This is a genomic window from Variovorax nivicola (assembly GCF_051216475.1).
Taxonomy (GTDB): Bacteria; Pseudomonadota; Gammaproteobacteria; order Burkholderiales; family Burkholderiaceae_C; genus Variovorax.
Genome location: NZ_JBPJZK010000003.1, coordinates 777541 through 834226 on the forward strand (window position 1 = coordinate 777541; position 56686 = coordinate 834226).

50 protein-coding genes (2 of these 50 running past the window's edge) are annotated in these 56686 nt (G+C 66.9%); 38 read left to right on the forward strand and 12 right to left on the reverse strand.

What is annotated here, in order from left to right; translation table 11 throughout:
* Window positions 1–478: the 3' portion of a cysteine hydrolase family protein gene (locus tag ACSFBF_RS16390; protein ID WP_435468671.1), read on the forward strand. 53 nt of this gene lie to the left of the window's left edge; only the last 478 of its 531 coding nucleotides appear in the window; its start codon lies beyond the left edge, outside the window; the stop codon is at window positions 476–478.
* 4 nt (window positions 479–482) lie between these two features.
* Here the strand turns inward: ACSFBF_RS16390 and ACSFBF_RS16395 are convergent, their stop codons facing one another.
* Window positions 483–2186, reverse strand: a complete 1704-nt coding sequence (locus tag ACSFBF_RS16395) for a hypothetical protein (protein WP_435468673.1) — start codon at window positions 2184–2186, stop codon at window positions 483–485.
* Window positions 2187–2330: 144 nt separating this feature from the next.
* On the opposite strand from ACSFBF_RS16395, the gene ACSFBF_RS16400 reads away from it, so the two are divergent.
* The 8 genes from ACSFBF_RS16400 to ACSFBF_RS16435 all read left to right on the forward strand — a co-directional run bounded on the left by ACSFBF_RS16400 (window position 2331) and on the right by ACSFBF_RS16435 (window position 9177).
* Window positions 2331–3002 carry an amino acid ABC transporter permease gene (locus ACSFBF_RS16400; protein WP_093050872.1) on the forward strand — a complete coding sequence of 224 codons (672 nt, stop codon included), beginning with the start codon at window positions 2331–2333 and terminating at the stop codon, window positions 3000–3002.
* A 27-nt stretch (window positions 3003–3029) separates the two neighbouring features.
* Window positions 3030–3683 (forward strand): amino acid ABC transporter permease, encoded by a 654-nt coding sequence (locus tag ACSFBF_RS16405; protein ID WP_435468675.1) that lies wholly within the window; start codon window positions 3030–3032, stop codon window positions 3681–3683.
* Window positions 3684–3741: 58 nt separating this feature from the next.
* A complete protein-coding gene (locus ACSFBF_RS16410) occupies window positions 3742–4539 on the forward strand; it encodes a transporter substrate-binding domain-containing protein (RefSeq protein WP_435468677.1) in 798 nt (265 codons plus the stop codon).
* Between the two features lie 29 nt (window positions 4540–4568).
* Window positions 4569–5324 carry an amino acid ABC transporter ATP-binding protein gene (locus ACSFBF_RS16415; protein ID WP_093050863.1) on the forward strand — a complete coding sequence of 252 codons (756 nt, stop codon included), beginning with the start codon at window positions 4569–4571 and terminating at the stop codon, window positions 5322–5324.
* The gene (locus ACSFBF_RS16420; RefSeq protein WP_435468679.1) at window positions 5325–6068 is read left to right on the forward strand and encodes a sugar phosphate isomerase/epimerase family protein; all 744 of its coding nucleotides are present in this window, start codon (window positions 5325–5327) and stop codon (window positions 6066–6068) included.
* 10 nt (window positions 6069–6078) lie between these two features.
* Window positions 6079–7032: a sugar kinase gene (locus tag ACSFBF_RS16425; protein ID WP_435468681.1), complete on the forward strand. Its 954-nt coding sequence runs from the start codon at window positions 6079–6081 to the stop codon at window positions 7030–7032.
* Between the two features lie 5 nt (window positions 7033–7037).
* Window positions 7038–8027 (forward strand): 2-hydroxyacid dehydrogenase, encoded by a 990-nt coding sequence (locus tag ACSFBF_RS16430; protein ID WP_435468683.1) that lies wholly within the window; start codon window positions 7038–7040, stop codon window positions 8025–8027.
* A 124-nt stretch (window positions 8028–8151) separates the two neighbouring features.
* Window positions 8152–9177, forward strand: a complete 1026-nt coding sequence (locus ACSFBF_RS16435) for a LacI family DNA-binding transcriptional regulator (protein ID WP_435468685.1) — start codon at window positions 8152–8154, stop codon at window positions 9175–9177.
* Here the strand turns inward: ACSFBF_RS16435 and ACSFBF_RS16440 are convergent.
* Window positions 9077–10813, reverse strand: a complete 1737-nt coding sequence (locus tag ACSFBF_RS16440) for a GMC family oxidoreductase (protein WP_435468687.1) — start codon at window positions 10811–10813, stop codon at window positions 9077–9079. The two genes, ACSFBF_RS16435 and ACSFBF_RS16440, sit on opposite strands and share 101 nt — an antisense overlap.
* Window positions 10814–11034: 221 nt before the next feature.
* Here ACSFBF_RS16440 and ACSFBF_RS16445 point away from each other — a divergent pair, with 221 nt between their 5' ends.
* The 12 genes from ACSFBF_RS16445 to ACSFBF_RS16500 all read left to right on the forward strand — a co-directional run bounded on the left by ACSFBF_RS16445 (window position 11035) and on the right by ACSFBF_RS16500 (window position 22852).
* Window positions 11035–12600 (forward strand): serine hydrolase domain-containing protein, encoded by a 1566-nt coding sequence (locus ACSFBF_RS16445; RefSeq protein WP_435468689.1) that lies wholly within the window; start codon window positions 11035–11037, stop codon window positions 12598–12600.
* Between the two features lie 83 nt (window positions 12601–12683).
* Window positions 12684–13199: a hypothetical protein gene (locus tag ACSFBF_RS16450; RefSeq protein ID WP_435468691.1), complete on the forward strand. Its 516-nt coding sequence runs from the start codon at window positions 12684–12686 to the stop codon at window positions 13197–13199.
* A gap of 263 nt (window positions 13200–13462) precedes the next feature.
* Entirely contained in the window at window positions 13463–14494 is a 1032-nt protein-coding gene (locus ACSFBF_RS16455; RefSeq protein ID WP_435468693.1) for an ABC transporter substrate-binding protein, read from the forward strand.
* A 4-nt stretch (window positions 14495–14498) separates the two neighbouring features.
* On the forward strand, window positions 14499–15281 hold the full coding sequence (locus tag ACSFBF_RS16460; protein WP_435468695.1) for an ABC transporter ATP-binding protein: 783 nt from the start codon (window positions 14499–14501) through the stop codon (window positions 15279–15281).
* Between the two features lie 10 nt (window positions 15282–15291).
* Window positions 15292–16140, forward strand: a complete 849-nt coding sequence (locus ACSFBF_RS16465; protein WP_435468697.1) for an ABC transporter permease — start codon at window positions 15292–15294, stop codon at window positions 16138–16140.
* Window positions 16141–16192: 52 nt separating this feature from the next.
* Entirely contained in the window at window positions 16193–17575 is a 1383-nt protein-coding gene (locus ACSFBF_RS16470; protein WP_435468699.1) for an FAD-dependent oxidoreductase, read from the forward strand.
* Window positions 17572–18735: a CaiB/BaiF CoA transferase family protein gene (locus tag ACSFBF_RS16475; RefSeq protein WP_435468701.1), complete on the forward strand. Its 1164-nt coding sequence runs from the start codon at window positions 17572–17574 to the stop codon at window positions 18733–18735. The genes ACSFBF_RS16470 and ACSFBF_RS16475 overlap by 4 nt, the downstream gene beginning before the upstream one ends.
* Window positions 18732–19508: an enoyl-CoA hydratase-related protein gene (locus tag ACSFBF_RS16480; RefSeq protein ID WP_435468703.1), complete on the forward strand. Its 777-nt coding sequence runs from the start codon at window positions 18732–18734 to the stop codon at window positions 19506–19508. The genes ACSFBF_RS16475 and ACSFBF_RS16480 overlap by 4 nt, the downstream gene beginning before the upstream one ends.
* A gap of 18 nt (window positions 19509–19526) precedes the next feature.
* Window positions 19527–19850 (forward strand): ferredoxin, encoded by a 324-nt coding sequence (fdxA, locus tag ACSFBF_RS16485; protein WP_435468705.1) that lies wholly within the window; start codon window positions 19527–19529, stop codon window positions 19848–19850.
* A 27-nt stretch (window positions 19851–19877) separates the two neighbouring features.
* A complete protein-coding gene (locus tag ACSFBF_RS16490; protein WP_435468707.1) occupies window positions 19878–20792 on the forward strand; it encodes a LysR family transcriptional regulator in 915 nt (304 codons plus the stop codon).
* 126 nt (window positions 20793–20918) lie between these two features.
* Entirely contained in the window at window positions 20919–21833 is a 915-nt protein-coding gene (locus ACSFBF_RS16495) for a hypothetical protein (protein ID WP_435468709.1), read from the forward strand.
* Complete coding sequence (locus ACSFBF_RS16500; RefSeq protein WP_435468711.1) at window positions 21830–22852, forward strand: hypothetical protein; 1023 nt, start codon at window positions 21830–21832, stop codon at window positions 22850–22852. Before ACSFBF_RS16495 ends, ACSFBF_RS16500 begins: the two co-directional genes overlap by 4 nt.
* Here the strand turns inward: ACSFBF_RS16500 and ACSFBF_RS16505 are convergent.
* From ACSFBF_RS16505 to ACSFBF_RS16530, 6 genes are all read right to left on the reverse strand, one after another.
* A complete protein-coding gene (locus ACSFBF_RS16505; protein WP_435468713.1) occupies window positions 22824–23420 on the reverse strand; it encodes a nucleotidyltransferase family protein in 597 nt (198 codons plus the stop codon). The two genes, ACSFBF_RS16500 and ACSFBF_RS16505, sit on opposite strands and share 29 nt — an antisense overlap.
* Window positions 23421–23503: 83 nt before the next feature.
* Window positions 23504–23962 carry a RidA family protein gene (locus ACSFBF_RS16510; RefSeq protein WP_093080114.1) on the reverse strand — a complete coding sequence of 153 codons (459 nt, stop codon included), beginning with the start codon at window positions 23960–23962 and terminating at the stop codon, window positions 23504–23506.
* The gene (locus tag ACSFBF_RS16515; RefSeq protein WP_435468715.1) at window positions 23959–24936 is read right to left on the reverse strand and encodes a transglutaminase family protein; all 978 of its coding nucleotides are present in this window, start codon (window positions 24934–24936) and stop codon (window positions 23959–23961) included. The genes ACSFBF_RS16510 and ACSFBF_RS16515 overlap by 4 nt, the downstream gene beginning before the upstream one ends.
* An 11-nt stretch (window positions 24937–24947) precedes the next feature.
* Window positions 24948–25769, reverse strand: a complete 822-nt coding sequence (locus ACSFBF_RS16520; protein ID WP_435468717.1) for a basic amino acid ABC transporter substrate-binding protein — start codon at window positions 25767–25769, stop codon at window positions 24948–24950.
* Window positions 25770–25804: 35 nt separating this feature from the next.
* Window positions 25805–28564 (reverse strand): circularly permuted type 2 ATP-grasp protein, encoded by a 2760-nt coding sequence (locus tag ACSFBF_RS16525; protein WP_435468719.1) that lies wholly within the window; start codon window positions 28562–28564, stop codon window positions 25805–25807.
* A gap of 62 nt (window positions 28565–28626) precedes the next feature.
* Window positions 28627–32166: a transglutaminase family protein gene (locus ACSFBF_RS16530; protein ID WP_435468721.1), complete on the reverse strand. Its 3540-nt coding sequence runs from the start codon at window positions 32164–32166 to the stop codon at window positions 28627–28629.
* Between the two features lie 141 nt (window positions 32167–32307).
* Here ACSFBF_RS16530 and ACSFBF_RS16535 point away from each other — a divergent pair, with 141 nt between their 5' ends.
* The 4 genes from ACSFBF_RS16535 (at window position 32308) to ACSFBF_RS16550 (ending at window position 38315) form a co-directional block, all read left to right on the forward strand.
* Complete coding sequence (locus ACSFBF_RS16535; RefSeq protein ID WP_435468723.1) at window positions 32308–34755, forward strand: DNA internalization-related competence protein ComEC/Rec2; 2448 nt, start codon at window positions 32308–32310, stop codon at window positions 34753–34755.
* Between the two features lie 145 nt (window positions 34756–34900).
* Entirely contained in the window at window positions 34901–35749 is an 849-nt protein-coding gene (locus ACSFBF_RS16540) for an oxepin-CoA hydrolase, alternative type (RefSeq protein ID WP_435468725.1), read from the forward strand.
* Window positions 35750–35847: 98 nt separating this feature from the next.
* Window positions 35848–37344: a circularly permuted type 2 ATP-grasp protein gene (locus ACSFBF_RS16545; RefSeq protein WP_093050814.1), complete on the forward strand. Its 1497-nt coding sequence runs from the start codon at window positions 35848–35850 to the stop codon at window positions 37342–37344.
* 14 nt (window positions 37345–37358) lie between these two features.
* Window positions 37359–38315 carry an alpha-E domain-containing protein gene (locus ACSFBF_RS16550; RefSeq protein WP_435468728.1) on the forward strand — a complete coding sequence of 319 codons (957 nt, stop codon included), beginning with the start codon at window positions 37359–37361 and terminating at the stop codon, window positions 38313–38315.
* A 40-nt stretch (window positions 38316–38355) separates the two neighbouring features.
* Here the strand turns inward: ACSFBF_RS16550 and ACSFBF_RS16555 are convergent, their stop codons facing one another.
* Window positions 38356–38778 (reverse strand): Lrp/AsnC family transcriptional regulator, encoded by a 423-nt coding sequence (locus ACSFBF_RS16555; RefSeq protein WP_435468813.1) that lies wholly within the window; start codon window positions 38776–38778, stop codon window positions 38356–38358.
* A gap of 146 nt (window positions 38779–38924) precedes the next feature.
* Between ACSFBF_RS16555 and ACSFBF_RS16560 the strand changes: the two genes are divergently transcribed.
* Both ACSFBF_RS16560 and ctlX read left to right on the forward strand, forming a co-directional pair.
* Window positions 38925–39974: an ornithine cyclodeaminase gene (locus ACSFBF_RS16560; protein ID WP_435468730.1), complete on the forward strand. Its 1050-nt coding sequence runs from the start codon at window positions 38925–38927 to the stop codon at window positions 39972–39974.
* Between the two features lie 2 nt (window positions 39975–39976).
* Window positions 39977–40918, forward strand: a complete 942-nt coding sequence (gene ctlX, locus ACSFBF_RS16565; RefSeq protein WP_435468732.1) for a citrulline utilization hydrolase CtlX — start codon at window positions 39977–39979, stop codon at window positions 40916–40918.
* Here ctlX and ACSFBF_RS16570 read toward each other — a convergent pair.
* The 3 genes from ACSFBF_RS16570 to ACSFBF_RS16580 all read right to left on the reverse strand — a co-directional run bounded on the left by ACSFBF_RS16570 (window position 40915) and on the right by ACSFBF_RS16580 (window position 45256).
* Window positions 40915–42558, reverse strand: a complete 1644-nt coding sequence (locus ACSFBF_RS16570; RefSeq protein ID WP_435468734.1) for a phosphoethanolamine transferase — start codon at window positions 42556–42558, stop codon at window positions 40915–40917. The genes ctlX and ACSFBF_RS16570 overlap by 4 nt on opposite strands.
* 96 nt (window positions 42559–42654) lie before the next feature.
* Window positions 42655–44148, reverse strand: coding sequence for a glycerol kinase GlpK (glpK, locus tag ACSFBF_RS16575; protein ID WP_435468736.1), 1494 nt, complete (start codon window positions 44146–44148; stop codon window positions 42655–42657).
* 340 nt (window positions 44149–44488) lie between these two features.
* Window positions 44489–45256, reverse strand: a complete 768-nt coding sequence (locus tag ACSFBF_RS16580; RefSeq protein WP_435468738.1) for a DeoR/GlpR family DNA-binding transcription regulator — start codon at window positions 45254–45256, stop codon at window positions 44489–44491.
* A gap of 122 nt (window positions 45257–45378) precedes the next feature.
* On the opposite strand from ACSFBF_RS16580, the gene glpD reads away from it, so the two are divergent.
* The 11 genes from glpD to darH form a co-directional block, all read left to right on the forward strand.
* Window positions 45379–47037: a glycerol-3-phosphate dehydrogenase gene (gene glpD, locus ACSFBF_RS16585; protein ID WP_435468740.1), complete on the forward strand. Its 1659-nt coding sequence runs from the start codon at window positions 45379–45381 to the stop codon at window positions 47035–47037.
* A gap of 24 nt (window positions 47038–47061) precedes the next feature.
* Complete coding sequence (locus ACSFBF_RS16590) at window positions 47062–48135, forward strand: ABC transporter ATP-binding protein (protein ID WP_435468742.1); 1074 nt, start codon at window positions 47062–47064, stop codon at window positions 48133–48135.
* 2 nt (window positions 48136–48137) lie between these two features.
* A complete protein-coding gene (locus ACSFBF_RS16595; protein WP_093080148.1) occupies window positions 48138–49208 on the forward strand; it encodes an ABC transporter ATP-binding protein in 1071 nt (356 codons plus the stop codon).
* Window positions 49205–50095 carry a carbohydrate ABC transporter permease gene (locus ACSFBF_RS16600; RefSeq protein WP_093050786.1) on the forward strand — a complete coding sequence of 297 codons (891 nt, stop codon included), beginning with the start codon at window positions 49205–49207 and terminating at the stop codon, window positions 50093–50095. Before ACSFBF_RS16595 ends, ACSFBF_RS16600 begins: the two co-directional genes overlap by 4 nt.
* Window positions 50092–50904, forward strand: a complete 813-nt coding sequence (locus tag ACSFBF_RS16605; RefSeq protein ID WP_019656045.1) for a carbohydrate ABC transporter permease — start codon at window positions 50092–50094, stop codon at window positions 50902–50904. Before ACSFBF_RS16600 ends, ACSFBF_RS16605 begins: the two co-directional genes overlap by 4 nt.
* A 12-nt stretch (window positions 50905–50916) precedes the next feature.
* Window positions 50917–51225, forward strand: coding sequence for a DUF2160 domain-containing protein (locus ACSFBF_RS16610; RefSeq protein WP_093050783.1), 309 nt, complete (start codon window positions 50917–50919; stop codon window positions 51223–51225).
* 112 nt (window positions 51226–51337) lie between these two features.
* Window positions 51338–53071, forward strand: a complete 1734-nt coding sequence (locus tag ACSFBF_RS16615; protein WP_093050780.1) for an ABC transporter substrate-binding protein — start codon at window positions 51338–51340, stop codon at window positions 53069–53071.
* Window positions 53072–53255: 184 nt separating this feature from the next.
* Window positions 53256–54236 carry a dialkylrecorsinol condensing enzyme gene (locus ACSFBF_RS16620; RefSeq protein WP_435468746.1) on the forward strand — a complete coding sequence of 327 codons (981 nt, stop codon included), beginning with the start codon at window positions 53256–53258 and terminating at the stop codon, window positions 54234–54236.
* On the forward strand, window positions 54226–55359 hold the full coding sequence (locus ACSFBF_RS16625; protein WP_435468748.1) for a beta-ketoacyl-ACP synthase III: 1134 nt from the start codon (window positions 54226–54228) through the stop codon (window positions 55357–55359). The genes ACSFBF_RS16620 and ACSFBF_RS16625 overlap by 11 nt, the downstream gene beginning before the upstream one ends.
* Before the next feature lie 2 nt (window positions 55360–55361).
* Window positions 55362–55757: a DarG family dialkylresorcinol biosynthesis protein gene (locus ACSFBF_RS16630; RefSeq protein WP_435468750.1), complete on the forward strand. Its 396-nt coding sequence runs from the start codon at window positions 55362–55364 to the stop codon at window positions 55755–55757.
* Window positions 55754–56686, forward strand: the 5' portion of a protein-coding gene (gene darH / locus ACSFBF_RS16635; protein ID WP_435468752.1) for a BtrH-related acyltransferase DarH. 48 nt of this gene lie beyond the right edge of the window; the window shows 933 of its 981 coding nt (coding positions 1–933); the start codon lies at window positions 55754–55756; its stop codon lies off the right edge, out of view. The genes ACSFBF_RS16630 and darH overlap by 4 nt, the downstream gene beginning before the upstream one ends.

The window sequence follows — 56686 nt, forward strand, 5'->3', positions numbered from 1 at the left end:
ACCGCGCCCTCACGAAGCCGGGGAGGTGATGCAGCGCATCAACGCGCTCACCGAACGCGCCCGCGCAGCCGGCGTGCCCGTGGCCTTCATCCAGCACGAGAACGCCGTCGACCTGGAGTTCGATTCCGAACGCTGGCAGCTCGTAGGCGCGCTGAACACCGACTCGCGCGACGCAAGAATCCGCAAGACCACGCCTGATTCGTTCCTGCGCACGCCGCTCGAAGCCTGGCTGTCGGAGCACGGCGTGAAGCGGGTGGTGATCTGCGGCTATTCGTCGGAGTTCTGCGTCGACACCACCACGCGCCGCGCGGCCGGGCTGGGCTACCACGTGGTGCTCGCGGCCGATGCCCACACCTCGCACGACAAGCCGCACGCCACGGGCGAGCAGATTCGCGAGCACCACAACGCCACGCTGTCGGACATCACCAGCTTCGGCGTGCCGATCCGCGCGGTGGCCAGCGCGGACATCGCGTTCTGATCGATCAGTCCGCGCCGGGCCGCCACACCCGCGCCAGCGCGGCCATCTTGCCTCTGAAGCCCAGCCGGTCGTTCGACAGCGCATCGATGAAGTCCGACAGCCGCTGCGACTTCACCATCGTGTAGATCGTCAGCCACGTCGTCGCGACGAACACCACGCCGAACCAGATTGCCTTGCGCCACAGCGGCGCGTCGGCCTCGGCCAGCAGGTTCATGCCGAGGAAGCCGGTGGTGATCGTGCCGATGAGGCCGAACAGCGTGACCACCGTAAGCCGCACGACGGTGCTGGCCTGCCTGCGCAGGCTGTCGGCGTCGAGGTACGTGTTCATGTCGGCGATGCGTGCCTTGACCTCGTCGTAGAGCGGGTCCAACCCGAGGTGCGTGGCGCACATGTGCGAGAGCGCGCGCACCTGCGCCTGCTCCGAAATTTCGTGGAACCAGTAGCGGTGCGTGAAGCGCAGAAAGCGTTCGAAGCTTGCTCGGATGGCGCGCTTGAATTGCTTCACGCTCGGCGTGCTGCGGATGTCCAGCCGCTTGAGCGCTTCCACCAACTGGTCGGAGAACATCAGCAGCGAGGCCTTCTGGAAATGCGCGATGAGGAACAGCAGGAAGTGCTGGTGCCTGAACTGCGCGAGCACGCCGCGGTCGCGGCAGCAGAAGAACTCGGAGCTCGCATCGCCCACCACGACGAGTGCGTGGCCGTTGCACAGGTAGCGCGTGTTGGGTGCAGCACCCGCGTTCACCCAGAAGCGGTCGTAGCAGTACTTGTGCTCGAAGTCTGCGAGGTGATGCTCGGCATAGGGCAGGTGGGCGTCGGTGGCGCCAGCGCCCGTGACCAATGCGAGCCGCACGAAGTCGTCGCGCGTGAGGCGGCGCGGGTCGTCCAGCGAGAGGTAGGCCATGACCGGCATGCGGTAGTACTCGATCTGCCGGTAGCGCAGCACGCCGGGGTCTTCCGAATGGTCGCTCACCAGCGGCTGCATCAGATAGGCCCAGTGGGCCGAGATGCGCGGCGCGCGGTGCTGCGCCACGTGCGAGAGAAAGGCCTCGCGCTGTTGCGCGTCGGAGCTCGCGAGCACATGGCCGTCTGCGGCCAGCCATTCGACGCTGGCCATGCAATGCAGCGCCGAGCCGTCGGGCTCCCAGCCTGAAGGGTAGGCACGGCCGAAGCGATAGAGGATGTCTTGCGCCTGCGCGAGGCTCAGGTGGTCTGCGCCGACTTCGAGGTTGAGCAGCACCACGTCGATGTCGAAGAAGAAGTACAGGTCGCAGTGAATCACGTTGAGCGTGACGGGCGCGTCGCCCGGCTGCGCCACCAGGCGCACGGCCGCAATGTCGTGGCGGCGGAAGATGCGCATCGGCGAATCGCCGTCGCCGCCCATGCCGTCATCGTTGCCGCGCGAGCGGCCTTCGCCGTACAGGAAGCGCTGCACGTACGGCAGGAAGCTCACGAACTCGTTGTAGTGCCGCTCGTGAAAGCGGCTGCTGTCGCCGGTGTATTCGTCGACCTCTTCGCGCCACGGCGAGGCATCGCCCATCTCGCGCAGCACGTGCCAGGGCGCGTGATGGTGCGCGGCGGGCCCGGCGTGCGACGCGGGCATCAGCCGCAAGGGCCAGAGCAGGGCCTGGCGGAAATGCTGCACGGTGGGGGCGCCCGTGGGGGGCGTGTGTGCCTCTGTGGGCATGGTGGCCGCGGGTGGGTTCAGCATGGGCTTCAGTGTAGGCAGAAGGTGAGACAAAACGACCACCTAGGGGAATCCCTATATGGGTCTGAAACCGGTTTCAGATAAGCTGCAAGCCTTGCTTTCGGGGCACGCACGCGCCCACCCGGCGCGCATTCGGGTCCGCCCACCATGAACTACCAGTTTCAATTCGACGCCGTCTTTGCCGCCTGGCCGCTGCTGCTCAAGGGCACGTGGATCACGGTCCAGCTCTCGCTCATTGCCACGGTGCTGGGCCTGGTGGTGGCCATCTTCTGTGCCTGGGGCAAGACCTCGGGGCCGGGCTGGCTGCGCTTTCTGGTCAATGCCTACATCGAGGTGATCCGCAACACGCCGTTCCTCGTGCAGCTGTTCTTTTTCTTCTTCGCGCTGCCGGCCATCGGGCTGCGCTGGTCGCCGCAGACGGCCGCGCTGGTGGCCATGGTGGTGAACCTGGGCGCCTACGCCACGGAAATCATCCGCGCGGGCATCGAGTCGATTCCCAAGGGGCAGATCGAGGCGGGCAGGGCGCTGAACCTCAAGCCCTGGGAAATCTTCCGCTTCGTCATCATCAAGCCCGCGCTGAAGGCCATCTACCCGGCGCTCACGAGCCAGTTCATCCTGCTGATGCTGAGCTCGGCCGTGGTGTCGGTCATCTCGGCCGACGACCTGACTTCGGTGGCCGCCAACCTGCAGTCGCAGACCTTCCGCAGCTTCGAGATCTACATCGTGGTCGCCGCCATCTATCTCGCGCTGGCGCTGGCCTTCTCGGCCATGTTCAAGCTGATCTACAAGCGCACGCTCAACTACCCGGACCGCCGGTAAACCCAGACGACGGACGGAGACAACAACATGCGCACCTTCGGTTTTCCCGAATTCCTTTTCATCCTCGAAGCGGCCAAGTGGACGCTCGCGCTATCGGCCATCGCCTTCGTGGGCGGCGCGATCCTGGGGCTCATCATCGCGCTGATGCGCACGTCCGAATCGACGTGGGCGCGGGCCGTATCGACCACCTTCATCCAGATCTTCCAGGGCACGCCGCTGCTGCTGCAGCTGTTCCTGGTGTTCTTCGGCGCGCCGGTGCTGGGGCTGGACATCAATCCGTGGGTTGCCGCCGGTGTCGCTCTCATCCTGAACAGTGCGGCCTTCCTCGGCGAAATCTGGCGCGGCTGCATCGAGGCCATTCCGCGCGGACAGTGGGAAGCAGCCGAGGCGCTGAGCCTGAAGTACAGCTCGCGCATGCGCGACGTGGTGCTGCCGCAGGCCTTCAAGATCGCGCTGGCGCCCACGGTGGGCTACGTGGTGCAGATCATCAAGGGCACCTCGCTCGCGGCCATCATCGGTTTTGTCGAGGTGACGCGTGCGGGGCAGATCGTCAACAACGCGACCTTTCAGCCGCTCATCGTGTTCTCGGTGGTGGCAGCCATCTACTTTGCGATCTGCTGGCCGCTTTCATTGCTGGCTGGGCGCATGGAACGCCGCCGCGCCCGGGCGCTCGCGCGCTGACCCTTTCCGTTTTCTTTCTCTCTCGTCGCTTCCTTCCTTTATTCAGGAGACACATCCAATGACCGTCATCACCTCCCGCCGCACAGCGCTTGCAGCCCTCGGCCTCGGCGCCGCCCTCACCGTGTTCGCACCCTTCGCCTCGGCACAGACCGTGGCCGACATCAAGAAGAAGGGCGAGATCACCATCGGCATGCTGGTCGACTTCCCGCCCTACGGCACCACCGACGCGAAGAACCAGCCCGACGGCTACGACGCCGACGTGGCCAAGCTGCTGGCCAAGGACTGGGGCGTCAAGGCCAACATCGTGCCGGTGACTGGCCCGAACCGCATTCCCTTCCTGCTGACCAACAAGGTCGACCTGCTGGTGGCTTCGCTGGCCGTGACGCCCGAGCGCGCGAAGCAGGTGCAGTTCTCGCAGCCCTATGCGGCCGCCACCATCGTGCTGTACGGCGCGACCAAGGCCCCTATCAAGGCGGCAGCCGACCTGAAGGGCCTGCGCGTGGGCGTGGCCCGCGCATCGACGCAAGACGTGGCCGTGACCAAGGCCGCACCGGAAGGCACCGAAATCCGCCGCTTCGACGACGACGCCTCGGCCATGCAGGCGCTGATCTCGGGCCAGGTCGATGCCATCGGCTGCTCGGTGACCGTGGCGGCGCAGATCGCCAAGCGCGTGCCCGCCAACACCTTCGAAAACAAGTTCACGCTCGTGCAGCAGTCGATGGGCATCGCGATGCGTCCGGGCCAGGAAGAGCTGCACAAGGCGGTGAACGAGTTCGTGCAGAAGAACACCGCCAACGGCGAGCTCAACAAGCTCTACCAGAAGTGGCTGCAGGCCGACCTGCCCAAGATGCAATAAGCAACCCCCGAGGCTGAAGGAATCCTGGCATGACGACGGAATCGATCATCCGCATGGAAGCGGTCAACAAGTGGTACGGTGAATTCCAGGTGTTGACCGGCATCGACCTGTCGGTGCGCCAGGGCGAGCGCATCGTGATCTGCGGGCCTTCGGGCTCGGGCAAGTCCACGCTCATCCGCTGCATCAACCGGCTCGAGACGGTGCAGAAGGGGCGCATCGTGGTCGACGGCATCGACCTTACTGCGGGTGGCAAGAACATCGACGCGGTGCGTGCCGAGGTCGGCATGGTGTTCCAGCAGTTCAACCTGTTCCCGCACCTCACCATCCTCGAGAACTGCACGCTCGCGCCGATGCGTTCGCGCGGCATGACGAAGGCGCAGGCGGAAGAGGTGGCGATGAAGTACCTCACGCGCGTGCGCATTCCGGAGCAGGCCGGCAAGTACCCGAGCCAGCTCTCGGGCGGCCAGCAGCAGCGCGTGGCGATTGCGCGCGCACTGTGCATGACGCCCAAGATCATGCTGTTCGACGAGCCCACCTCGGCGCTCGACCCCGAGATGGTCAAGGAAGTGCTCGACACCATGATCGGCCTGGCCGAAGACGGCATGACCATGCTGTGCGTGACGCACGAGATGGGCTTTGCCCGCAGCGTGGCCGACCGAGTGATCTTCATGGCCGAAGGCAAGATCGTCGAGCAGGCGCCGCCCGAAGAATTCTTCGGCAACCCGAAGGACGAGCGCACGCGCCAGTTCCTCGGCCAGATTCTCAGCTCCCACCAAGCCCACTGAATGTCCTTCTCCGTTCTGATTTCTCTGTCGTCCTTCGGCGCGGCCGAGGTGGGGCGGCATGGCCAGCTCTGGTGTTCGCAGCTGGCACGCGCGGCAGGTGCCGATTCGGTCGAAGTGCGCGGCGAACTGCTGCGCGACGCAGATGCCGAGCTGCCCGCATTGAACGGACTCGCCTCCGTGTATTCCAGCCCCGAGGGCCTGTGGGCGCAGGGTGGCTGGCTCGACAGCGCCGCGCTCAAGCGCGGCATCGCCGCCGCCACGCGCGTGGGCGCGAAGCGGCTGAAGATGTCCATCGGCGACTTCCAGGCTTCATCGCACGGCTCGCTCTGGGGCCTGAAGGTGGAGCTTGCCGAAACCCGCGTCGAACTGCTCATCGAGAACGACCAGACCGTGCGCGCCGGCACGCTGCCCGCGCTGCAGACCTTCTTCGACGTGGCCGACCGTGCCGGCGTGTCGCTCGGCATGACCTTCGACATGGGCAACTGGCACTGGCTCGGCGAGTGCCCGTTGCAGGCTGCGCAGGCGCTCGGCCACCGCGTGCGCTACGTGCATTGCAAGGGCGCGCAGCGCCTGCCGCACAAATGGGTGGCGGTGCCGCTGGGCGACTCGGTCGCGCCGTGGCGCTCGGTGCTGCGCGCGCTGCCGGCCGACGTGCCGCACGCCATCGAATACCCGCTCGTGGGCGACGACCTGCTGGCCGTCACCCGCGCGCAGATCGATTTCATCCGCGCCGCGCGGGCGTAGGAACAAACACATGACAGAACCAACCGCCTTCGACGTCGCACTCTTCGGCGAAGCCATGCTGCTGCTCGTGGCCGACCGGCCCGGCCCGCTGGAAAACGCAGAGGCGTTTCACAAGCGCACCGCCGGCGCCGAGACCAACGTGGCCATCGGCCTCTCGCGCCTGGGCCTCAAGGTGGGCTGGGCCAGCCGGCTCGGCACCGACTCGATGGGCCGCGCGCTGCTGGCCGCGATGCGCGCCGAAGGCATCGACTGCTCGCATGTGATCACCGACGCTACGCAGCGCACCGGCTTCCAGTTCAAGGGCCGTGTCACCGACGGTAGCGACCCGCCGATCGAATACCACCGCAAGGGCTCGGCCGCGAGCCAGATGGGCCCGGCCGACGTCGACGAAGCCTGGTTGCGCTCGGCGCGCCACCTGCACGCCACCGGCGTGTTTGCCGCCATCTCCGACACCAGCCTGCAGGCCGCTCTCAAGACCATGGACGTGATGCGCGCCGCCGGCCGCACCATCTCGTTCGACACCAACCTGCGCCCGACGCTGTGGTCGTCCACCGAGACCATGCGCCACTGGATCAACGAACTCGCCTCGCGCGCCGACTGGGTGCTGCCCGGCATCGAAGAGGGCTTGCTGCTCACCGGCCACGACAAGCCCGAGGACGTGGCGAAGTTCTATCGCGAACGCGGCGCGAAGCTGGTGGTCGTCAAGCTCGGCGCCGAGGGCGCCTACTACGACAGCGACGTGGCCGGCACCGGTCGCGTCGACGGCTTTCCGGTGAAGGAAGTGATCGACACCGTGGGCGCGGGCGACGGCTTCGCGGCCGGCGTAGTGAGCGCGCTGCTCGAAGGCAAGAGCGTGCCCGAGGCCGTGCGTCGCGGCGCATGGATCGGCGCGCGTGCCGTGCAGGTGCTGGGCGACACCGAAGGCCTTCCGACGCGGGCGCAACTCGAAGAAGCGGGGCTCTGAACACCATGACGAATGTGTCGAAGAAGAACGTGCTGGTCTTCCGGCCGCTGCCCGAAGACCAGTTGGCGCGCCTGCAGGCCGTGCACCATGTGGTCGTGGCTGACCCACGCAAGGAGCCGGAGGCCTTTGCCGCCGCGCTGCGCAGCGCGCACGGGCTGATCGGATCGAGCCACCCGGTCGATGCCGCGCTGCTCGACGGGGCGCCGCAGCTTGAGGTGATTTCGAGCGTGTCGGTCGGCGTCGACAACTACCCGCTGGCCGAGCTGCACAAGCGCGGCATCGTGCTGTGCCACACGCCTGATGTGCTCACCGAAACGGTGGCCGACACGGTGTTCGCGATCCTCATGGCCACGCAGCGCCGGGTGGTCGAACTTTCGACGCTCGTGCGCGAAGGCCGCTGGACGAAGAACATCGGTGAAGAACTCTTCGGCACCGACGTGCATGGCAAGACGCTGGGCATCCTCGGCTTCGGCCGCATCGGGCAGGCCGTGGCGCGCCGTGGTGCGCTGGGCTTCGGCATGCCGGTGCTGTATCACGCACGTCGCCCGGTCGACCTGGCCACACAGGCGCCCGAGCTGCAGGGTCGCGCCACGCACACGCCGCTCGACGACCTGCTCGCGCGCGCCGACATCGTGCTCGCGATGCTGCCGCTGACCGACGCGACGCGCGGCATGATCGACGCCGCCTTCTTCGCGCGCATGAAGCCCGGTGCAGCCTTCATCAACGGTGGCCGTGGCGCCACGGTGAACGAAGACGCGCTGCTCTACGCACTCGACCACGGCACGCCGCGCGCCGCCGGCCTCGACGTGTTCGCGAAGGAGCCGCTGCCGGCCGATTCGCCATTGCGCACGCACCCGCGTGTGACGCCGCTGCCGCACATCGGCTCGGCCACGCACGAGACGCGACACGCGATGGCCGAACTCGCCACGACGAACCTGCTGCAGGTGCTGGCCGGCGAGAAGCCGACTGCGCCGTACGACACGGCAGCAGCATGAGCACGAGCCGGTCTTTCTCCCTCCCCCGCTGGGGGAGGGCAGGGGTGGGGGCAAGCGGCGCATCCGTTGGGCGCTCTGCCTGCCCCCATCCCGACCTTCCCCCAAAGGGGGAAGGAGCAAAGACATGAAGCCCACGGGCCGCGCCACCATCGCCGACGTCGCCGAGGCCGCCGGCGTCTCCAAGGCCACCGTCTCGCGCTTCCTCAACCACCGCGAGCGGCTGCTGAGCCCCGACATCGCCGCGCGTGTCGAAGTCGCCATCGCGGCGCTGGCCTATTCGCCCAGCCCGATGGCGCAGGCCCTGAGCCATGGCCGCTCGCGGCTCATCGGACTGATCGTGGCCGACATCACCAACCCGTATTCCGTGGCGGTGCTGCGCGGCGCCGAGAAGGCCTGCCAGGACGCCGGCTACCTCGTGATGCTGTTCAACCTCGGCAACGAGAGCGAACGCGAGCGCGAAGCCATCGACGCGCTGGCGGGCTACCAGGTCGACGGCTTCATCCTCAACACGCTGGGCCGCGGCAGCAACGTGGTCGATGCGGTCACGCTGCACGGCAAGCCGGCAGTGCTGGTCGACCGGCGCCACGCCGGCATGCACACCGACTTCGTCTCGCTGGACAACCACGCCGCGATGCAGGCCACCTGCGGCCATCTGGTCGAAGGCGGGTATCGCGAACTGCTCTACGTCACAGAGCCGCAGAAGGGCGTGAGCTCGCGGCGCGAACGTACGGCCGCCTTCGGCGCCTGCGTGGTCGCGCACGAGCCGCGCGTGGCGGGCGAGGTGTTCGAGTGCGTCGAGGGCGAGAGCGATGCGCTCGACGAGGCCCTGCGTGCCCTGCGCCAGCGCGCCAAACGCGGCCGCCGCGCCGCCGTGGTCGCGGGCAATGCCGTGGTCACGCTGCGCATTGCGCAGGCGATGGCGCGGCTGGGCTGGCAGTTTGGTGCCGACCTCGGCTTTGTAGGCTTCGACGATCCCGAATGGGCCTCGCTCATCGGGCCGGGCCTGAGCACCGTGGCCCAGCCCACCGACGCCATCGGCCGCACGGCCGCTACCTGCCTGATCGAGCGGCTGCGTGGGCTGGATGCGGCGCCGCGCCAGTTGCTGCTGCCTGGAGAGCTGGTGGTGCGAGGCTCGTCGCAGGCGCTCTAGCGTCCTGCTGCGCGCGGTCGAAAGTGACCGGCCCGCGCATCCAGTCGGCCGCGCGCTCGGCAATCATGATCGTCGGCGCGTTGGTGTTGCCGCCGATCAGCGTCGGCATGATCGAGGCATCGACCACGCGCAGATTCTCGATGCCGTGCACGCGCAGCTTCGCGTCAACCACTGCCATCGCATCCGTGCCCATCTTGCAGGTGCCCACGGGGTGATAGATGGTGTCGGCGCGCGCGCGAATGTGCTGAATGAGTTCTTCGTCGGTGTGCGCGTCGGCCGTGTAGAGCTCGCGGTGGCGGTACTTTTCGAGCGCCGGCGCGTGCAGGATCTCGCGCATCTTCTTCACGCCCTGCAGCAGCAGGGCCACGTCTTCCGGGTCTGACAGAAAGCGCGGGTCGATGCGCGGCGCCGAGCCCGGGCTGGCATCGTTCAGGCGCACGTCGCCGCGGCCCTTGGGGCGCAGCACGCACACGTGGCACGAGAAGCCGAAGCCCGCGTGCAGCTTGCGCGCATGGTCGTCGGTGATCGCGATCACGAAGTGCAACTGCAGGTCGGGCCGCCGCAGCTCGGGCGATGACTTGATGAAGGCGCCGCCTTCGGCGAACGGCGTCGCGATCATGCCCTTGCCGCTCTTGCGCCACTCGGCGATGGCCTTCACCAGGTGCAGGCCGCCCACCACGCCGATGCCGAACAGGTCGGTGTGCTTCGAGGTGTAGGCGAGGATGAAGTCGGTGTGGTCCTGCAGGTTCTGGCCGACGCCCGGCAGCGCATGCTGCACGGCGATGCCGTGGCGGCCCAGCTCGACCGGGTCGCCAATGCCCGAGAGCATCAGCAGCTGTGGCGAGTTGAATGCGCCGCCGCACAGCGCCACCTCGCGCCGCGCGTGAAGGGTCTCGATGCTGCCGTCTTTGCGCCGCACCTCCACGCCGACCGCGCGCCGGTCTTCGAGCACCACGCGCAGGGCCTGCGTGTCGGTCAACACCGTGAGGTTGGGGCGCTCGTTCATCACCGGATGCAGATAGGCGGCAGCCGCCGAGCAGCGCTCGCCGTTGCGCGCGCCACCGTGGAACTGCGTGACCTGGTAGAGGCCAGCGCCTTCCTGTTCGGCACCGTTGAAGTCGTCGTTGCGCGGAATGCCGCATTCCGCCGCGGCCCGCACGAAGTCTTCGGCAATGGGGCGCGGGCTCTGCTGCTCCGAGACCTGCAGCGGTCCGTCGGCGCCGTGCAGCGCGCTCGCGCCGCGCTGGTTGCCCTCGGCGCGTTTGAAGTAGGGCAGCACCGAGTCGAACGACCAGCCGGTGCAGCCCGCGCGCTCCCAGTCGTCGTAGTCGTCGCGATGGCCGCGCACGTAGAGCATGGCGTTGATCGCGCTGGAGCCGCCCAGGCAGCGTCCGCGCGGCTGGTAGCCACGGCGTCCGTTCAGGCCGGGCTGCGGCACGGTCTGGTAGGCGTAGTTGTTGATGCGCGGGCGGCCCGGCAGCATCGCGACCGTGGCGGCAGGCGCCCGCACCAGGATGCCGCGGCCGTCGCCGCCGGCCTCGACCAGGCAGACCTTCACGGCGGGGTCTTCGCTCAGCCGGGAGGCCAGCGTGGCACCGCCGGAGCCGCCACCCACGATGACGTAGTCGAATTCCATGGCGCTTCTTCCTTTTGTTGTCGCGTCCTGTCGAGTGGAATCGACTGTAGGAACTACGCGCAGGCGCGCGCCTAGCGTTTTCCCGTTGGTCGAAGGTATGCAGCCGTCAGCTTTCGCTCAGGTTTTCCGGGTTTCCCCTGTCAAAGCAGACAGGCGAATGACAGCCGCCGGCACGAAACTGGTGTGACCTGTCCATACCGAAAGACAAGGAAGCCAAGAACATGCAAGAGACAACAACAACAACGACCCCCGCCATCTCGCGCCGCGGCCTGCTGCGCCTTTCGCTCGGCGGCACCGCCATGGCCTCGCTGCCCGGCATCGGCTGGGCGGCCACCGGGGCCGCCACTCCCGCTTTCGCCGACGGCCTGCCGCGCAGCCGGCCCGAAGCGCAGGGCATTTCGTCGGCGTCGATCCTCGCTTTTCTCGACGATGCCGAACGCGGCGCGTTCGAGCTGCACGGCTTCATGCTGTGGCGCAACGGCCATGTGGTGGCCGAGGGCTGGTGGGACCCCTACAAGCCCGAGCGCCGGCACATGACGCATTCGCTGACCAAGAGCGTGACCGTGTGCGCGGTAGGCATGGCCATCGCCGACGGCAAATTCGGGCTCGACGACAAGATCGTGTCCTTCTTCCCCGAGCACCTGCCACCCACGGTCAGCGCCAACCTCGCGGCCATGACCGTACGCGACTTGCTGACCATGCGCACCGGGCACGAGTCGATGGTGTCGGGCTCGGTGTGGCGGCCGATCCGCACGAGCTGGATCGCCGAGTTCTTCAAGATCCCCGTGGTCTACACGCCGGGCAGCAAGTTCGTCTACACCAGCGCGGCCACCTACATGCTGTCGGCCATCGTCACGAAGACCACCGGGCAGTCGACGGCCGACTATCTCAAACCGCGCTTCTTCGATCCGCTGGGCATTACCGGCTACGAGTGGGACGTTGGGCCCGAAGGCATTTCGCCAGGCGCCAACGGCCTGAGCTGGAAGACGGTCGACTCGCTCAAGCTCGGCATCCTGCATGCGCAGAACGGGCAGTGGAACGGCAAGCAGATTCTCACGAAGGCCTGGGTCGATTCGGTGCACGCGCCGCACACCAAGGACCGGTACGGCTACCAGTGGTGGCTGGGCCAGCACGGTGCGTACAACGCCGACGGCCTGTTCGGGCAGTACTCGGTGGTGTTCCCCGAGCAGAACGCGGTGCTCGCGCTCAATTCGGCGCTGCCGCCCAAGGCGGGGTTCAACGCGGGCATCCTGTACAAGCACTTTCCGGCGGCATTTGGCGCTACTGCCGCGGCCAGCGAGAAGGACTACGCCGCGCTCAAGGCTCGCACGCGCACGCTGCAACTGCTGCCGCCAGTGAAGCCGACCAGCTCGCCCGTTGCCGCGAACGTGTCGGGCCAGCGCTACGACTTCGCGGAGAACCCGGAGAAGATCAAGTCGATGCGGCTTGACTTCTCTTCCGCGGAGTCGTGCGTCTTCACGATGGAAGACGACCGTGGCACGCACAAGGTGCAGGTCGGCCTGCGCAAGCCCTTTGAGGGCGACACCACCATCACCGGCAACAAGCTGCACCACGAGTACCAGCCCGATGTGATGCGCGTGGTGGCCAGCGGCGAGTGGCGCGACGCGCGCACCTTCGTCATGACGTGGACCTTCGTCGAGTCGGCCTTCCGCGACACCGTGGAGTGCCGGTTCTCCGGGCCGTACATGCGCTTCGACCGCAGCGTCAATGTGAACTCCAGCGCAACCGAAATGCCTACGCTCACCGGAACGCGGGCGAAGAATTAGCCTTCACTTTTTGAGAGGCGCTTTTACCGGCGCTTCACTTCCCGGACAAATTGACGGGCGCGGTTCGTGGCTCAATGTCCACCATGCACATGCTTTCGGACGCCACGATTTTCACGCAGGTGCGCTTCTGGGTGCTGGTGCTTTGCTCGCTGGTGTGCCCGGCCGCGATCTTCGTCACGCTGTTCGTGCGGCGCGAGTTCTCGAAGAAGGCAGTGCTTGCCTTCGGCCTGCTGCTGATCGTGCTCGCGGGCGTCGACATCTTCGTGCTGCGCGCGCTCTCGCTCAAGGTCCAGGCCACGCCTTCGCTGGCTGACGACATCGTCTTCTCTTCCGAACTGTCGATTGCGCTTTACATCATTCCTGCTGCGTTCGGCACCTTCGGCCTCAACATGGTTTCGCATGTGCTCATGCACTACCTGAAGCAGAAAGAGGCGCGCTTCGATGCGCACCGGCAAAAGGTGCAGCCACTGCCCCTCGTCAATGGGGCACAGCGGAATCGCCCGAGGGCACCGGGCGGGCGGCGGATGCGGCCGACCACCGCCGTGGTGCGTCGTCGGCGTGAGGCGACGCAGATCGTCGCCACTCGGCAAGACGCCTAGCGTCCCCTGCGCTCGCGGCGCGAGCTATCGTTTTCCCGAAGATGGTGCACGCCGCAACGGCGCATGCACCGCAATGTCATTGGGAGCGCGCAAGGAGAACTATTTTTTAGTTCGCCCGTTGCGAAAAACGGTGCTTGGTGCGCTCGCCCCTCACTCCTAGCATTCGCCTCGCTGGCCCTCCGGATGCCTCGCTGCATCGCAGGCCGGCACACACGCGCAGCCGAATGCCTTCACCTCATCGCATCGAAGAAAAGGAATCCGCCATGGCCAATCTCCGGGACCCCGGTCGCCGAAGTCTTCTCAAGACCTCCCTTATCGCCGGCGGACTCTCCGCCGGCGGCCTGCTCTCGGTCGATGCCTTCGCGCAGGGCAAGGCGCGCATCAACATGCAGCTGGGCTGGATCGTCGGCGGCAACCAGATCGGCGAGGTGGTCGCCAAGCGCATGGGCTTCTATGAGCAGGAGGGCATCGACTTCGCGATCCAGCCGGGCGGGCCGAACATCGATGGCGTGGCCATCATCGCCTCGGGCCGCTACGAGGTGGGGCAGGTGTCGTCGAGTCCGTCGATCATGCTGGCCGTGTCGCAGGGTCTGCCGATCAAGTGCTTTGCAGTGGGAGCGCAGAAGCATCCCTACACCTACTTCTCGCTTGCGAAGAATCCGGTGCGCAAGCCGGCCGACCTCGTCGGCAAGCGCGTGGGTATTCCGTCGACCGCGGCCATCCTGCTGCGCGCGTTGCTGGCGAAGAACAAGATCGCCGAGAAGGACGTGAAGGTGGTCTCCATCGGCGCCGACATGTCGCCGCTGCTGACGGGGCAGGTCGACGTGGTCACGGGCTGGCTCACCAACACCACCGCCATCAAGGTACTGGGCCCCGACATCGCCTCGCTCACGCAATGGGACGCGGGCGTGCGCCTCTACGCGCTGCCTTACTACGCGTCGACAAAGACGCTGGAGACGCAGCCCAAGGTCATCGAGGCCTTCCTGCGTGCCACGGCCAAGGGCTGGCACCACGTGCGCGCCAACCGCGACCAGGCGGTGGACATGCTGGTCAAGGAATATCCGAACCTCAAGCGGGAGGACGAGCGCGTCGCGGTCGACGTGATGCTTGAATACGCATTCGGCGGCGCCGCGCAGACGCAGGGCTGGGGCGCGATGGACCCGGCCGTATGGCAGGAGCAGATCTCCACCTATGCGGAACTGGGCCAGTTCACCGCGCGCACGCCGAAGGTCGAAGAGGTGATCACGCTCGATGCGCTCAAGGCCACCGCCACCGCGCGGGCGATGAAGGGCTGACGCCGTGGCCGCCGTTCTCAACGCGCCCCCCGCCATCGCGTGCCGCGGCATCGGCGTGCGCTTCTTCACCGAGCGCCGCGACGTCACCGCCATCAAGAGCCTCGACCTCGACGTGGCGCAGGGCGAGTTCCTCACTCTGCTCGGGCCCTCGGGCTGCGGCAAGTCGACCTTCCTGCGCGTGGTGGCCGACCTGCTGCAGCCGAGCAGCGGCGGCATCGAGGTGCTGTCGTCCACGCCGCAGGCCGCGCGCAAGAACCGCGACATCGGCTTCGTGTTCCAGGATGCGGCGCTGCTGCCCTGGCGCACGGCACTGCAGAACGTCGAGCTGCCGCTGCAGGTGGGCGGCGGCGCCGGCCGCAAGGGCCGCCGCTCGCCGCAGGAACTGCTCGAACTCGTGGGGCTGAAGGACCGGCTGAACGCCTTCCCGCATGAGATGTCGGGCGGCCAGCGGCAGCGCGTATCGATTGCCCGCGCGCTGGCCAGCGACCCGAAGATCCTGCTGATGGACGAGCCCTTCGGGGCGCTCGACGAGATCACGCGCGACCGGCTCAACGAAGAGATCCTGCGCGTGTGGCGCGAGACCGGCGTGACGATTCTCTTCGTCACCCACAGCATCCACGAGGCCGCCTTCCTGGGCCAGCGCGTGCTGATGCTTGCCGCCAATCCGGGGCGCGTGCGCGAGATCGTGCCCGTCGAGTTGCCGCTCGAGCGCACGCTGGAGATGCGCGAAACCCCCGAGTTCGTCCGCCTCACGAGCCATCTGCGGCGCGTGCTGGAAACCTGCTGAGGCCGATGCAATGAATACCCGTTCCCTCGACTCCGCAGCGCCCGGCGCATTCGCCGCACCAGCCGACCCTGAATACCTAGCATGGGCCGCCGCGCGGCAAAAGCGCATCTGGCGCCGCCGCATTCTTCCGGCGCTCGGCATCGTCGGGCTCATCGTGCTGTGGTGGGCCGTGATCGTCGCGTTCGGCGTCAAGCCCTTCATTGCGCCCACGCCCTGGGCCGTGCTGGAGACGCTCTACGCCAAGCGCGACGTGCTGCTCGACAACCTGCTGCCCACCGCGATGGAGGCCGCTGGCGGCTTCGTGCTGGGCAATCTCGCGGCCATCGCCGTCGCGACGATCTTCGTGCACAACAAGACGCTGCAGGACATCTTCTTTCCGGTGGTGCTGATGTTCAACGCCGTACCGTTGGTGGCCAAGGCTCCGGTGCTGGTGCTCATCATGGGCAACGGCATGGAGCCGAAGATCACCATTGCCGCGCTGGTGTGCTTCTTTCCGACGCTGGTGAACATGGTGCGCGGGCTGGAGTCGGTCAACCCGCAGGCGATGGAGCTGATGCGCGTGCTGTCGGCGAGCAAGACCGAAATCTTCTTTCGCCTGCGGCTGCTCAATGCGTTGCCTTACCTCTTCTCGGCCTTGCGCATCGCCGCGTCGATGTGCGTGATCGGGGCGGTGGTGGGCGAGTGGGTGGGCGCCATGGTGGGCATCGGCGCCATGATCTTGCAGGCCACTTTCAACTTCGATTCGCCGCTGCTCTACGCCGCGATCGTCATGAGCGCCACGCTCTCGGGGCTGTTCTTCCTGCTGGTGACGCTGGCGGAAAAGTGGGTCATCCGCTGGCAACCCGAAAGCACGCACTGACGCGCCCGGTGCACTTCACACACATCCAAACATTTCAACAGGAGATAGTTCTATGAGCCGTATTGGCGACTGGATGCAAGAGCCCGCGCACGACGTGCGCGTGGCGGCCGAATCGGACGTGGTGGTGGTCGGTGGCGGCCCCGCGGGGCAAGCCGCGGCGCTGGCCGCCGCGCGCAACGGCGCGAGCGTGACGCTGCTGGAGCGCTACAACCACCTGGGCGGCCTGGCCTCGGGCGGCATGGTGCTGGTGCTGGACGACATGTGGGACAGCCACCAGCAGGAAATTTCGGTGCGCGGCATCTGCCTTGAAATGATCGAGCGCATGTCGGCGCTGGGCCTGGCCGAGTACCCGCGCCAGCAAGACTGGGGCACCTTGCCCGACTCGGTGCGCCGCTGGAAGCGCTGGGGCACCTATGACTTTCACAGCAAGGAGAAGCCGCACCCCATCTGCTTCGCCGCCGCCTTCGATCCCGATGCATGGAAGCGCACCTCGCTCGAAATGGTGCAGCAGGCCGGCATCGAACTGCGGCTGCACTCGTGGTTTTCGCGCACGCTGGTGGAAGACGGCAAGGTCAAGGGCGTGGTGTGCGAGACCAAGGGCGGGCGCGAGGCGATCCTCGGCAAGGTGGTGATCGACACCACCGGTGACCTCGACGTGGCGGCCTCGGCCGGCGCGCCGCACATCAGCGGCAGCTACATCGTGACGACCGTGTTCCGCCTCGGCAGCGTCGACACCGAAGAGGCCGAGCGCTTCGAGCGCGAGGAGCCCGTGGCCTGGCAGGCACTCGACCGCGAGATCAAGCACATGCTCGGCGGTGCATGGGAAGCCTGGTGGCTCAAGACGCCGCTGCCGGGCGTGGTGTGGTGCAACTGCCCGCACATGCCGGGGCTCGACGGCCTCAAGGTGAGCGACCTGACGCGCGCCGAAGTGCAGGGCCGCACCACCATCCACAAGGTGATCGACTTCGTGCGGGCGAAGCTGCCGGGCTTCTCGAAGTGCACGCTGATCGACATGGCGCCGCAAACCGGCATTCGCCAGACACGCCTGCTCGAAGGCGCGTATGTGATGACCAAGGAAGACGTGGCCCAGCGCACGCGCTTCGACGACAGCGTGGCGCGCGGGCGTGACTACTACTACCCGTACCGCACGCTGCTGCCGCGCAGCGTCGAGAACCTGCTGGTGGCGGGCCGGCACTACTCGGCCACCTCCGCTGCGCAGAAGATCTCGCGCGAGATCCCGCCCTGCATGGCGATGGGCGAGGCCACGGGCACGGCGGCGGCATTGGCGCTGAATGCGGGCGTGTCGGTGCGTGAGGTCGATGTGGCGAAGCTGCAGAAGACGCTGCGCGCGCAGGGCGCCGACCCGGGCGACCAGAAGGGGCCGAATGCCGACGTGCCCGCCATCGCACGTTCCTTCACCAAGGAGGCTGCATGAGCACCGGTGCACTGCCCCTGGACGGCATCCGCATCATCGACTTCACGCAGGTGATGATGGGCCCGGTCTGCACGCAGATGCTGGCCGACCATGGCGCCGACGTGATCAAGATCGAGCGCAAGGGCGCGGGCGACCTGAGCCGCTCGACCTTTGCGCCAGTGGCGGGCAACGACAACCCGATCTTCTGCAGCCTCAACCGCAACAAGCGCAGCGTGGAAATCGACCTGCGCGACGCGGCGCAGATGGAACTGGTGAAGGCCCTGATCGCCGGCGCAGACGTGGTCACCAACAACTTCCGCGCTGGCGTGATGGAGCGGCTGGGGCTGGGCTACGAAGACTGCAGGCGGCTGAACCCGCGCATCGTCTACGCGGTGGGCACGGGCTTCGGCGAGACCGGTCCCTACGCGCACAAGGGCGGGCAGGACGTGCTCGCGCAGGCGCTCACCGGCGTGATGGCGCGGCGCGCCGACGCATCGGTGCCGGTGTCGATCTACCCGACGGCGCTGGCCGACTACACCGCCGGCATGCACATGGTGCAGGGCATTTTGCTGGCGCTGCTGCAGCGCGAGCGCACGGGCGAGGGCCAGAAGATTTCGGTGTCGCTCTACAACTCCATGCTTGCGATGCAGATGCAAGAGGCGGCCATGGTGATGATGGAAGACTCCGAAGTGAACTGGGCCGCGATGCCGCTTTCTGGCGTGTTCGACACGCAGACCGGGCCGCTGGTGCTGGTGGGCGCGTTCAAGGCCAATCCGCTGCGCGACATCTGCACGGCGCTGGGGCTCGACGACCTGTCTCTCGACGCGCGCTATGCCACGCTGTCGGCGCAGTTCACGAACAAGGCCGCGCTGCATGCGATCTTCCATGAGCGCTTTGCGAGCAACACGCGCGACCATTGGCTGGCGAAGCTCGAAGAGCAGGACCTGCTCTCGGCCCCGGTGCGCGATATGCGCGAGGCGCTGGTCGATCCGCAGACGCTGCACAACGCGATGATTCTCGAAGCCGGTTCGTCGTCGGGCCGTCCGCTGAAATTCATCGCCAGCCCGATCCAGATGTCGGGCGCCAAGGCCGGCCTGCGGCGCGAGCCGCCGCGGCTCGGGCAACACACGGCCGAAGTGCTGGCCGAGGCGCGTGCATTGATCGAAGAGGCCGACGCATGAGCGTCCTCTTTGAAGTGGTCGACCATGTCGCCACCGTCACCATCGACCGCCCCGATGTGCTCAACGCGGTCGATCTGCCGACCGAGGCCGAGCTGCAGCGCATCTGGACCGAGATCGAATCGCGCGACGACATCCGTGCGGTGGTGCTCACCGGTGCGGGCGAGCGCTCGTTCTGTGCCGGCGCCGACCTGAAGAACACCTCGAACCTCAAGGGCGTCGAATACTGGGCCGCGGCACGCCCTGGCGGCTTCGGCGGCATCGCGCTGCGCGAGACGCTCGATGTGCCCGTGATCGCCCGCGTCAACGGCTTTGCATTGGGCGGCGGCTTCGAGATGGTGCTGGGCTGCGACATCGTCGTGGCCTGCGAGGAGGCCAGCTTCGGCCTGCCCGAGCCGCTGGTGGGCCGCCTGCCGCTGGATGGCGGCATGCTGCTGCTGCAGCGGCAGATTCCATACCGCCAGGCCATGGGCATGATGCTCACCGGCCAGCGCGTGAAGGCACAGCGCGCGCTGGAGATGGGCCTCGTCAACGAGGTGGTGCCTCGTGCCGAGCTCGACACGGCCGTCAACCGCTGGGTGCAGCAGATGCTGGCCTGCGCGCCGCTGTCGCTCAAGGCCATCAAGCAGGTGGTGCGCCGCACCGGCACGCTCTCGCCGGCTGAGGCGCACCGCATGCGGCTGCCGGCGCTGGTGGCGGCGCTGCAGTCCGAAGACGCGAACGAAGGCGTGCTGGCCTTTCAGCAGAAGCGCAAGCCGCAGTGGCTGGGCCGCTAGGCGCCCGCCGTTCATGCCATGGCCTACGTCATCACCAGTGCCTGCATCGACGTCAAGGACGGCGCCTGCGTCAAGTGCTGTCCAGTCGATTGCATCTACGAAGGCGCGCGCACTCTGTACATTCACCCGGATGAATGCATCGACTGCGGCGTTTGCGTCTCTGCCTGTCCCACGCAGGCCATCTACGAAGACCTTCGGCTGCCGCCCGAAATGGCACATTTCACGGCCATCAACCGCGAGTTCTTCGCGGCGAATGTCAGCGGGCTGGGCTCGCCCGGCGGTGCGGCCGACACCGGGCCCGTGGCCTGCGACCATCCCGCCATCGCGATGCTGGCCGGGTAGGCCGGCGCTGCGGGGGAGGGCCGGCTGATGCACGCCAGCATCCTCAAATACTTCATCGAAGTCGCGAGCTGCGGCTCGGTGCGCAAGGCCTCGGAGCGGCTCTACGTGGCCGCGAGCGCCGTCAACCGGCAGATCCACAAGCTGGAGGACGAACTGGGCGTCGAGCTGTTCGACCGCATGCCCAACGGTCTGCGGCTCAACGCGGCGGGCGAGCGCCTGCTCAAGCACGCGCAGGAAACGCTGCACCAGTACCAGGTGATGCGTACCGAACTCGATGCGCTCAAGGGCGAACGCACGGGCCACGTGAAGGTGGCGGCGATGGATTCGTTCTTCGAGGAACTGCTGCCCTCGGCGGTGGAAGATTTTCTGCAGGTGTTTCCGGCCGTCACGTACACCATCACCGCGGTGCAGCCGATGGACGTTCCCCAGATGGTGATGTCGGGGCAGGTCGACGTGGGCATGACCTTCGTGAGCCGGCTGCCCGGCGGCGTGGTTGCGGTGGCGTTGGCGAACCTGCCCATCGGCGTGGTGATGCCGCCTGGTCATCCGCTGGCGAACCACGCGAGCGTGTCGTTGAAGGAATGCGCGCGCTATCCGTTCCTGCGTTCCAGCTCGCATCCGGTCATCAGCGCCGCGCTATCGCCCGAGTTCGCTGCGTTCTGGGACGAGATGGAGCCCGCCGCCACCTGCAATTCGACGCCCATGCTCAAGCGGCTGATCAGGGCCGGCAAGGGCATCTCGTGCTTCTCGAAGATCGCCTTCATCGAAGACCTGAAGCGCGGCGACCTGATCTGGCGGCCCTTCGAGCTGCCTGCGCTCGACCAGTTGCAGGTCGGCATCGTGGTGCCGTCGCAGCGCGTGCTGCCGCATGTGACGCAGAATTTTGTCGGGCGCATGGCGCGGCGGTTGACGCAACTGGAGATTGCGGCTGCGGCCGTGTGAGCGCGGAGGCGGGGGGCTCCCGCGATGAAACGATGCACGTCTTGCGTTGCGCGCGCCTTCTAGAATCCAGGCCCGCGCTCGCACGGAACAACCCGGGCGAACGCATCGTTCATCTCAACTCTCTGCATGCCTTTTTTTCGACTTCGCTCCGCTCCTCCCACTCTTCTGGCTCTTCTTCTCTACACCTTCGGCGCAGCGACTCCTGCCTTCGCTGCCGATGCCGTCCTGACGCTGAACACCGACCGCGTGCAGGAAGCCACTCAAGCCCCCGCTTTCGATCTTGCCGTGACCCGCCTCACCGGCATGGCGTCCGGTTCTTACTACTGGCCTGAAGGCCTGCTTGCCGAACAACTGATCGAGGGGTTGTCCTCGCGCAATGATCGCAAGGAGCAGGCATTGCCCGGCGACCAGCGGCTGGTGTCGTCGTACCGGCGGCCTTATGGCGGCAGTGAGCGCGCGGCTGTGCTGCTCGACAGCCGCAGCGGCAATGTGCTGGCCGCGGCGCTCGTGCATCGCCAGTGCGGCACGGGTTCGGCCTCCACCGGTTGCCTGGACGATCAGCACGCGGTGCTGTCGGTCTTCTTGCGTCCCGGCTTCGACCGCACCAAGGCGCAGCCGCTGATTGCATGGAGCCGCCAGGTGCCCGAAGAACTGCAGTTCGGCAAGGGCGAGAAGATTGCGAAGACCGAATACACCACGCTGGATGCCGCGCACACCGCCGCACGCCCCGTCGAGCGGCCGAAGAGCTTCTCCGCTGACGTGCCGCTGTACCCGAAGTCGCAGATATACCGCACCGCACAGGACGCGCTGAGCGACGCCAAGGCCAAACGCGTGCTGCGCCTGCAGACCACCGACAGCATGGAAAAAGTGCTGGCCTTCTACAAGCAGCTGTCGCCGCTGCTCGAAGAGATGGAGTCGAGCCTGGACGAGCGCTCCGGCTATGTCGCGGGCAGCCGCAAGGGCGTGGCCTTTTCCGTCGGCGTGACGCACGGGAAAGACATGCTGGCGATCACGAATATCGAAGTGGAGATTTCGGAATGATGAATGTGCCGTTTCCCAGGACCTTTGCGTCGCTGCTGTTCGCCTGCGCCTTGGGCGCGCATGCACAGGGCGCGCAACCCGCGGCATCGTCGGCTGGGCCCGTCACCACCGAATTGCCCGCGCCGCCGCTGCGCCTCAGCGAGCAGCCGCGCATCCGCAGCGCCGTGATCGCCATGGTCGGCTACGCGCGCGGCAGCTACACCGACGCCGATACGTTGATCGCGCAGCAGGTGCTCGAAGGCATGCGCTCCAGGCACGACATCACGCGCACCGTCTGGCCCGATGGCCGCAAGGTCATCGCGTCCGTCAACGGTGGCGACCACGGCGAAGAGCGCGCCGCCATGCTGCTCGACGCCGAAGGCCGGCTGGTGGCACTGGGGCTGGTCAACGGCCACTGCAACGTGCCGCCGACAGGCGACAAGCCGAAGGTGTGCAAGCCCGCACCGCAGACCGTGCTGTCGATCTTCCAGCCCGCCGGTGCGAAGCAGGCGCAAGCAGAGCCGCTGGTCGTGTGGGGCAAGACGCTGCCACCGTTCCTGGCGGCCATGGCCGACAGCGACGACCCTGCGAAGGCGGCCGACGCGCAGAAGATCGCGAGCGTCGAATACATCACCGGCCAGCCGGACGTGCCCGGTTGGCGCGTCGAGCAACTGCCGCCGGGCTTTCCGGCTTCGCTGCGTCCCCTGCTGGTGCAGACGGCCGAAGTGAACGGCACGGCAAGCGCCGGCAAGATCGTGATGCCCAAGGGCCTGGCCGGCATGCCGATGCGCACGGAATACGAACGGTCGCAACGCAACGAGCCGCGCCTGCCCGATGCCGAAGTGACGCTGCGCAGCTATGCCGCGCTCGACACTTTGGTCGACACCTACCGCGAGCTGGCGAAGGGCGCGAGCGTGGAAGAGGGTGGCCGCGAGATCGTGTTCAACGGCACCGATGGGGCAGGGCGCTACAGCATTCGCCTGCGCGATGCGAAGGAAACCGGCGTGTTCATCACTGTGTCGAGCTGGAAGCGCAAGTAGCCGCTTCCGGCTGCACGATCCGCAGCCACGGCCATCGCGCTTGGTAGTCCGCCGCCTTCTTCAGAAAAAGCTCGCGCATCGGAAGCAGCGGGTTCATGCGCAGGATGCCTGCTGCCAGATCGCCGAGTCCGTCGGGCGCATAGAGCGTTCCATCGGCCAGGTCGATGCCGACGCGGGTGCAGGCAATGAGGTAGCGGTCGATGCCGTCGCGCGAGGACCCGAGGCGCGGGTAGGGCGACTTGAAGCGCTGCTCGTACCAGAGATGGACGCGCGCCTGGTTCTTGACCTCCACGCTCACGCCCAGGTCGGCCACCACGCGCTGCACGCGCTGGATCACGGCGTCTTCGGCGTCCCACGACAGGTCGGTGTCGTCGAAATAGAAGACGTCGTAGTCCTTCACGCCCCAGCCGGGCGGTTTGTCCGAGAGGCGGTTCCATGTCGCCTGGAAGATGCAGCCAGCCGTCAGGAAGCCCTGGCGCAGCCCGAGGCCGGGCAGGCGTTCAAGGAGCGCTGCGTTGACGGGGTCTTGCGTGGCGTGTGCGATGAGGCCGGCGGGTGTCAATGGCATGGGTTCGACGATGCTGCAAAGCAAAGAGGCCTGACGACACAGCCGTCAGGCCTCGAGTTCCGGGAATGCGGAAGAAGAAGTGATCAGCCGACTTCAGCGATCAGCTCGATCTCCACGCAAGCACCCATCGGCACCTGCGCCACGCCGAAGGCGCTGCGTGCATGCGCGCCCTTTTCGGGGCCGAAGACTTCGGCGAAGAACTCGCTCGCGCCGTTGGTCACCAGATGCTGTTCAGTGAAGGTGCCGACCGAGTTGACCAGGCTCATCACCTTGACGATGCGCTTGACCTTGTTCAGGTCGCCCACGGCCGCGTGCAGCGTGCCGAGCAGGTCGATGGCGATGGCGCGTGCGGCCTGCTTGCCTTCTTCGGTGCTGATGTTGGCGCCGAGTTGGCCGGCCCAGACCTTGCCGTCCTTCTTCGCGATATGGCCCGAGAGGAACACGAGGTTGCCGGTCTGCACGAAGGGCACATAGGCGGCCGCGGGGGCGGAGACCGGGGGCAGGGTGATGCCGAGGCTGGAAAGTTTGTCGTAAACGCTCATGGAGACTCCTTGTCTTGGGAAGGCGATTGTGTATGTGTTTGCGGCAGGCCCTCGATCACTTCCCCCACTGGCTGCACGGTCACGCCGACCCGCAGCGTGTGCCTTGCGCCGCCATGGAGTACGCCGCGCATCGGCGACACGTCGGAGTAGTCGCGGCCGATGGCGAGCGTGACGTAGTCTTCGCCCGGCTGGCGGCCGTTGGTGGGGTCGAAGTCGGCCCAGCCGCCGACGCCCTCGGGACTGTCGTTTCCGTCTTCGCTCTTTCCGGGCAGGTACACCGACACCCAGGCGTGCGAGGCGTCGGCGCCCACCAGCCGGGGCTGGCCGGGCGGCGGTTGCGTGAGCAGGTAGCCGCTCACGTAGCGCGCGGGCAGGCCCATGGTGCGGAAGCACGCGATCATGATGTGGGCGAAGTCCTGGCACACGCCCTTGCGCTGCGCGAGGGCCTCGACGGCGGGGGTGTTGATCTCGGTGCTGTCGGCGTCGTACGCAAAGTCTTCGTACATGCGCTCGGTGAGATCCATCGCCACGTCGAAGGTGGGGCGGCCGGGCACGAAGCTGGCGCGGGCGTAGGCCATGAAGTCGTCGTGGCGCGGCACGTAGGGCGAGGGAAAGACGAACTCCGAGGCCGCGTCGAAGGTGGCGTCCTTGCGGAAGCGGAAGCGCTCGCGCACGCTCTCCCAGGGCAGCTCGCGCGCCACGGCGCTCGAGAGCACGGGCACCGAGGTTTCGACCACGCTCTCGGCCGTGACGACGAGCCGGTCGTGCGTGGCCTCCAGCGCGAAGAAGGCGCGCGTGTTGCCGTACAGGTCGGCCACCTCGCTGCGCTGCGCGGGCGCGGGCTCGATGGCGAGCTTGTGGCTCACGAGCCGCTGCGAATCGGTGGCCAGCGGCCTCAGGTGGGCGAGGTGCTGCGCCGTCTCGACCGGCGGCGCGTACTCGTAGCGCGTTTCGTGGGTGACGTGGAGCAGCATGATGGGCGGGCCTACTTCGACTCGGCGCCGAAATGCGAAGCGTAGATCTTCGCGTAGGTGCCGTCGGCCCGGATGCCTTCCAGCCCTTGGTTGATCTTGGCCAGCAGCTCGGCGTTGCCCTTCTTCACGGCAATGCCGTACTTCTCGACCGGAAAGCCCGCGTCGCTCACCGTCTTGAAGCCGCCCGCGGTGTTGTTGGCGATGTAGTGCACCACCACGCCGTTGTCGGCCACTACGGCCTGCACGCCGCCAGCTTCCAGCTCCTTGAGCGCGAGCGGCGTCGATTCGAAGCGCTTGATGGCGGTGCTCGACTTGCCCAGCAGCTTGCCCACCACCTCGTCGCCCGTGGTGCCGTTCTGTACGCCGACCTTCAGGGTCTTGATGTCATCGAACTTCGTGACGGGTGAGTCGTTCTTCACGGCGATAAGTTGCCTGGCATCGAAATACGACTGCGAGAAGTCCATCGTCTGGCGGCGCTCGTCGGTGATGGTGATGGCCGACACCAGCAGGTCGCGGTCGCCCTGGTCGAGCGCGTTGAAGATGCCTTCCCACGGCGTGTTGACGAACTTCACTTCGATGCCGGCTTTCTGTGCGACCGCTTTCACCACGTCGATGTCGAAGCCCACGATCTCGCCCTTGTCGTTCTGCGATTCGAAGGGCGTGTAGGCGGCGTCGGTGCCGACCACGAGCACGCGGGCGGCGGCCGGTGGGGGCGGTGCGCTGGCTGCGGCGGGCGCGGCAGGCTCCTGCTTGCCGCAGGCCGCAATGGCGAGCGCCGCGAGCATGCCGGCGGCGGTGAGTGCGAAGCGGCGGTTGATGGCGATGCCTGACATGGAAATGCCTCCTTGGAACTGTCTTTGTCTGGGAATCAAGCTCCGACCGAGCGCAGCGATTCGGATGTCAGTGTGAAGTAGCGTGTGCCGATCGCATCGGACACATGGTAGGCCGCTGTCTCGCAGTTGGCGAGCAGCTCGACGAGGGCCGGATAGTTGGCTTCGGGCCCCGCGGCGCAGAGGTGTTCGAGCGTCCAGCCGGCCGGGTCGGGCAGTTCGTACGACAGCGCGGTCAGCTTGCCCGGCGCGCTGCCGGCCAGCCGAGCGATGCGTCCGCGCAGGGTCTGCGTGACCCATGCGAGCGAGCGCGGGTTCTCGGCGTCGAGCACCAGCAGGTCGACCATGGTGGCGACGTCGCGGCGCTGCTGGTAGCGGGCGTGGAAGGTGATGGTGCTGTCGAACAGCGCCACCATTGCCTCGAAGCCGCTCACCTCGTGCACGGCGCCGTTGTCGAAGCCGGCCTCCAGCGCATTCGACAAGAAACCCAGGCGCTCGATGTGGCGGCCGATGGACAGCAGCCGCCAGGCGTCGTCGCGCGTCATGCGGTCGGTTTGTGCGCCGGTCATGGCGGCCAGCGCGGTGCTGGCGGATTCGAGGGCGCGCAACGCGGCACTGCTGGCAAAGCTGCCTTCGCCGGCCTGCTCGGCCGCGCGGCGCAGGAAATCGGTCTCGGCGCGCACGATCTGGTTCCAGTTGTCCTGCGAGAGGCGCTCCCGCACCGCAGCCGCGGCCTGCCGGATACAGCGCAGGCTGAAGCCGACGCTGGCGCCGCGCTCCACGTCGCCCAACTCGGCGATGAGTGCGCGTTCGAACACGCGGCGCGATTGCGGCGCACTCGGCGCCTCGGCCGGCACCAGCGCATTGCGCAGCGCCATGCGGTGCAGCCATTCGAGCAGCGGGCGCGAGGACTGGTCTTCGCTGCCCAGCAGGTTGAGCGTGAGGCGCGCAAGGCGTACGGCGTTTTCGGCGCGTTCGGTGTAGCGGCCGAGCCAGAACATGTTTTCCGCGGCGCGGCTGGTAACGGGCGCGCGGTGCCGCGCGAGCGAGGCCGGCGTGGCGTGCGGCTGCAGCAGCGTGGTGCGGTCGACTTCGCCGTGGGTCTGCACCCACACGTCGGCACTGCTGCCGCCGCGCTGCATCGACGCGATCTGCGCATCGGGCCCCGCGAGCCGGGCCAGGCCGCCGGGCAGCACGCGCCACGACTGCGCGCCGTCGCTCACCGCGAACACGCGCAGCAGCACGGCGCGCGGCGCGATGTGGCCCGGGCCCATGTCGTTGGCCCAGGTGGGCATCTGCGACAGCGGCTGATAGCCCTGCACGGTGTGGACGTCGCCCTCGCGCACGATGCGGCCGGCCCATTCGTCGAGCTCGCGCCGGCCGAGCTGGCTGCCGAGTACGGCGTCGAAGCTGGCGCGGCCGTCGAAGCCAGGGTAGGTGGGCTTGATGGCGCAGTCGGCCAGTTGCGGCAGCACCGATTCGAGCGCGGCGCGCTCGCCGCACCACCAGGTGGGCAGCGCGGGCAGCTTGAGCTTCTCGCCGATCAGGCGGCGTGCCAGCCCCGGCAAGAAGCCGAGCAGCGCGGGCGATTCGAGGAACGCCGAGCCCGGCATGTTGGCCACCAGCACGTTGCCGGCACGAATGGCCTGCAGCAGGCCGGGCACGCCGAGCGTGGAGTCGGGGCGCAGCTCCAGCGGGTCGAGGAACTGGTCGTCGAGCCGCTTGATGAGGCCGTGCACCGGGCGCAGGCCCTGCAGCGTCTTGAGGTAGAGCCGCTGGTCGCGCACCGTGAGGTCGCTGCCTTCGACCAGCGTGAGGCCCAGGTAGCGCGCGAGATAAGCGTGCTCGAAGTAGGTTTCGTTGTACGGGCCGGGCGTGAGCAGCGCGATGTGCGGCGGCACGCCGGCCGGACACATGCGCTGCAGGCCTTCCATCATGGCGCTGTAGGTGGCGGCCAGGCGCTGCACGTGCAGCGCCTCGAAGGCCTGCGGAAACTGCCGCGTGATGGCAAGGCGGTTTTCGAGCAGGTAACCCAGGCCCGAAGGCGCCTGGGTGCGCTGCGAGACCACCCACCAGTTGCCGTCGGGGCCGCGCGCGAGGTCGAAGGCGGTGATGTGCAGCCAGGTGTCGCCCGGCGGCTTCACGCCGTGCAGCGCACGCAGGTAGCCGGGGTGGCCGCGCACCAGCGCCGGAGGAATGAGCCCTTCGGCCAGCAGCTGCTGTGGGCCGTAGACGTCGGCCATCACTCGGTCGAGCACGCGCACGCGCTGCAGCACGCCGGCCTCGATCTGGCTCCAGCTTTCGGGCGAGACGATCAGCGGGAACAGGTCGAGCGACCAGGGCCGCTGCGGGCCGTTGGCGTCGGCGTACACGTTGTAGGTGACGCCGTTGTCGCGGATCTGCCGTTCGAGGCTGGCCGCGCGCCGGGGCAGGTCGTTGAAGCCGCCCGGGCCGAGCTGTTCGAAGAAGGCGTTCCAGGCGGGCGTGAGCGGCGGTTGTTCGCCGGACGGGCCCTGTGTCTGCGTCTGGGATTGAGACTGCGACTGAGAGGAAGACTGGGACTGCGATTGCGACTGGCTGGGCACCGACGGCCGTTCGGCCGCGGCGTCATACAGCAGCGGGGCGGGCGCAGGGGCTGGCGCAGCCCCCGGCACTGGTCGCACAGGCACCACCGCGGTGGTCTGCCCACGCAGTTCATCGAAATGGCCGGGCAGGGCCGGCGGGGCGAGCGCCGACGCCAGGGCCGCTGGAAACTCCAGTGCCTGGGCGTCGAACAGGGATTCGTTCAAAGGTTCCACAGGAGGGGGATTGTCACACTGCCTTCACGGGTATCCGTTTGGGCAGCGTGCTAAATGTCCCCTTATCGCCGCAGATCCAGCGTGAACGGGAATTCGCGGCTGCCCGGCAGCTCGATGGTTGCCGGGGGCGTGCGCATGAGTCCGGGTGTGTGGCCGGTGCGGGTGAAGCGCGAATGGCGGCGGCTTTCCGCCTCGTAGGCGTTGACCGGGAAGGTGTCGTAGTTGCGCCCGCCCGGGTGGGCGACGAAGTACTGGCAGCCGCCCAGCGAGCGCTTCATCCAGGTGTCGACCAGGTCGAAGGTCAGCGGCGCGTGGGCCGGGATGCTCGGGTGCAGGGCCGAAGGCGGGTTCCACGCCTTGTAGCGCACGCCGGCCACAAACTCGCCGACCACGCCGGTCGGCTGCAGTGGCAGCACCTTGCCGTTGACGGTGATGACGTGGCGGCTTTCGTTCAGGCCGGTCACGCGCACCTCGATGCGTTCGAGCGACGAATCAACGTAGCGCACCGTGCCGCCGGCCGAGCCTTCCTCGCCCATCACGTGCCAGGGTTCGAGCGCGTTGCGCAGCGAGAGCTCCACGCCCATTGCCTGCATCTGGCCTACCAGCGGGAAGCGGAACTCGAAGTGCGGCGCGAACCAGTCGGCGTCGAAGGCGAAGCCGGCCTGGCGCATCTCGCTGATGACGTCGTCGAAATCCATCTTGACGAAGGTCGGCAGCAGGAAGCGGTCATGCAACTCGGTGCCCCAGCGGGTGACGGGGGCCTTGTAGGGCTCGTCCCAGAAGCGCGCCACCAGCGCGCGAATGAGCAGTTGCTGCGCGATGCTCATGCGCGCATGCGGCGGCATCTCGAAGGCGCGCAACTCAAGCAGGCCGAGGCGGCCAGTGCTTGAGTCGGGCGAGTAGAGCTTGTCGATGCAGAACTCGCTGCGGTGCGTGTTGCCCGACACGTCGATCAGGATATTGCGCAGCGTGCGGTCGACCAGCCATGCCGGCATGTTCTGGCCGTAGATCTCGCGGTTCTTCGCGATTTCCTTCAGGGCAATTTCAAGCTCGTAGACCTGGTCGTTGCGGGCCTCGTCCACGCGTGGCGCCTGGCTCGTCGGGCCGATGAACATGCCCGAGAACAGATAGCTCAGCGACGGATGGTTGTGCCAGTAGAGCAGCAGGCTGGCCAGCAGCTCGGGCCGGCGCAGGAAGGGGCTGTCGGCGGGCGTGGCGCCGCCCATCACGAAGTGGTTGCCGCCGCCGGTGCCGGTATGGCGGCCGTCGGTCATGAACTTCTCGGCCGACAGGCGGGTTTCGAATGCGGCGTTGTAGAGAAACTCGGTGTGGTCGACCAGTTCTTTCCAGTTGTGGGCAGGATGGATGTTGACTTCGATCACGCCCGGGTCGGGCGTGACGGCCAGCATCTTCAGGCGCGGGTCGCGCGGCGGCGGGTAGCCTTCCATCACGATGCGCACGCCCAGGTCGCGAGCGGTGGCTTCGACGGCGGCAACCAGGTCGAGATAGTCCTCCAGGCGCGCGAGCGGCGGCATGAAGACGTAGAGCACACCTGAGGCATTGCCCTTTTTCTCGGCCGAAGGGCCGTTGGCGCGGCGCGGGTCGCGCACTTCGACGCACAGCGCGGTGCGCGTGACCCAGTGGGCTGATTCGCCGCGCAGCGGCTGGCGGGTGGTCGATTTGTCGTCCGCATCGTCAGCTGCTGCAGCAGCCGATGCATCGCCTTCGCCGACGCTGCCCGGCGCCTGCATGCGCAGCGAGGCGGGCACGACGGGCGGTGCGCCGAAGGCATAGGGCACGGCGCCGAGGTCGGCTCTTCCGCTGCCAATGTCGCCTGTACCGCCTGTACCGCCCGTGCCCACGGTATAGCGCGCACGGTAGTCGGCCGCGCTTGGCAGGGCGCCGCGCGGCGCGGTCGGGTCGCGCTCGATCAGGTAGGGATAGTCGCCCTTGCTGGCCCACGGCTGCGAGTCGAGCGGCAGGCGGTAGCCCATGGGCGAGTCGCCGGGGATCAGGTAGAGCCGGTCGTCGCGCAGGAACCAGGGGCCGGTCTTCCAGGCCGGGCCCGCGAGCGCGGGTGCGTCGCCGTCCGCATTGCCGGGCTCGATGGGCAGCATGTAGCCGATCACCGCGTCGAGCTTCTGCGTGAACACGCGGCGCAGGCGCACGCGCTCGAGTTCGTCGTCGAGCTTCGACTCGAAGGGGTCGACGTTCACCGGCAGGCGGCGTTCGCGCCAGAGGTAGTAGTAGATGTCTTCGTAGCCGGGCTGGATGTAGCGCTCGGTCAGGCCGAGCTTGTGCGCCAGCACGGTGGTGAAGCGGCGCGCGTCTTCGCTGGTGTAGTGCGTGGGAAAGCGCTCGTCGGCAAACAGCTCGGGGTCGTGCCACAGCGTCTGGCCGTCGGCGCGCCAGAAGATCGACAGCGCCCAGCGCGGCAGCTGCTCGCCCGGGTACCACTTACCCTGGCCGAAATGCAGGAAGCCGCCCTTGCCGTACTCGGCGCGCAGCTTGTGCACGAGCTCGGTTGCATAGCCGCGCTTGGTGGGGCCGAGAGCGTCGGTGTTCCATTCGGGCGCGTCGCGGTCGCTGGTGGCCACGTAGGTCGGCTCGCCGCCCATGGTGAGGCGCACGTCGCCGGCCTTCAGGCGCGCGTCGACGGCATCGCCCAGGGCCAGCACTTCGGACCACTGCTCTTCGGTGTAGGGCTTGGTGACGCGCGGCGATTCGTAGATGCGCGTGACCTTCATCTCGTGGCCGAACTCGACCTCGGATTCGTCGACACCGCCCTCGATGGGCGCTGCGCTCGAAGGCGTGGGCGTGCAGGCCAGCGGAATGTGGCCTTCACCGGCCAGCAGGCCCGAGGTGGCGTCTAGGCCGATCCATCCTGCGCCGGGCAGGAACACCTCGCACCAGGCGTGCAGGTCGGTGAAGTCGACCGTGGTGCCGCTCGGGCCGTCGAGCGCCTTCACGTCGGGCGTGAGCTGGATCAGGTAGCCCGAGACGAAACGCGCGGCCAGCCCGCAGTGGCGCAGCAGCTGCACCAGCAGCCAGCCCGAGTCGCGGCATGAGCCGCTGCCGCTGGAGAGCGTTTCTTCCGGCGTCTGCACGCCGGGCTCCATGCGAATGAGGTAGTTGACGTCTTGCTGGACCTGTTGGTTGATGCCAACCAGGAAGTCGATGGTGCGCTGCTCTTTGCGATCGATCTTGTCGAGGTAGGCCTGCAGCAGCGGCGTGGGCGTTTCGGTGACGAGGTAGGGCGCGAGTTCTTCGGCCTGCGACGCCGTGTACTTGAAAGGAAAGTTCTCGGCCTGCGGCTCGAGGAAGAAGTCGAAGGGGTTGTAGACCGCCATCTCGACCACGAGGTCGACCGTGACCTTGAATTCGCGCGTCTTCTCGGGGAACACCAGCCGCGCCTGGTAGTTGGCGAACGGGTCCTGCATCCAGTTGACGAAGTGCTCGGCCGGCTCGACCCGCAGCGAATACGAGATGACGTTGCTGCGGCAATGCGGCGCGGGACGCAAGCGCACGACCTGTGGGCCCAACTGCACCAGGCGGTCGTATTTGTAGTGGGTGACGTGGTGGAGAGCGGCGTGAATGGACATGCGTTTTTGTGTGCAGTACTGCGAGATTGCATCGAAAAGATGTCTCTTGTGAGACGCATACTAGCCCAGATGCCAAGCAATTAACGCGCCACTGAGCGTGACTTTGGGGAGGGTTTGCATCATGGGTTCGGGAGTTTTTCGTTGACGCCGTTTCGTGCGTCTGGTGGCGCCGTGGGCGCAGAGTGGGGGTTCGCGGCGCTGGGTGGTTCGCTGCTGGGAGCCGTCTTGCAACTGCAGCAGGCGGTGCTTTGGCCGGCGTGGGCGTACGTCGGATTGCTGTTCGCGGCCGCAGGTGGCCTGTGTTGGCGATGCATGCCGGGCAGGGTGCCAATGCTCGTCGCCTTGCTATGCGGCGCGATGGCCGGCGCAGGGCTCGCGGGATGGCGCGTGACGGTCTACGCGAACGGCGCGCTCGATCCGGCACTCGAAGGGCGCGACCTGCAGGTCACGGGCGTCGTGTCGGAGATGCCCCAGCGTAACGAAGCTGGAACGCAGTTCCGCCTGGATGTCGAGTCCGCGGGTTGGGCCGATCCGGATGCACAGGGGCGGCCCGCCGTGCCCGATCGCATTGCACTCGGCTGGTATTCCGAAGGCTCGGGCTTGTGGAGCCGCGCTTCCGAACGCCGCACGCCGCCGACCAGCACCGTCGGCACCTTGCACGCCGGCGAGCGATGGCGTCTGACGGTGCGCCTCAAGGCGCCGCACGGCAGCCGCAATCCCCATGGCTTCGACAGCGAACTCTGGATGTGGGAGCAGGGCCTGCATGCGAGCGGCTACGTGCGAACCGGCGCGCGCGATGCGGCGCCCGTGCTGGTGGCAAGCACGTGGCGGCACCCCATCGAGCGCGCACGCGAGGCCGTGCGCGACGCCATCTTCGAGCGCGTGCCCGACCGCGCCCAGGCGGGCGTGATCGCAGCGCTGGTCACCGGCGACCAGAGCGCCATCGACCGCTCGGGCTGGGATGTGTTCCGCGCCACGGGCGTGGCGCACCTGATGTCGATCTCGGGCCTGCACGTAACGATGTTCGCCTGGCTGGCCGCGCACATCGTCGGCCTGCTCTGGCGGCGCAGCGCGCGGCTGATGCTGCGCTTGCCCGCACAGCAGGCAGCGTTGACAGGCGGCGTGCTGCTGGCCACGCTCTATGCGCTCTTCAGCGGCTGGGGCGTGCCCTCGCAGCGCACGGTTTGGATGCTGGCGACGGTCGCGCTGCTGCGCCTCACGGGCCGGCGCTGGCCCTGGCCACACGTGTGGCTGTTGACGGCGGCCGTGGTGGTGGCGCTCGACCCGTGGGCTTTGATGCAGGCCGGCTTCTGGCTGAGCTTCGTGGCGGTGGGCGTGTTGTTTGCCACGGACGCCCCTGTGCCGGGTGAGCGGAAGACCGGCGCATCTTCCCGCCTGTTGCAGTTCTTTCGCGAGCAATGGGTCATCACGCTGGCAATCACGCCGCTGAGCCTGCTGCTGTTCCAGCAGGTGTCGCTGATCGGTCTGTTGGCCAATGCCGTGGCGATTCCCTGGGTCACGCTCGTGATCACGCCGCTGGCCATGCTCGGCGTGGCCGTGGCGCCGCTGTGGGACCTCGCAGCCCGGGCCGTGCAGGTGCTCACGTTGCTGCTGCAATGGTTGGCCGGGCTGCCGTATGCCACGCTGTCGATGGCTGCGCCGCCCTGGTGGATGGCCGCTTGCGGCGTGGCAGGCGGTGCATTGCTGGCCATGCGGCTGTCCTGGTCGCTGCGCAGCCTCGGCATTCCGCTGTTGCTGCCGGTGCTGCTGTGGCAGGCGCCCCGACCCACGATTGGCGAATTCGAACTGCTCGCCGCCGACATCGGCCAGGGCAATGCGGTGCTCGTGCGCACCGCCGCGCACAGCCTGCTCTACGACGCCGGCCCACGCTACAGCCTCGAAAGCGATGCGGGCCATCGCGTGCTCGTGCCGCTGCTGCGGGCCTACGGCGAGCGCCTCGATACGCTGGTGCTGAGCCACCGCGACACCGATCACACCGGCGGGGCGCCCGCGGTGCTCGCGATGCAGCCGCGGGCCGAGCTGCTGAGTTCCCTCGAAGCCACGCATCCGCTACAGGCGACGCCGGCGGCACGGCGTTGCGAGGCGGGGCAGGCCTGGACCTGGGACGGCGTGCGCTTCGAGGTGCTGCATCCGTTCGACACCGACTACCGCAGCTTCACCAAACCCAATGCCGTGTCGTGCGTGCTGCGCATAGGCAACGGGCGCGCGGCGGCGCTGCTGGCTGGCGACATCGAGCGGCTGCAGGAGGCCGCGCTCGTCGTGCGCACGCCGCAGCTGCTGCGCGCCGACGTGCTGCTGGCGCCGCACCACGGCAGCAAGACTTCGTCGAGCCTGGCGTTCCTCGATGCGGTGCAGCCGCGCATCGCGCTCGTTCAGGCGGGGTACCGCAACCGCTTCGGCCACCCGGCACAGGAGGTGGCAGCGCGCTACCGGGACCGCGGCGTGCGGCTGGTCGAAAACGCCCGCTGCGGCGCCGCGCACTGGACCAGCGCTCGCCCCGACGACGTGGCCTGCGAGCGCGAGCGCCATGCGCGGTACTGGCAGCACAGCCCTGGAATCGTGAACTAATTGTCAAAAGTAGTCCAAAAGGCCACTTGTCAGCGTGCTCGTACTGGCGTCCCATGCGTTGTATCGTTTGGCTACAACTCAGAAGAGGGGACAGTATGAACAACCGTCAAGGCTTTCGGTGGGACCTGTTTTCCGGGCATACGCCGTGACGGCCGCTGTTCCGGCCATCACCAGCACGAGCGCCGCGGCTGCACCCGGCGCGCGGCTCAAGATGCACCGCGAAGGCCCGGTGCTGGTGCTGACGCTGAGCAACCCCGCGGCGCGCAATGCGCTCAATCCGTCGGTCTACCGCGCGGCCGCCAAGGCGATGCGCGCCACCTCGGGCTTTCGCACCGTGCGCGCCATCGTGCTGTGCGGGGAGGGCGATCACTTCAGCGGCGGCGGCGACCTGCGGCGCCTGGCCCGGCAACGCAAGCTGCCTGCCGCCGAACAGCACGGCCACATCGACGCGCTGCACGAATGGATCATGGCGATCCAGGAGGCGCCCCAGCCCGTCATTGCCGCAGTCGAGGGCGCGGCCATGGGCGGGGGCTTTTCGCTATGCCTGGCTTGCGACCTGATCGTGGCCGCGGAAGACGCGAAGTTCGCGATGTCGTATGTGAATGTCGGTCTGACGCCCGACGGCGGCGGCACCGATTCGCTGGTGCGCGCGTTGCCGCCGCAGGCCGCCCTCGAAATGCTGCTCGACGGCACGCCCAGCACCGCGAAGCGGCTGCACGAACTGGGTGTGGTCAACAAGGTCGTGCCCCACGGGGAAGCCGGAGCCACCGCGCTTGCCTGGGCGCAGCAGCTCGCGCGCGGCCCGTTCGAGGTGCAGGCGCGTATCAAGCAGCTCGTGTATTCGGCGCGTGGGCGCAGCCGGCGTGAGCAACTCGACGCCGAGCGCGAATCTTTCCTGGCCAGCCTCTACAGCGACGAGAGCGGGGAGCGCATCAAAGGATTTCTCTCGCCCCGCAAGAAGCAGGCGGCCAGCGAGGAAGGGCCTGAGCGCTGAGCGAAGAAAAAGTCTTCCGGCCTGTCTCCGGCCTTGGCATAAGGGGTTCTACTGGCCCTGAACTTGCTAAGCTATAGCTCAAGGAGATTGGTCGTTCCATGCACAAATTTGACGAGATGTATGAGCAGTTGCCCTATGCGGGGGCTGCAATCCGACAGCACTACAAGCGCTACGACCAATGGCTCGCGAAGCAACCCGGTGAGGTGATGCGTTCGCGGCGCGAAGAGGCGGAATTGATTTTCCGCCGGGTCGGCATCACCTTCGCGGTGTATGGCGCCAAGGACGAGGACGGCTCCGGCACCGAGCGGCTCATCCCGTTCGACCTGCTGCCTCGCATCATTCCCGCCCACGAGTGGGACAGCATGGAAAAGGGGTTGGTGCAGCGCGTCACGGCGCTCAACCGCTTTCTTCACGATGTCTACCATGATCAGGAAATCATCAAGGCCGGCATCATCCCGGCCGAGCAGATCCTGAACAACGCCCAGTTCCGCCCCGAGATGATGGGCGTGAACGTGCCGCACAACGTTTATTCGAACATCTCGGGCATCGACATCGTGCGTGCCCCCGATGCCGACGGCAACGGCGAGTACTACGTGCTCGAAGACAACCTGCGCGTGCCCAGCGGCGTGAGCTACATGCTCGAAAACCGCAAGATGATGATGCGGCTCTTCCCCGAGCTGTTCAATCAGAACCGCATCGCGCCGGTCGCGCACTACCCCGACCTGCTGCTCGAAACCCTGCGCGCCAGCGCGCCGCCGGCCACGGCCGAGCCCACGGTGGTGGTGCTCACGCCCGGCATGTACAACAGCGCCTACTTCGAGCACGCCTTCCTCGCGCAGCAGATGGGCGTGGAGCTGGTCGAGGGCCAGGACCTGTTCGTCAAGGACAACTTCGTCTACATGCGCACCACGCGCGGCCCGCGCCGCGTCGACGTCATCTACCGCCGCGTGGACGACGACTTCCTCGACCCTGAGGTGTTCCGCCCCACGTCCACGCTCGGTACCGCCGGCCTGATGCGCGCCTACCGCGAAGGCAACGTCGTCATCTGCAATGCAGTGGGCACGGGCGTGGCCGACGACAAGTCGATCTACCCCTACGTGCCGAAGATGGTCGAGTTCTACCTCGGCGAAAAGCCGATCCTGAAGAACGTGCCCACCTACATGTGCCGCAACAAGGACGAGCTGCAGTACACGCTCGACAACATGAAGGACCTGGTCGTCAAGGAAGTGCACGGCGCAGGCGGCTACGGCATGCTGATCGGCCCGGCCGCCACGCAGGCCGAGATCGAAGACTTCAAGAAGGCCGTGATCGCCAAGCCCGACGGCTACATCGCCCAGCCCACGCTGAGCCTGTCGACCTCGCCCACTTTTGTCGACGCCGGCATCGCGCCGCGCCACATCGACCTGCGCCCCTTCGTGCTCTCGGGCAGCGAGGTGCAGATGGTGCCCGGCGGCCTCACGCGCGTGGCGCTGAAAGAAGGTTCGCTGGTGGTCAACTCGTCGCAGGGCGGCGGCACCAAGGACACCTGGATTCTCGAAGCCGACCGCGCACCCAAGCCCAAGGCGGCGCCCGCGCAGTCGCAAAGCCAATCGTAGTAGGAGCACAACCGATGCTGTCACGCACCGCCGACCATCTCTACTGGATGTCCCGCTACACCGAGCGCGCCGAGAACACGGCGCGCATGCTGGACGTCAACTATCAGACCTCGCTGCTGCCGCAGTCCGCCGAAGTGGCCAAGTACGGCTGGCAGGGCGTGTTGTCCATCAGCGAACTGCTGCCGCTGTACAACAAGAAGTACGAGCAGATCACGCCCCACGACGTGATGGAGTTCATGGTCAAGGACGAGAGCAACGCCTCGTCGATCGTGTCCTGCCTGAAGGCCGCGCGCGAGAACGCACGTGCGGTGCGCGGCGCGCTCACCACCGAAGCCTGGGAAACGCAGAACACCACCTGGCTCGAAGTCAACCGCATGCTGCGCGCGGGCGATTTCGAGCGCGACCCGGGCCAGTTCTTCGAATGGGTCAAGTTCCGCTCGCACCTGTCGCGCGGCGTCACGCTGGGCACCATGCTGCAGGACGAGGCCTTCTACTTCTCGCGCCTGGGCACCTTCCTGGAACGCGCCGACAACACCGCGCGCCTGGTGGACGTGAAGTTCCACGCGCTGAACAGCGAGTTCTTCGGCGCCGCCACCGAGGAAGACCAGGAGTACGACTTCTATCACTGGAGCGCGATCCTGCGCAGCGTCTCGGCCTTCGAGGTCTACCGCAAGGTGTACCGCGACGTGATCAAGCCCGAGCGCGTGGCCGAGCTGCTGATTCTTCGCGCCGACATGCCGCGCTCGCTGCATGCGAGCCTGGTCGAGGTGGTGAACAACCTCGCGAAGGTGCAGAACGAGCAGAGCGCCGAAACCCAGCGCCGCGCCGGCAAGCTGCTGGCCGATCTGCAATACGCGCGGGTCGACGAGATCCTTGCGACCGGCCTGCATGCCTATCTCACGCAGTTCCTCGACCGCGTGAACGAGTTGGGCGGGCGCATCAGCCAGGACTTCCTGGTTCCCGCGCACTGAGGCTGACCGAACGAGGCTGGCGCCGACCGCGCCGCCAGCCTCAGAGCTTGTGCGTCGACAGCAGGATGCTCGTCTCGGTGCTCGAGATGCCTTCGATCTGCCGGATGGCATTGAGCACCTTGTCGAAGGCTTCGAGCGAGTCGGCGCGCAGTTCGGCCATCAGGTCCCAGCGGCCGTTGGTCGAGTGCAGGGCCACGACGTTGGGGTGACCGCGCAGCACTTGGCTGACGCGTTCGGCGCGGTGCCCTTCGATCCCGATGCTCATGATTGCGCGGATGCGGTGCGCCTCCGCTTCGGGCTTCAGCCGCACGGTGTAGCCGACGATGGTTCCGTCGTTCTCCAATTTGGCAATCCGGTTCTGTATGGTCGCCCGCGCCACGCGGAGCTTCTGGGCCAGTGCCACCACCGGCATGCGCGCGTCGTCGCGCAGCAGGGCAATGAGTTGTCGGTCGATGTCGTCCATTGCCATTTGTCAAATTGCTAATCAGATCGAGCGAAATGTAAGGTTCAAGCGCTAACTTGACAAGTTGGAGGGTTCAATCTGGCACGTCTCCCCGGAACAATCGAAAGACGGCTGCGCGATGCGGCCGGACCGTTCAGGAGACCCCCATGACCCGCTTCATCGACGTTCCCGCCATGTCCCGCCTCGTGCAGGAGATCGGCGTGGCCCCCTTCATCGGCGCATTGGCCGACACCATCCGGGAAGACTTCATTCGCTGGCCCGATTTCGACAAATCGGCCCGCGTGGCGAATCACTCGGACATCGGCGTCATCGAGCTGATGCCTGTGTCGAACGCCTCGCGCTATGCCTTCAAGTACGTCAATGGCCATCCGGCCAACACCGGCCGCGGCCTCTACACGGTGATGGCCTTCGGCGTGCTCGCCGATGTCGAGACCGGCTACCCCGTGCTGCTGTCTGAACTGACTCTTGCCACTGCGCTGCGCACCAGCGCGACCTCGCTGATGGCGGCGCGCGCATTGGCGCGGCCTGGCGCTCGTCGCATGGCGCTCATCGGCAACGGCGCGCAGAGCGAGTTCCAGGCATTGGCCTTTCACTGCCACTTGGGCATCGATGAAATCGCCGTGTACGACATCGATGCCCGCGCCACCGACAAGCTGGTGCGCAACCTTTCGGCCTTTCCGTCGCTCAAGATCATTCGTGCAGACTCCACGGCGCAGGCCGTGCGCGGCGCCGACATCGTGACGACCGTGACCGCCGACAAGGCCTGCGCCACCATCATCACGCCGGACATGATCGAGCCGGGCATGCACCTCAATGCCGTCGGCGGCGATTGCCCCGGCAAGACCGAGCTGCATGCCGACGTGCTGCGCGGCGCGCGCGTGTTCGTCGAATACGAGCCGCAGACGCGCATCGAGGGCGACATCCAGCAGTTGCCGAAAGACTCCCCCGTGGTCGACCTGTGGCGCGTGCTGGCCGGCACGGCAACGGGGCGCGAAAGCGCCGAACAAGTCACAGTGTTCGATTCGGTCGGCTTCGCGCTGGAGGACTACGCCACCTTGCGCTATGTGCACGAACAGGCCGAGCGCCGCAACCTCGGCGTGGACGTCGAACTGGTGCCGCGGGCCGATGACCCGAAGGACCTGTTCCGCCACACGCGCAGCGGCGCCTCGCGTGCTGTCATCCGAAGGGTGGCTTGATGATGCCGGCCGCGATCCGCTCCGTTCAGGCGCCGGCCGCCGTGGTCATGGTCCGTCCGCACAGGTTCACGCCGAATCCGGAGACTGCTGCCGACAACGCGTTCCAGACCGCAGCCGCCAAGGAGGCCGCGCAGGCCGTGGCCGATGCCGCCTACAGAGAGGTAACGACTGCCGTCGAGCGGCTCGAAGCCGAAGGCGTGCGCGTGCATCTGTTCGAAGACCGGGGAGAGCACGACACGCCGGACTCGGTCTTTCCCAACAACTGGTTCTCTACCCACCCGGGCGGGCACGTCGCCATTTACCCGATGCATTCGCCAAGCCGCCGTCGCGAACGCCGCGCCGACGTGATCGAGATGCTCAAGGCCAACTACCGGGTACAGGACGTGATCGACTATTCCGGCCTCGAGCACGACGGCCTGTTTCTCGAAGGCACCGGTGCGATGGTGCTCGACCACCTGGCGCGCGTGGCCTACACGGCACGCTCCAACCGGGCCGATCCGGTGGCGCTGGAGCGTTTCAGCACGCACTTCAATTTCGAACCGATGCTGGTGGACACGGCCGATGAAGCCGGCCGGCCGATCTATCACACCAATGTGCTGATGTGCGTGGCCACGGCCTTCGCGTTGGTCGGCTTCGACATGATCCCGGATGCGCGTCGTGCGGCCGAGGTGCGCGCCCGCCTGGAGGAATCGGGGCGCGAAGTCATTGCGCTCACGGCCAGGCAGATTGCCGAATTCGCGGGCAATGCAATCGAGCTGTCAGGCCGCGATGGCCGCGTGCTCGCGCTGTCGCAGCGCGCCTGCAACAGCCTGAGCAGCCAGCAGAAGGCGGTCATCGAACGATCCGCGCGGCTGGTTCCGTTGCCGGTTCCGACGATCGAGATGGCGGGCGGATCGGTGCGCTGCATGATCGCCGGCATTCATCTGTCGCCCCGGCGCGGCTAGCGCGAAAACGATTCGACAGCCACTGGAATCGCGGGCGCCTGCCAGCGGTAGGCATCCTGCAGCACATCGCGTTCTGGCTTCTGCCCGTTCCACTGGATGTGGAGCAGGTCCATCAGCGTCCAGCCCGACCAGTCCGCGCGAAACGGTTGCTGCTGCGCCGCGGCCGGTGGCAGCGGCTGCTGGTTGCGCCACACCACGGCCGGAATGCGATAGCCCGAAGCGGTCGCCGGGCTGTGCCCCGCGCGGTCGCTGACGTGGCCTACCTCCTGCCCGTGGTCCGACAGGTACATCCACGCGCGGTAGTCGCCCGGCTTGCCTGCGCTGCGCGTCTGCTGCAGCAGCTCGGACACCACGAAGTCGTGATACAGCAGCGCAGCGTCGTATTCCTGGCGGAAGCGGCGCACCCAGGCCGAGCGGCCGTCTTTCACAAGGCCGTTCTCGACCGCATCCACATCGTCGTCGAAGGGATTGGCGTTGGCTGGAAAGCGCAGGCTGTAGTGCGGATGCGCGCCCATCAGATGAACCACGATCAGCTTGCGGTCGGTGCTCGTATCGGCCAGTGCCTCCTGCATGCAGTCGAGAATCTCGCCGTCCAGCGAGGCGCTGGCGCGGCCGGGCGTGCGGTTGACCATGTCGACCACGTCGGCGAGGCGCGCATGCTGCTGCTCGATGGCCAGGTCGTCATGGTTGCTGATCCACCAGACCTTGTAGCCGGCAGCGCGCGCCAGGGCCAGCAGGTGCGGCGGGTTCTCGCTCTCGGGCAGGCCGAAGTGGAACATATTGCGCAGCGCGGGCAGGGTGCTTGCATCGACGGACCAAGCGTTCTGCAGCACCGCCATCTGGTCGCCGGTCTGCGCCTTGTGCGCCAGCAGGCGCGGCGTGGTCGGGCGGCCGTAGCCGTACAGCGCCATGTTGTCGCGGTTGATGCTGTCGGTGATGACCAGCACCACTGTGGAGGGGCCAGCCTGCGATATCACGGGCGCGATGCCTTTGGCCTGCGCCATCAGGCGGTCGCGCTGCTTCTGCTGGTCGGCCCAGGCGGCGCGCAGCGTGTGAACGGAATCTGCCCACTGCGTCCAGAAGATGGCGGGATGCAGCCGGCGCCAGGGCTTGCTTGCGTAGGCCGCGCACGCGACGAGAAGCAGCAGCGCGACAAGCGCCACGGCCCATCGCGCGGGCCGGGCAGACGGAGCCGCTGCATCGGCTACAGCGCCGCGCCGCGCGAACGTGCCCACGAGCACACCCGCCACGACCAGCACCGCACCCCACATGGCAGCGGAGCGCCAATGCATCCACAGGTATTCGGAGCCCTCGCGCGCATTGGTGTTGGCTGCTGCGCCCAGCACCATCGCAGCGTCGGGCGCGGCCTGGTAGGCATCGAGCAGGTAGGCGCGCAGCGCGCCGTCGAGCGCAAAGCCCATGGCCCAGAGCCAGACCAGCAACGTGCGCAAGCGCTGCATCCGCGCGCTGCGCAACGGCCACGCAAGCCACAGCACCATCGGCATTGCGAGCACCGCGAGTTGCGCGATACGACGGCCGTCGTGGCCCAGCGCGATGAGCGCCAGCAGCGTTGCGCCCACCACGCCGCAGGCGAGCAGCGCTTTGCGCGACGGAGAGACTTCGTTGGTTGGAGTGGTCAAGCAGGCAGCGCGGCAAGTCGGGGGCGGGCGCATTCTGCCCCGGGGCTCGCGCAGCGGACCTCAGTGCCCCGATGGTGGCGAGGTCTTTTGGATCGATCAGGTCGCCGTGGCCTGCCGCACCGCGCGTTCCCAGCGCGCCATCGATTCCTCGGCCTGCGCGCGGCCCATGGTCGGCATGAAGCGCCGCTCGATCTTCCACAGCTTCGAGAGCTGGCGCGCGTCGGTGTAGACGCCGGTCGACAGCCCCGCGAGGTAGGCAGCGCCCAGCGCCGTGGTCTCGATCACTTCGGGCCGCACCACCGGAATGCCCAGCAGGTCAGCCTGGAACTGCATCAGCAGATCGTTCACGCTCGCGCCACCGTCCACGCGCAGCTCTGCCACGGGCTTGCCGCCGGCAGCCACTGCGTCGCGGCTCATGGCTTGCAGCAGCGCGGCGCTCTGGTAGGCGATGCTTTCGAGTGCGGCCCGCGCGATGTGCGCGACCGTGGTGCCGCGCGTGAGGCCGGTGATCGTGCCGCGCGCATCGGCATCCCAGTAGGGCGCTCCAAGGCCGGTGAAGGCCGGCACCATCATCACGCCGCCGGCATCGGGAACGCTCTCGGCCAGCGACTGCACTTCGGCGCTGCCCTTGATGGCCTTGAGCCCGTCGCGCAGCCACTGCACCACGGCACCACCGACGAACACGCTGCCTTCCATGGCGTACTGCGGCGTCGCATCGGTCTGCGCGGCGCTGGTCACGAGCAGGCCGTTGTGCGAGGGCTGGAATGCGCCACCCGTGTGCATCAGCAGGAAGCAGCCGGTGCCGTAGGTGTTCTTGGCCATGCCGGCCTCGAAGCAAGCTTGGCCGAAGAGGGCGCTCTGCTGGTCGCCGGCCACGCCGCCGATGGGCAGCGTGTGGCCCAGCAGTGCGGAGTCGGTGTCGGCGAAGTGCGAGCTCGAAGGCTGCACCTTGGGCATCAGCGCGGCGGGAATGTCGAGCGCCTTCAGCAGGTCGGTGTCCCATTCGTTGCTGTGCACGTTGAACAGCATGGTGCGCGAGGCGTTGCTCACGTCGGTCACGTGCACCTTGCCGCCGGTAAGTTGCCACATGAGCCAGCTGTCGACCGTGCCGAAGGCGAGTTCGCCGCGCTCGGCCTGGGCGCGGGCGCCGGGCACGTTGTCGAGCAGCCAGCGCAGCTTGGTGCCGGAGAAGTACGCGTCGATCACTAGCCCGGTCTTCTCGCGGATGGTGTCGGTCATGCCCTCGTCGCGCAGCCTGGCGCACAAGGGCTCGGCGCGACGGTCCTGCCAGACGATGGCGTGGTGCACCGGCTGGCCCGTGGCGCGGTTCCACAGCACGGTGGTTTCGCGCTGGTTGGTAATGCCGATGGCGTGGATGTCGGTGGGTTTGAGCTTCGCCTTGGCGAGCACTTCGCGCGCGGTGGCGAGCTGGCTGCGCCAGATTTCCATCGGATCGTGCTCGACCCAGCCCGGCTGCGGGTAGATCTGCGTCAGCTCTTTCTGCGCGATGGCGACGATGTGGCCTTCGCGGTCGAACACGATGCTGCGCGAGCTGGAAGTGCCCTGGTCTAGGGCTAGCAGGTAGGTCATGGGTTGAGTGTTTCTCTTGTCTGATCAAGCGTTCTTGGCGCTTCTGTTTGGGGTGCGTGCGAATGGCGCCGGGTGCTCCCCTCCGCGAATGTCCCCCGGCCTGCGGCCTCCTCCTTTATTTCGCTGCGGGGAGCACCCGGTGCCATTCGCACATGGGCGCTGCCGTTGTGCTGGTCGATCAACCAGTGCTCTGAAACGATCACGTCGATGGCGTGCTCTGCGCAGCGAAATAAAGGAGGAGGCCGAAGGCCGGGGGACATTCGCGGAGCAGAGTACGCCGTCGGCGCGATCGCACCCCGAATGACCGGCAACGCATCGAACCAAAAAGCAGGGTTCCATTTCAATCGCGCGCAATCTCGAGCCGTACCTGCGCAGCGTGCAGCAACTCAGCAAAAGGCGCCGGCGGCTCCGCATCCGTAAACAGCCGGTCAATCTGCGACAGCGTACCGAGCTGGATCATCGCCGGCCGGTTGAACTTGCTCGCATCCGCCGCCAGCCACACCTCGCGCGCCTGCGCGATGATGGTCTGCGCCACCTTCACCTCGCGCAAGTCGAAGTCGCGCAGCGACCCGTCGGCCTCGATGCTCGACACGCCGATCAGCGCGATGTCGACCTTGAATTGGCGGATGAAGTCGATGGTCGCCTCGCCCACGATGGCGCGGTCGCGCGGGCGCACCGAGCCGCCCGCCACGATCACCTCGCACGAGGTGTTGCCGCTCAGGATGGTGGCCACGTTCAGGTTGTTGGTGATCACGCGCAGGCCCGTGTGGCGCAGCAGCGCCTTGGCGATGGCCTCTGTGGTGGTGCCGATGTTGAGGATCAGCGAGCAGTCGTTGGGCACCAGTTCCGCCACGCGACGGGCGATGCGCGCCTTGCCTTCGGCGTTCAGGGTCTCGCGCTGCTGGTAGCCGATGTTCTCCGTGGTCGAACTGGGCACGCGCACGCCGCCGTGAAAGCGCGTGAGCAGGCCCTCGTCGGCCAGCCGCTGCACGTCGCGCCGCACCGTTTGCAGGGTGACGCCGAGCATGTCGGCCAGTTGTTCGACGGTGACGGAGCCGCGCGCGCGCACGGTGTCCAGGAGGTTGATCTGGCGCGGGTTGGAGTTCACAGGGGCGTCGTGGAAAGCAGGAAGACTGCGACCGAGGGTACAGAGCGCGCCACTTTAAAGCGAAAGAAAACGAAGCCAACTAAGGGAAAACTCGTAGGAAAATCGCGCCAAAAGGAATCCAAATGAAAAGACGCGAAAATACAATGGCCGCCGTTAGTGACCAAAGTCACGCTTCAACGGACCCAATTTCTGTGAGCGATTTCTCTTCCATTTCGCCCGCGCCGGCCACCGATTGCGACGTGCTCATCGTCGGCGGCGGCATCAACGGCTGCGGCATCGCGCGCGACCTCGCGGGCCGCGGCTGGCGCGTGGTGCTGTGCGAAAAGGACGATCTCGCCTCGCACACTTCGTCTTCTTCCACCAAACTGATTCATGGCGGGCTGCGCTACCTGGAGTACTACGAGTTCTCGCTGGTGCGCAAGGCGCTGCAGGAGCGCGAGGTGCTGCTCAAGAGCGCGCCGCACATCATGTGGCCGCTGCGCTTCGTGATGCCGCACGACCCCTCGATGCGCCCGGCCTGGATGATCCGCATCGGCCTGTTCATGTACGACCACCTGGCCAGGCGCGAGGTGCTGCCGGCTTCGTGCAGCGTCGATCTGCGCCGCCACGCCGCGGGCAAGCCGCTGAAGGAGCAGTACAAGCGCGGCTTCATCTACTCGGACGGCTGGGTCGACGATGCGCGCCTCGTGGTGCTGAACGCGCTCGATGCACAGGCGCGCGGCGCGGAGGTGCTGACCCGCACGCGCTGCGTGCACGCCCAGCGAGACGCCGACGGCTGGACTGCCACGCTGCAAGGCGCCGACGGCAACAAGCGCACGCTGCGCGCCCGGGCGGTGGTCAATGCCGCGGGGCCGTGGGCCGAATCCTTCCTGCGCGGCGTCGCGCAGTCGGCCAAGGGCGAGGCACTGGCCACCAAGAGCCTGCGGCTCGTGAAGGGCAGCCACATCGTTGTGCCGCGCCTGTTCGAGCACGACCACGCCTACATCTTCCAGAACCCCGACAAGCGGATCATCTTCGCCATTCCCTACCAGGACGAGTTCACGCTGATCGGCACCACCGACATCGAACTCACCGGTGACGACCCCGGCGCCGCGCGCATTGCGCAGGAAGAAATCGACTACCTCTGCACCCAGGCCAGCCGCTACTTCGAAAAGCCCATCGTGCCGGCCGACGTGGTTTGGACCTACTCGGGCGTGCGCCCGCTGCTCGACGACGATTCGGGCGACCCCTCGGCCGTCACGCGCGACTACATGCTCGAATCGAACACCACTGCAGCGCCGCTGCTGTCGGTGTGGGGCGGCAAGATCACCACCTTCCGCAAGCTGGCCGAGGACGCGGCCGACGAGGTCGGCAGGATGCTGGGCCAGTCGAGCGCGCAGCGCCCGGCCTGGACCGACGGCGCCTTTCTCGCGGGCGGCGACCTGTCGGCCTGGATCGGCGCAGCGAAGCGGCCCGACGACGATTTCGAACGCTTCGTGTCGGCGGTGCAAACCAGGTACCCGTGGCTCTACGGCCACTTGGCGCGCCGCCTCGCGCGGGGCTACGGCGCCCGCATCGCGGAGTTGCTGGGCGACGCGAAGTCCTTTGCCGACTTGGGCGACGAAGTGGCGCCAGGCCTGTACGAGCGCGAACTGCGCTTCCTGCAGGACCGCGAATGGGCCGTGAGCGCGGAAGACGTGCTCTGGCGGCGCTCCAAGCTGGGGCTGCACTACACGCCCGAAGAGCGTGAGCAGGTCGCGCGCTGGCTGCTGCTGCAGCAGGCCCGCGTCAACAACAACTAGACGAACACAAGGGAAAGAGCGCCAATGCAACTGACACTGGAGCGCGTCACCAAGAAGGTGGGTGCGCAGACATGGCTCTACGAGCAGAGCATCGCGCCCAGGAGCGGCGCGGTCACCGTGCTGCTGGGCGCAACGCAGGCCGGCAAGACCAGCCTCATGCGGCTGATGGCGGGACTGGACACGCCCACCGAAGGCAAGGTGCTGGTCAACGGCAAGGACGTGACCGGCATGCCCGTGCGCGAACGCAATGTCGCGATGGTCTACCAGCAGTTCATCAACTACCCGTCGCTCAAGGTGGCGGACAACATCGCCTCGCCGCTCAAGCTGCGTGGTGAGTCGAACATCGATGCGCGTGTGAAGGCACTGGCCGACAAACTGCACATCGGCATGTTCCTCGACCGCTATCCGGCCGAACTCTCGGGCGGCCAGCAGCAGCGCGTGGCGCTGGCGCGTGCGCTCGCCAAGAACGCACCGCTGATGCTGCTCGACGAGCCGCTGGTCAACCTCGACTACAAGCTGCGCGAAGGCCTGCGCGAAGAGCTCACGCAACTCTTTGCCACCGGCGATTCGACCGTGATCTACGCGACCACCGAACCTGGTGAAGCCTTGCTGCTCGGCGGCTACACGGCTGTGATGGATGCCGGCGAGCTGCTGCAGTACGGCCCGACGGCCGAGGTCTTCCATGCGCCGCAATCGCTGCGCGTGGCGCGCGCCTTCAGCGATCCGCCGATGAACCTGCTGGCCGGCACGGCCACCGCCGGCAAGGTGCAACTGGCCGGCGGCCCCGCGCTGGCTCTGGCTGTGCCTGAAAGCGTTGCAGGCACCGTCACGGTCGGCCTGCGCGCAAGCGCATTGAACGTGGACGCGGGGGAGGGCGACATCGCCTTGCCCGGCAAGGTGGAGCTGGCCGAAATCTCGGGCTCCGACACCTTCGTACACGTCGAGACCGCGGTGGGCGAACTGGTGGCGCAGCTCACCGGTGTGCACCGCTTCGAGCTGGGCGCCTCGATCACGCTGTACTTCAGCGCCTCGCAGGCCTATGTGTTCGATGCCAGCGAAAAGCTGGCGCTCGCGCCGGCATGGCGCAAAGGAAGCTAGTCATGGCACGCATCGACCTCGACCTGGCCCACGCCTATCGCCCCAACCCGACGCAGGACAGCGACTATGCGCTGCTGCCGCTGAAGATGAGCTTTCGCGACGGCGGGGCGTATGCCTTGCTCGGCCCTTCGGGCTGCGGCAAGACGACCATGCTGAACATCATCTCGGGCCTGCTTGTGCCCTCGCAGGGCACGGTCACCTTCGACGGCCGCGACATGACGCGCGCCACGCCGCAGGAGCGCAACATCGCGCAGGTGTTCCAGTTCCCGGTGATCTACGACACCATGACCGTGGCCGAGAACCTCGCGTTTCCGCTGCGCAACCGCAAGGTGCCGGCCGACCAGATCAAGAAGCGCGTGGGCGAGATTGCCGAGATGCTCGACATGAGCGGGCAACTCAACCAGCGCGCCGCCGGACTCGCTGCCGACGCCAAGCAGAAGATCTCGCTCGGGCGCGGGCTGGTGCGCAGCGACGTGTCGGCGGTGCTGTTCGACGAGCCGCTCACCGTGATCGATCCGCACCTGAAGTGGCAGCTGCGCCGCAAGCTCAAGCAGATTCACCGCGAGCTGAAGCTCACGCTCATCTACGTGACGCACGACCAGGTCGAAGCGCTCACCTTCGCCGAAGAGGTGGTGGTGATGACGCGCGGCAAGGCCGTGCAGGTGGGCAGCGCCGAAGCGCTGTTCGAGCGGCCGGCCCACACCTTCGTCGGGCATTTCATCGGCTCGCCGGGCATGAACTTCCTGTCCGCGAAGAGCGCGAACGGCACCATCGAGGTCGCGGGCACGCCGTTGGTGCCCACGCGCGAACTGCCGCAGGGGCCGCTGAAGATCGGCATCCGTCCCGAGTACCTGCGCCTGTCCAATGCGGGCGCCGCCGGTGCGGTGCCGGCCGTGGTGAAGCAGGTGCAGGACGTGGGCACGCACGTGATGCTGAGCGTGGAGGCCGACGGCAGCGTGCTGAAGGTGCGGCTGCACTCTGACGACCAGCCGCCGGCAGCGGGAGACACGGTGTGGGTGCGGGTGCTCGACACGCACACCTGCTATTACAAAGACGAGGAACTGGTCGCATGAACGCCACCAACAAACCGATCAACCAGAAGGCGTGGTGGCTGGTGCTGCCGGTGCTCATCTGCGTTGCGTTCTCGGCCATCGTGCCGCTCATGACGGTGGTCAACTACTCGGTGCAGGACATCATCTCGCCCGAGCGCCGCGTGTTCGTCGGCACCGAATGGTTCGCCTCGGTGATGCGCGACGACGAGCTGCACGAGGCGCTGTGGCGCCAGCTGGGCTTCTCGCTGTCGGTGCTGCTGGTCGAGATTCCGCTGGGCATCGGCCTGGCACTGTCGATGCCGGCCAAGGGCTGGAAGTCGTCGGCGGTGCTGGTGGTGGTGGCGCTGTCGCTGCTGATTCCCTGGAACGTGGTCGGCACCATCTGGCAGATCTACGGCCGCGCCGACATCGGCCTGCTGGGCCATGCGCTGCAGACGATGGGCATCGAATACAACTACACCGGCAGCGCCACCGACGCGTGGCTCACCGTGCTGGTCATGGACGTGTGGCACTGGACGCCGCTGGTGGCGCTGCTGTGCTACGCGGGCCTGCGCTCGATTCCCGATGCCTACTACCAGGCCGCGCGCATCGACGGCGCGAGCAAGTTCGCGGTGTTCCGCTTCATCCAGCTGCCCAAGATGCGCGGCGTGCTGATGATCGCGGTGCTGCTGCGCTTCATGGACAGTTTCATGATCTACACCGAGCCCTTCGTGCTGACGGGCGGCGGGCCGGGCAACGCGACCACCTTCCTGAGCCAGTACCTCACGCAGAAGGCCGTGGGGCAGTTCGACCTGGGACCGGCGGCTGCGTTCTCGCTGATCTATTTCCTCATCATCCTGCTGTTCTGCTTCGTGCTCTACAACTGGATGCAGCGGGTCGGTACGCAGGAAGCGGAGGTGGAAAAATGAACGAGAAGAGATTTCACAAGCGCAGCATCTTCCTGGTGCTGTACATCCTGTTCGCGCTGTTGCCCATCTACTGGATGATCAACATGAGCTTCAAGACGAACGAGGAGATCCTGTCGAGCTTCTCGTTCTTCCCGCAGCAGCTCACCTGGGCCAACTACGCGCGCATCTTCACCGACGAGTCGTGGTACTCGGGCTACATCAACAGCCTGATCTACGTGGCGATCAACACGGTGATCTCACTCACCGTGGCGCTGCCTGCTGCCTATGCGTTCTCGCGCTATTCGTTCCTCGGCGACAAGCACGTGTTCTTCTGGCTGCTGACCAACCGCATGACGCCGCCCGCGGTGTTTCTGCTGCCGTTCTTCCAGCTGTACAGCACGGTCGGCCTGATGGATACGCACCTGGGCGTGGCGCTGGCGCATCTGCTTTTCAACGTGCCGCTGGCGGTGTGGATCCTGGAAGGCTTCATGAGCGGCATTCCGCGCGAGATCGACGAGACGGCGTACATCGACGGCTACTCGTTCCCGCGCTTCTTCCTCACCATCTTCCTGCCGCTCATCAAGGCCGGCGTGGGCGTGGCGGCGTTCTTCTGCTTCATGTTCAGCTGGGTCGAGCTGCTGCTGGCGCGCACGCTCACGAGCGTGAACGCCAAGCCCATCGTGGCGACGATGACGCGCACGGTGAGCGCCTCGGGCATGGACTGGGCAACGCTGGCGGCTGCCGGCGTGTTGACCATCGTGCCGGGCGCCATCGTCATCTGGTTCGTGCGCCATTACATCGCGAAGGGTTTCGCGATGGGTCGTGTTTAAGGAGGCCGAGAGATGTTCGACTGGATGGTCTGGACCACACCGGTGGCCGTGTTCTTCATCTGCATCGCGCTCATGCTGGTTGGCATGACGGTGTGGGAATTCAAGTCGCCCACCACGCTGCGGCGCGGCTGGCTGCCGATGGCCACCACGCGCGGCGACCGGCTCTTCATCGGGCTGCTGTCGGCGGCCTACCTGAACCTGGTCTTCATCGGCCTGGCCGGCAAGTTCCAGGAATGGTTCAGCCTGGAAGCCGAGCCTTCGATCTGGATCAGCTTCGTGCTGTCGATGGGCCTGCTTGCGCTCGTGATGCGCAAGGGCTGAGCGGGCACGTCTTTCGCCTTATTCGTTCAACCAAATGCGTTCCGGCTCTCCGCCTCCCCGGAGCCGTGATCGAACACAAAACCGGGGAAGCAACAACCGAGGAGACAACTTCATGAAGATGCGCTACACGGCATTGGCACTGGCAGCGGCGATGTTCGCCGCGCACGGTGCGGCAACGGCCGGCGAGGCTGAAGCCAAGAAATGGATCGACAGCGAGTTCCAGCCATCTACCTTGTCCAAGGACAAGCAGATGGAGGAAATGAAATGGTTCATCGACGCGGCCAAGAAGCTGCAGGCCAAGGGCGTGAAGGAGGTGTCCGTCGTCTCCGAAACCCTGACCACCCACGAGTACGAATCGAAGACGCTGGCCAAGGCCTTCGAGGAAATCACCGGCATCAAGGTCAAGCACGACCTGATCCAGGAAGGCGACGTGGTCGAGAAGCTGCAGACCTCGATGCAGTCGGGCAAGTCGATCTATGACGGCTGGGTGTCCGACTCCGACCTGATCGGCACGCACTACCGCTACGGCAAGATCATGTCGCTGACCGAGTACATGGGCGGCGCGGGCAAGGAGTTCACCAACCCCGGCCTCGACCTGAAGGACTTCATCGGCACCAGCTTCACCACCGCGCCCGACGGCCAGCTCTACCAGCTGCCCGACCAGCAGTTCGCCAACCTGTACTGGTTTCGCGCCGACCTGTTCGCACGCAAGGACCTGCAGGACAAGTTCAAGGCCAAGTACGGCTACAACCTGGGCGTGCCGCTCAACTGGAGCGCCTACGAAGACATCGCCGAGTTCTTCAGCGTCGACGTGAAGACCATCGACGGCAAGCCGATCTACGGCCACATGGACTACGGCAAGAAAGACCCGTCGCTGGGCTGGCGCTTCACCGATGCATGGCTGTCGATGGCCGGCTCCGCCGACAAGGGCATTCCCAACGGCATGCCGATCGACGAATGGGGCATTCGCGTCGCTGCCGACAAGTGCACACCCACGGGCGCCTCGGTGTCGCGTGGCGGTGCTACCAACTCGCCGGCCGCCGTGTACGCGCTCACCAAGTACATCGACTGGATGAAGAAGTACGCGCCCAAGGAGGCCATGGGCATGACCTTCGGCGAATCCGGCCCGGTGCCGGCGCAGGGCCAGATCGCCCAGCAGATCTTCTGGTACACGGCCTTCACCGCCGACATGACCAAGAAGGGCCTGCCCGTGGTGAACGACGACGGCTCGCCGAAGTGGCGCATGGCCCCCGGCCCGAACGGTCCGTACTGGAAGCAGGGCATGCAGAACGGCTACCAGGACGTGGGCTCGTGGACCTTCTTCAAGGGCCATGACGCCAACAAGACGGCCGCAGCCTGGCTCTACGCGCAGTTCATCACCGCCAAGACCACCTCGCTGAAGAAGTCGATCACCGGCCTGACCTTCATCCGCGACAGCGACATCCGCTCGGACTACTTCACGCAGAACGCCAACAAGTACGGCGGCCTGATCGAGTTCTACCGCAGCCCGGCGCGCGTGGCCTGGACCCCGACCGGCACCAACGTGCCCGACTATCCGAAGCTCGCGCAGCTCTGGTGGAAGAACGTGGCCGAGGCCGTCACGGGCGAGAAGACCCCGCAGAAGGCAATGGACAACCTGGCCGACGAGATGGACAACGTGATGGCCCGCCTCGAGCGCGCCGGCATGGCCCATTGCGCGCCCAAGCTCAACCCCAAGGGCGACCCGGCCAAGTACCTGAGCGACGACCACGCCCCGTGGAAGAAGCTGGCCAACGAGAAGCCGAAGGGCGAGACCATCGACTACAACAAGCTGCTGACCGCCTGGAAGGAAGGCAAGGTGCGCTGAGCCTCCCTCGCGCACCGCTACAGGGGCCGTGCCGCAAGGTGCGGCCCTTTTTTCTTGTTCTTTTTCCGCATTGCCGGCCATTTGACCGATTCGACCGTCTGATTGCCGCGACGCCATGACCATTGGCAGATGCGCTCGCTACAGGCATCGCGTACATTCGACGGCCCCCGAAACGCCACCGCCAGTGACTTCCAGCCCCTCCAGCCCCCCTCGAAGCGTCAAGCGCGTCCTCGTTCTTCGCTATTCGCAATCCGGCCAGCTCGACGAGGTTGCAGACCGGATCGTGGCGCCGCTGCGCGCCGACCCGTCGATCGAGGTGCACGAGGAAACGCTGCGCCCGCTCGCGCCGTACCCCTTTCCCTGGCCTTTCCTGACCTTCTTCGACGCCTTTCCGGAGTCGGCCCACATGAAGCCGCAGCCGCTGGCGCCGCTGTCGCTCACGGGCGAGGAAGAGTTCGACCTTGTCATCCTGCCGTACCAGGTGTGGTTCCTGGCGCCTTCGCAGCCCGTTGCTGCCTTCCTCAAGCACCCGGTGGCGGCGCGGCTGCTCAAAGGCAAGCCGGTGGTCACGGTCATCGCCTGCCGCAACATGTGGCTGCTGGCCCACGAAAAGCTCAAGGGCATGCTCGACGACGTGGGCGCGCGCCTGATCGACAACGTGGTGCTGACCGACCCCGGCCCCACGCTCGCCACCTTCTTCACCACGCCAGCCTGGCTGATCTGGGGCCGCAAGCGCGGCTTCTGGGGCATGCCCGATGCGGGGCTCAGTACCGAACAGATCAACGGTACCGGCCGTTTCGGTCGTGCCCTGCGTGATGCACTGCACAACGACCAGGAGCGTGGCACGCAGCCTCTGCTGGCCGGCCTTGGGGCGGTACAGGCCAATGCCAGGCTGCTCATCAGCGAGAAGGCCGGCACCCGCAGCTTCTACCTCTGGGGCAAGCTGATCATGGCCGCCGGCGGGCCCGGCGCGTGGCAGCGCAAGCCGCTGCTGCTGCTGTACGTGCTGTTTCTGCTGGTACTGATCATTACGGTGGTGCCCGTGAGCCTGAGCCTGCAGGCACTCTTGCGACCTTTGTTCAGAGGGTGGCTGACTAAAATGACAGCCCAATTCGAGTGCCCGTCGGGCTCAGCCACGGACCGCACCCCCCTCTATGACGACTGATGTCTTCCTGACCCGCACCGCCGCCTTTCTGCCCTTTTCCCCGGTCAGCAATGAAGACATCGAAGACGTCCTCGGTCGCATCGGCGGCAAGGCGTCCCGCGCGCGGCGGCTGATTCTGCGCAGCAACGGCATCCAGTCGCGCCACTACGCGATCGACCGCGCCACCGGCGAACTGGCGATGACCAACGCGCAACTCACCGCATCCGCGATTCGCGCGCTGGGCGACGTGGGGCCGGTCGACTGCCTCGTTACCGGCACTTCGCTGCCCGACCAGCTCATGCCCAACCACGCGGTGATGGTGCACGGTGAACTCGGCTGGCCGCGGCTCGAAGTGGTGGCCTGCGCGGGCATCTGCCTGGCCGGCGCCACGGCGTTGAAGCATGCATGGCTTTCGGTGCGCGCGGGTGATGCCCGGCGTGCGGTGGCCACGGGTTCCGAGCTGGCCTCGGCCGTGATGCGTGGCTCGCGCTTCGAGGCCGAGCTCGAACACAAGCTCGAAGCGCTGGAGGCGCGACCCGAACTGGCCTTCGAAAAAGACTTTCTGCGCTGGATGTTGTCCGACGGTGCGGGCGCCGTGCTGCTGGAGCGCGAACCGCGCGGGCCGCTGTCGCTGCGCATCGATTGGATCGACCTGTCGTCCGCCGCGCACGAGCTGCCGGTGTGCATGTACGCCGGCGCCGAGAAAAACGCCGAAGGCGGCCTCGACGGCTGGGGGCGCAAGTCGCCAGAAGACTGGCAGCGCGAGTCGACCTTCGCCGTCAAGCAGGACGTGCGCCTGCTCAACGACAACATCGTGCGCGCGACGCTGGGCGAGCCGCTGGCGGCCATCATCGAGCGACGCGGGCTGAAGTCGGCGGACATCGACTGGTTCCTGCCGCACCTGTCGTCGCAGTACTTCGTCGAGCCGGTAAGCCAGTGCCTCGAATCGCTGGGCTTGCCGATTCCGCGCGAGCGCTGGTTCAGCAATCTTGCGAGCAAGGGCAACACGGGTTCGGCGTCGCCGTACATCATGCTCGACGAACTGTTCCGCTCGGGCCGCATCCAGCGCGGCCAGAAGTTGCTGATGTTCGTGCCCGAAAGCGGCCGCTTCTCCAGCGGCTTTATTTATATGGAAGCGGTGTAGCCATGGATCTCGACGCGGTACCGCAAGAGGGCAACGCGACCCTCGACGGCCATTCCAAGCTGATGTATGCCCGCGATGCGCAGGGCCGTGTCGTCACCACCACTTCGCGCGGCTGGGAGGCGGAAGAGATCGTCACCAGCCATGCGGTCGACGTGCTCATCGAGCAGGCGCAGGCCGCGAAGGAACGCGTGAAGGCGGGGCAGGCCTCGCCGCTCGAATACTGGATGTACGAGCGCCGCATGGATGTGGCGCTGCTCTCGCAGACCAGCGGCTTCTGGCAATGGCGCGTGCGGCGCCACCTGCAGCCGCGCCATTTCGCCGCGCTGTCGCCGGCGCAACTCGCACGCTACAGCGAAGCGCTGGGCCTGCCCGTTTCCACCTTGCAAGGCCTGCCGTGAACTTTCAACACCAACAGGCGGCGCATTGCGAAAGCGGCGTCATCTCCAGCCTGATGCGCCACCACGGCGCGCCGATGAGCGAGAGCATGGCGCTGGGCCTGTCGTCCGCGATTTCGTTCGCGTACCTGCCCTTCATCAAGCTGTCGGGCCTGCCGCTGATCTCGTACCGCATGCCGCCCAAGGCCATCATCAAGGGCCTGCTGGCGCCGATGGCCGCGCGCTTCCGCTTCGAGACATTCCGCAGCGCCGAGGCGGGGCAGCAGAGGCTCGACGCGCTGCTGGCCGACGGTCAGCTGGTGGGGCTGCAAACGTCGGTGTACTGGCTGCCGTACTTTCCGCCGAACATGCGCTTTCACTTCAACGCGCACAACCTGCTGGTGTACGGCAAGGACGGCGACGACTACCTGATCAGCGACCCGGTGTTCGAGGAGCCCGTGCGTTGCCCGAGCAGCGATCTGGCACGTGCCCGCTTCGCCAAGGGCGTGCTGGCGCCGAAGGGGCTCATGTACTACCCGCAGGCCATCGATCGCAAGGTCGTCGATGCGGCCTCGGTGGTCAAGGCCATCCGCAAGACAGTGCGCAACATGCTTGCGCCGATTCCCATCGTCGGCGTGCGCGGCATGCACACGCTGGCCAAGCGCATGCAGAAGCTGTCGCCGGCCGATCCGCGCAGCGTCGACTTCATCGGCCATGTGGTGCGCATGCAGGAAGAAATCGGCACGGGCGGGGCGGGCTTTCGCTTCATCTACGCGGGCTTTCTGCAGGAGGCGGCGCAGCTGCTCGATAAGCCGCAGTTGCAGCAGATGTCGGAGCGGCTCATCGCCATCGGCGATGGCTGGCGTGCATTTGCTCTCAAGGCGGCGCGTATGGTGAAGGGGCGCGAGGCGGTCGACCCGGCCGCGCTGGCTGCGAAGCTGCGTGAGCAGGCG

Excerpts from the sequence above, each read along its gene's own strand:
- ACSFBF_RS16455 (WP_435468693.1), top strand. The coding sequence starts at position 13,463 with ATGGCCAATCTCCGGGACCCCGGTCGCCGAAGTCTTCTCAAGACCTCC.
- glpK (WP_435468736.1), bottom strand. The coding sequence starts at position 44,148 with ATGACCTACCTGCTAGCCCTAGACCAGGGCACTTCCAGCTCGCGCAGC.
- ACSFBF_RS16610 (WP_093050783.1), top strand. The coding sequence starts at position 50,917 with ATGTTCGACTGGATGGTCTGGACCACACCGGTGGCCGTGTTCTTCATC.
- ACSFBF_RS16560 (WP_435468730.1), top strand. The coding sequence starts at position 38,925 with ATGACCCGCTTCATCGACGTTCCCGCCATGTCCCGCCTCGTGCAGGAG.
- ACSFBF_RS16595 (WP_093080148.1), top strand. The coding sequence starts at position 48,138 with ATGGCACGCATCGACCTCGACCTGGCCCACGCCTATCGCCCCAACCCG.
- ACSFBF_RS16505 (WP_435468713.1), bottom strand. The coding sequence starts at position 23,420 with ATGCCATTGACACCCGCCGGCCTCATCGCACACGCCACGCAAGACCCC.
- ACSFBF_RS16405 (WP_435468675.1), top strand. The coding sequence starts at position 3,030 with ATGCGCACCTTCGGTTTTCCCGAATTCCTTTTCATCCTCGAAGCGGCC.
- ACSFBF_RS16435 (WP_435468685.1), top strand. The coding sequence starts at position 8,152 with ATGAAGCCCACGGGCCGCGCCACCATCGCCGACGTCGCCGAGGCCGCC.
- ACSFBF_RS16520 (WP_435468717.1), bottom strand. The coding sequence starts at position 25,769 with ATGTCAGGCATCGCCATCAACCGCCGCTTCGCACTCACCGCCGCCGGC.
- ACSFBF_RS16475 (WP_435468701.1), top strand. The coding sequence starts at position 17,572 with ATGAGCACCGGTGCACTGCCCCTGGACGGCATCCGCATCATCGACTTC.
- ACSFBF_RS16410 (WP_435468677.1), top strand. The coding sequence starts at position 3,742 with ATGACCGTCATCACCTCCCGCCGCACAGCGCTTGCAGCCCTCGGCCTC.
- ACSFBF_RS16545 (WP_093050814.1), top strand. The coding sequence starts at position 35,848 with ATGCACAAATTTGACGAGATGTATGAGCAGTTGCCCTATGCGGGGGCT.
- ACSFBF_RS16470 (WP_435468699.1), top strand. The coding sequence starts at position 16,193 with ATGAGCCGTATTGGCGACTGGATGCAAGAGCCCGCGCACGACGTGCGC.
- ACSFBF_RS16625 (WP_435468748.1), top strand. The coding sequence starts at position 54,226 with ATGACGACTGATGTCTTCCTGACCCGCACCGCCGCCTTTCTGCCCTTT.
- ACSFBF_RS16395 (WP_435468673.1), bottom strand. The coding sequence starts at position 2,186 with ATGCTGAACCCACCCGCGGCCACCATGCCCACAGAGGCACACACGCCC.
- ACSFBF_RS16430 (WP_435468683.1), top strand. The coding sequence starts at position 7,038 with ATGACGAATGTGTCGAAGAAGAACGTGCTGGTCTTCCGGCCGCTGCCC.
- ACSFBF_RS16510 (WP_093080114.1), bottom strand. The coding sequence starts at position 23,962 with ATGAGCGTTTACGACAAACTTTCCAGCCTCGGCATCACCCTGCCCCCG.
- ACSFBF_RS16465 (WP_435468697.1), top strand. The coding sequence starts at position 15,292 with ATGAATACCCGTTCCCTCGACTCCGCAGCGCCCGGCGCATTCGCCGCA.
- ACSFBF_RS16415 (WP_093050863.1), top strand. The coding sequence starts at position 4,569 with ATGACGACGGAATCGATCATCCGCATGGAAGCGGTCAACAAGTGGTAC.
- ACSFBF_RS16615 (WP_093050780.1), top strand. The coding sequence starts at position 51,338 with ATGAAGATGCGCTACACGGCATTGGCACTGGCAGCGGCGATGTTCGCC.
- ACSFBF_RS16515 (WP_435468715.1), bottom strand. The coding sequence starts at position 24,936 with ATGCTGCTCCACGTCACCCACGAAACGCGCTACGAGTACGCGCCGCCG.
- ACSFBF_RS16450 (WP_435468691.1), top strand. The coding sequence starts at position 12,684 with ATGCACATGCTTTCGGACGCCACGATTTTCACGCAGGTGCGCTTCTGG.
- ACSFBF_RS16490 (WP_435468707.1), top strand. The coding sequence starts at position 19,878 with ATGCACGCCAGCATCCTCAAATACTTCATCGAAGTCGCGAGCTGCGGC.
- ACSFBF_RS16425 (WP_435468681.1), top strand. The coding sequence starts at position 6,079 with ATGACAGAACCAACCGCCTTCGACGTCGCACTCTTCGGCGAAGCCATG.
- ACSFBF_RS16590 (WP_435468742.1), top strand. The coding sequence starts at position 47,062 with ATGCAACTGACACTGGAGCGCGTCACCAAGAAGGTGGGTGCGCAGACA.
- ACSFBF_RS16420 (WP_435468679.1), top strand. The coding sequence starts at position 5,325 with ATGTCCTTCTCCGTTCTGATTTCTCTGTCGTCCTTCGGCGCGGCCGAG.
- ACSFBF_RS16555 (WP_435468813.1), bottom strand. The coding sequence starts at position 38,778 with ATGGACGACATCGACCGACAACTCATTGCCCTGCTGCGCGACGACGCG.
- ACSFBF_RS16550 (WP_435468728.1), top strand. The coding sequence starts at position 37,359 with ATGCTGTCACGCACCGCCGACCATCTCTACTGGATGTCCCGCTACACC.
- ACSFBF_RS16605 (WP_019656045.1), top strand. The coding sequence starts at position 50,092 with ATGAACGAGAAGAGATTTCACAAGCGCAGCATCTTCCTGGTGCTGTAC.
- ACSFBF_RS16630 (WP_435468750.1), top strand. The coding sequence starts at position 55,362 with ATGGATCTCGACGCGGTACCGCAAGAGGGCAACGCGACCCTCGACGGC.
- ACSFBF_RS16445 (WP_435468689.1), top strand. The coding sequence starts at position 11,035 with ATGCAAGAGACAACAACAACAACGACCCCCGCCATCTCGCGCCGCGGC.
- ACSFBF_RS16530 (WP_435468721.1), bottom strand. The coding sequence starts at position 32,166 with ATGTCCATTCACGCCGCTCTCCACCACGTCACCCACTACAAATACGAC.
- ctlX (WP_435468732.1), top strand. The coding sequence starts at position 39,977 with ATGCCGGCCGCGATCCGCTCCGTTCAGGCGCCGGCCGCCGTGGTCATG.
- ACSFBF_RS16400 (WP_093050872.1), top strand. The coding sequence starts at position 2,331 with ATGAACTACCAGTTTCAATTCGACGCCGTCTTTGCCGCCTGGCCGCTG.
- glpD (WP_435468740.1), top strand. The coding sequence starts at position 45,379 with ATGAAAAGACGCGAAAATACAATGGCCGCCGTTAGTGACCAAAGTCAC.
- ACSFBF_RS16495 (WP_435468709.1), top strand. The coding sequence starts at position 20,919 with ATGCCTTTTTTTCGACTTCGCTCCGCTCCTCCCACTCTTCTGGCTCTT.
- ACSFBF_RS16440 (WP_435468687.1), bottom strand. The coding sequence starts at position 10,813 with ATGGAATTCGACTACGTCATCGTGGGTGGCGGCTCCGGCGGTGCCACG.
- ACSFBF_RS16600 (WP_093050786.1), top strand. The coding sequence starts at position 49,205 with ATGAACGCCACCAACAAACCGATCAACCAGAAGGCGTGGTGGCTGGTG.
- ACSFBF_RS16500 (WP_435468711.1), top strand. The coding sequence starts at position 21,830 with ATGATGAATGTGCCGTTTCCCAGGACCTTTGCGTCGCTGCTGTTCGCC.
- fdxA (WP_435468705.1), top strand. The coding sequence starts at position 19,527 with ATGGCCTACGTCATCACCAGTGCCTGCATCGACGTCAAGGACGGCGCC.
- ACSFBF_RS16480 (WP_435468703.1), top strand. The coding sequence starts at position 18,732 with ATGAGCGTCCTCTTTGAAGTGGTCGACCATGTCGCCACCGTCACCATC.